Below are 57,671 nucleotides of genomic sequence, written 5' to 3' on the forward strand. Positions count from 1 at the left end.
CAATCTCGGAAGGTGTGACTTTCACAGGACTGATGGACATCACACCAAATACACGTTTGAGTACGGGAATAAGCTGTGTGTGGGATTCACCGCCAAGATCCACGTATACTCGGCCATATTCTTTACGCAGGCTTGCACCTGGATAAGGCTTAAGCAACGCCTTGACTTGCGTGATGATGGTTTTTTCAAATCGAGCACGATTTTTTCCTTTTAACATAAATTCTCCAAAACGGAGAAGTAACATATCATAATTCAACATTAAATTTACATCCGCCTTTCGAGTGGCCGTAACTGCGCCACCATCTGATGCAGTGCCTTTTCCAGCATAACCGCATCCTCTTCTGTATGTTCATCACCGAAACTAATCCGCAATCCCCCAGCGGCACAGGCAACATCTCTTCCCATCGCAAGCAACACCCGGCTTGGTTCAGCCGAACGCGATGAGCAGGCAGACTGGGTGGACACCGTGCATCCAAGTTGCTCTAGGGTATGCAGTGCTACTTCTGCTTTCATAGCAGGATAGGAAAAATGTACAATATGTGGCGCTCCGTCATGGGTACTGTTGAGCTCGAACTCCGGGATAGCAGCAATCGTCTTCATCACCCGGTCTCGGAGTATGCAAAGGCGTCTTGAAAAATCATTCTGCCTCTCTGCCGCGATCCGCATTGCCTTGGCCATGCCCACAATCAGAGCCGTATTCTCCGTGCCTGCCCTGAGCCCATGCTCCTGTGAGCCACCAGATAACAGTGGTACAAGCTCTACGCCACTTCTCACATAGAGCAGCCCGGCACCTTTCGGCCCACGGATTTTATGAGCGGACAAACTATACAGATCAGCCTTCCATTTGGTTGGTGCAACTTGCATTTTTCCAAAACCCTGAACACCATCTACATGAAAAAGGACTCGCGGCGCTTTTTTTTTGAGCAGATTACCAATCTCTTCTACTGGATGAATCGCACCCGTCTCATTGTTCACATGCATCAGACTAACAAGTACGGTATCCGGACGAACGGCTTTCATTACCTGCTCAGCAGTGACGACACCCGTTGAATCTACAGGTAGAAAAGTTATTCCCCATCCCCATTGCTGTAACTGCAGCATACTCTCATACACAGACGCGTGCTCCGTTGCTGTCGTTATCATATGTTTTCCACGTGAGCTGTAACGAAGCGCAGCACCCTTGATGGCTAAATTATTACTCTCTGTTGCTCCGGATGTAAATACGATTTCATCTGCTCTTACACCGATTGTAGCAGCACAGCCCGTCCGCGCCCGGCGTAGTAATTGATCTGCACGTTCTCCGTATCCATGAATCGAAGACGGATTTCCGAACTGTGTTCCCATAATTTCCGCCATTGTACGAACCACATCTGGATACGGAGGAGTGGTTGCTGCATAATCAAAATATTTCAAAACAAGCTGCACCTTCCTTATTTGTTGGTTCATTAACCTATAGTGAGCATTGTACCACGATCTCCGTACAACACAAAAAAAGACCAACTGAAAGCAAGCAATGAAGGCTTGCCTTTTAAGCTGGATCTCTTTGTTCGGCACATACTTCGAGGTTGTCCCTTTTAGATCATATATTTGGAACGAGCCCGCTCCACTTTAGTAATATAATTCTGTGTTTCCACAGGCAGCAGGTGAAGCATGCTCATCAGTTCATTATCGTTTGTAACGCCAAGTCTGGACAGCCGTCCAGGGCCAGCATTATAGGCGGCCAAAGCCATTTTCTCCTGCCCTCCAAAACGCTGGAGCTGAAGGGATAAATATTTGGTCCCCGCATCAATATTTTGACCCGGATCAAAGGAGTCACTCACACCAAGTCCTGCTGCCGTACCATCCATTAATTGCATCAGACCCTTCGCACCTGCCGAAGAAACAACATTCGGATTGAAACCAGATTCTGTATCGATGACCGCTTTGATTAAAGATTCAGGTACGCCGTACTTGGCACTGGCCTGTGAGATCAACGTTTCGAAATCCGTGGGCACCGATTTGCCGGAATCAGCTTGTCCCGTACTGCTCATAGCAAGCACTGAATTCAGATTAACTGCTTGGGATGAACCCGCTGTATTCATATCCGGACTATAGGTACTACCAAGTTGCAACCACAACAAACCGTCGTTGGATCGCTTTGAGGTGGTTGCATGATTCTCCGTATCGTTCGGACCACCCGTATTCGAACTTAACAATCCATCCATCATATTTGAAAAGTCTGTCGTCGAACCAGTTGGCACAGCTGATCCGTTCGTTTGATTATTGATATTGGACAATTGCAACTCCAATAATTGCCGCGAATTGCGTGGATCAATTTGCATGAGTTAACTCCACTCCCGTTTCATTCAAGCTAGATGACTTTATTCTACATGGTTTTACAGACAGGTTCCATCATTTTCATAAAAAATAGCTGATTAGACGTTGAAAATATGCACAAATATGAAAAAACCTTCTGATTCACCATAAGGAAGTGAATACAGAAGGCTTTATTATTGTCCTGAGATCTGAGGATAACTCTCTCATCCCATGAACAAATGTCCACTTTTTATCGAGCAAAAGGAATCATAAAAAAGTAACTCAACGTTGCAACGATACCCAATCCGATGGACCATGCTCCTGCTGTTTTCCGGCCATTCACGAAGGCAAAATAGCCAAGTACAGCCGCTGCTGGACCCAGTACAATAGACCACATAAACAATGATGCAATACCAAAAGCAAGACCCATATAACCTGCAACGCGGCCCGAAGACTCCATTACACGGTCAGCTTCATGTTTTTGCGGTACTGCATCGGAAGACACGCGGTCGCTCTCCCTGGTTCGCACGGCGGCTCTCGGTGTTATCTCTGCACCGTATTCCTCACGATATGCTTTTCTTGGATAATCCACACGCTGGCGCTGTTGTGTATCCTGCGCTTCTGTGTTGTAACGATCTGAATGTTTGTCTTTGAAATCATCATTCTTCACGTGAAAGCACCTCCGTTAATGGATTGGATGACTGCTTATTTGGGTCTGAATGTGTGGCAGCATGTAGCTGAAGAGGTACGGGCATGATCATGATGATCGGAGTCAAATGTCTCTCCGGCAAATTCCTCATGCAGACGACGGGTGGCGTGCTGGTCAATGTCAATCATGATGGCATCGGCCTGGCAAAAGTTGTTTTCTCCCCAGAAATGACAGTTGGAAACGCTACATTTGACAATTGGTTTGTCATGGCTCATTTTTTATCACCTCGACATCTAATGTTCCCACGCGCCAAATCCGATATTCTTCGCCAAAATGCCAGATGATAACATGTCTCAGGATATACATTTATCTAAAGCCATTGAGGTGGAAACGAACGTTCCATCTTTACGTCAAAACAAAAAAACCGCCACAAGGGCGGTCTATGTTTAACGAAATATTAAGCGTGGTTACGTTGGCTTTGCATACGACGCTGGGTCAGATAATCACTCTCGTAGTAGGCCAAGTCGTCACGCAGTTCTTCATAAGTCTTGGAAATTTCCAAAATGACGTCGCGTACGGCACGAATCGGCTTATCACGGAAACGGATAGCATCCTGACCTGTGTAAGCATATCTTCCGTCCTCAGAATAGCACTCATTTTTCGGATAGAAAAAGCTGTTCACACTTTGGTGATACGTATTATAAAGAGCCTTTTCGGCAAATTCGACATCAAAATTGGCACGACGCAGCACAACGCCAAGTTTTTCGTAAGAAACTTCAGAAAAAACGAGCAAATGACGGAGATCTGAAAGGAAACCTTTGTAGAAGGCGGTTGATTCCTCCGTCTGGTTCTGATCCAGTTCAGGCAAAGCATTTTCATTCAAAAACTTTTCGATCCGATCGATCGCCGGTTTTAACTTTTCTCTGGTTGACTCACATGTTTTTTGTACATTGGCTGCTGACATAAAGGTAGCTCCCCCTTAAATAAGTCCTTACATTTTTACATCCAGGTCGGCCAAACCGTGTTTGTTTCCTGACCTTTTGAATACTCAGATATAATCCTACCATAAAAAGTTGACGAGCGGTATCCCTTAATCGTGCTTTCCATTCCTGTCATGATACACGCTTCAAAACAAGCGATGACTCGAAACTCTTTTGTATAAAAATATGTGCTTCTCCTAACGATAACTACATCCGTGACAACGACGATGCCTTCCTGCACGCCGTATGGTCATTGCCAAAATGAACGAGGAGGTTCTGTCTTATGTCCAGACCAAGGTGGATTAACTGGGCTCTCGCAGCGGGTGCAGGCGCATTAGCGCTGACCTTACTGCTTCCAACATCCAATCGTACCATACCAAAACCCAGCGCTATGCAAGAAAATCCTCAAAAGGAACATGCAAGCAAACAGCGTTTGAAAGTCCAGGATATCAAAGCCACCGATCTGCTGACACGTGTGGACGCCAAACAGCACCTCGGAATCATACTGGATAAAACGAACAAGATGACAGCTACACAGGTAACCCGTTATATGAAAGAACTTCAAGATTCACACGGGCACATGCGATCTATTCAACTGATGAATATGCATGACTCGTCGAGTAAACGATTTGATCGTGCATTCAAAGAAGGAAGTAAGCTAGAGCAACAAAGATTATCTCATGCAATGAATTTGGCAAAAAAAGCAGTGCACAAGCATCAAAGCTTCGAGTCCTCATCGTTTCCCCTCGGGAAAGAGAAATATTTTGTAATGGCACAGCCCTCGAAGGATGGCAGACGAGCCATCATCGCTCTGTTTAGTCAAAGCGTACTGAATGCCGTGGAAGAGCATCAGCGCAAAAATTTGCGAATGATTCCTTACCCACGAGAAGGAAAATTCAAAATTGAATCCGTGCATCCCGACACGTTAAACGAAATTACGGTAAAAACCGGGCACGACAACGCCAATGCAAGCCATTTTTACGAAAATGAAATCGTCATTCGTTTCCGGCAAGATCCGGGTGAACGAGATATGCGCATGATTCGTTCTGACGTAAAAACGCAGTCTGCTCGCAAACTCGGATATACGTATGTTTTTCGGTCTGAAACGATGAATTATAAACAACTGCGGGATTATTTCGGAAGTAAATGGAATCCGCTGTATATGGAACCTCACTATATGTACTTAACCAATGAAACGGCTGCTGAACAACCGGATGTACCTATCCCAAATGATGTACTTTTCTCTGATTATCAGTGGAATTTGCCTGCCATCGAGACAAATCGCGGGTGGAATATTACGAAGGGCAACAAAGATGTTATCGTAGCCGTGGTAGATACAGGTGTTGATGTGAATCACCCAGATCTCAAAGGAAAACTGCTTGAAGGATACAATGTCGTGAGTCCAGGCAACAAACCGCTCGATGATGTCGGTCATGGCACCCATGTTGCCGGTATTATCGGAGCAATTGTGAACAATAACGAAGGTGTAGCCGGCATGAGCTGGTACAATAAGGTGCTTCCTGTAAAGGTACTGGACAACTCGGGATCAGGTACAACGTATGCGGTTGCCGAGGGCATCATTTGGGCAGCCGATCATGGCGCCAAAGTCATTAACATGAGCCTCGGTAACTACGCGGACGCTCAATTTCTCCATGATGCTATTAAATACGCTTTTGACCGGGATATCGTACTTATCGCCGCAACCGGTAATGATAACACGGAGCGTCCGGGATACCCTGCTGCTTATCCCGAAGTTTTTGCTGTCTCTGCTACAGACCCGGATATGAATAAAGCCTCCTACTCCAACTATGGCGACTATGTGGATGTCATGGCTCCAGGATCAAGTATCGCCAGTACGTACCCGGACAATCAGTACGCGGCTCTGTCAGGCACATCCATGGCCAGTCCGCATGTCGCAGCACTTGCAGGATTAATTCGCTCATTGAATCCGGATCTGACCAATACGGAGGTTATGGATCTGATGCGGCAAAGTGTAATTGATCTAGGTGAACCCGGGCATGATAAGTACTACGGTTATGGTCAGATTGATGTATACAAAGCGTTGCAAGCCGCATCGGGAAGCAGTGCTCCGTTACAGTTCTGGCCTCAGCATGTCAGACAGCAGATGGATAACACGCTGAAAAAATATATCCGAGAATAATTTAGGGAATAACCGTTACTCTTCAGATCATCTTTCACCCGGAGTAAACAGTGTACATGTTCCATGGAGAATTATACGAGAAAAACAAAAGCAGCTGCGCCCCGGGGCGTATGCTGCTCTTTGGTTTGACTCTTTTTTCCCGGGGCGTTAACTGCGATTAGCGCTTGCGAGAAGTCGAGCGGGCTTTGCTTGATTTTTTCACAGATTTTTTCTTATGGCTGGATACATACATTGGACCTTCTTCTCTTATAACAACAGGGTACATATGATGAGGTATTGGAACACAGTGATGTTGCTTCACAACTTCAATCGGATGAATGACAGGTACGATCTGTGGAATGTAATAATCCTGAACAACCTGAATCGGGTCACATACAATCGGAGAAACCTCTGGACAACAATGGTTCATCATTTCAAACCAACTCCCTTTCAAGTGATACTATAACCTATTGCAGTGAACCCGATGTGGTATGGATGGATGTCCATATAGTTGAAAATTAAATGAGCGGTAGCCTGTCCGCCGTTGCCCCGCCTTGCTGTGATGAGACCCTCTCAATGACAGTACACAGAATTCGAAGCCCTTGCTTCAGCGCTTCGCTACTCGTCACAGTGAAGCATATCCGTAAACTCGTTGTGTCACTTTCCGCAACATAACAGGCTGAACCAGGCAAAAAAGACACGCCAGCAGCGAGAGACTGCCGATGCAGTTCATGCATGTCCATATTCCCCTGCAATTCGAGCCATAAATTAAGCCCTCCCTCAGGAAGACGCCACTGCATCTCGTTCGTTGCATACTGCTCGAGCACCTCTGAGGCGACACATAAGCGCGAGTAGAGTTCTTCTCGAAGCTGATGAACGTAAGTGTCATACTGTTCCTGAATATAAGCCTGAAGTGCTTTCTGTGTTAATAATGGACTCCCCAGATCGGCCGTAGACTTCGCGGCCACAAGCCGGGTAAGCACACTTCCATCGGCTATAGCACAAGCTATACGGCAACCGGGGGAGAGAACTTTGCTGAAACTTTTAATGTAAACCACATGCCCCGCACTATCCATGGACTTAATCGAAGCCGGTGGCGGCTCACGAAAGTATAAATCTGCAAACGGATCATCTTCAAGAATGAGGCAGTGATAACTTTGTGCGATATTTAGCAATTGGGCCCGTCTTTGAGTACTCATCGTCACACCTGTCGGATTGTGATATGTAGGGATCGTATAGATTAACTTGGGCGGATATGTATCACACAAGCGGGTAAGCAGATCGATACGCATACCTTCATTGTCCATAGGAACGGTAATGATTTTGGCTCCTCGACTCGTGAACACATCTATAGCCCCTGTATACGTTGGTGCCTCCATATATACGACATCTCCAGGACCGATAAATGTACGAGCTACCAGATCAATCCCCTGCTGTGCTCCGCTTGTAATTAACATTCTTTCGGGCGTAACTTGCAGTCCGCGAGAAGCAAAATGTGTTGCAAAAGTCTGTCTTAGTTCCCAATCCCCCTGAAATGATCCATAGGCCGCCATGCGCTCTGCATGATCTGAGGACAAGTGATAGGCGCTATTGATAATATCACGCATGGGTAATAATTCGGGCTGAATGGCTGACATATGCAGTTCATAACGGACTTGAGGAGATGCGTCAAAATGCCTCCACAGTTGCGCTCTGGGCAAATAATCAACCAGCGTCATCTGCCAGTTCAGCGATGCGGCCGAGTCACTGTTGCTTATTCTGTGGGCAAGATCTTCATCCCCTGTGCGATTGATCTGTGTGGAAGGCTCGGTTCCAGCTACGTAGCACCCCTTCCCCTGAGAGCAACGAACGAGTTGTATAGCCTCCAGTTCCGCATATGCTTTAGTTACAGTTACCAAACTAACGCCTAAATCAGCGGTCATCTTACGAACAGATGGCAACCTCGTTCCCGGTTCAATCAACCCTGAGCGGATACGATCTGCAATGGTCAGAGCAATCTGCATATATAATTTGGTACTGCTTCCTCGTTTTAGCTCAATATGCATGTCTACTCATCCCCTTAACTGTTATGATCGTTGTTTTACTGTTATAGTGCGCTACGTCTAATATAGTTTATAATATCAGTATAACAGTGAATAACAGGAGATGAGAATAATATGAGTACACCTTGGTCTAAAATGGCACAAAACACCCCGTCCTCTGTCGTTCGCGACATGTTGCAGGCTGCTCAGGCACCTGGAATGATATCACTTGCTGGTGGATTGCCAGCACAGACTTCATTTCCACTGGAAGCTATACGCCTGGCGTATGAAAAAGTATTTATGAGCGGATCAGCCGCTCTTCAATATGCTGAAACGGAAGGTTACCGTCCTCTTCGTGTCAAAATCGCCGAGCGTCTGGAATCGAAAGGACTTCCGGCCTCACCTGATCATATGCTTTTGACTACTGGGTCACAGCAATCAATTGATCTCATCTGCCGAATCCTTTTAGATCCCGGTGATCGCGTGCTCGTGGAATCACCCACTTATCTAGCTGCCTTGCAAGTCATTCAATCCTATCAAGGAGTATCTCATGGAGTCGCTTGTGATGATCACGGCATGTTGCCTGAATCACTCGAGGAACAGCTTCAGTTGCATCGTCCTAAACTCGTCTACATTAACCCTACGTTCTCCAATCCGACAGGAAAAGTTTGGTCACGGGAAAGAAGACAACAAGCCGTAGATTTGTGCCGTAAATATGGTGTACTTATTCTGGAAGATGACCCTTACGGCGAAATCCGCTTTAACCCGGAACAGCTGGACGTACCCGCTCTAGCTGCACTCGATGCCGCTTCCTATGAAGGACCATCCAACGTGATTTACACCAGCACCTTTTCTAAAACAGTAGCCCCAGGTCTTCGTACAGGCTGGATTCTGGCTGCACCCGACATTGTCAAAATCGCTGCTCGGGCCAAGCAAGGCGCAGATTTGCATTCGAGTAGCATTGATCAGCGGGCACTCCATGCCTTGCTTGAGACCTTTGATTTGGATGGCCACATTCGCCACATCTCTCAGGACTATGAAGAGCGCATGAAAAAACTAACCACACTCATGGCTTCTAAATCCTGGAATGGCATTACATGGAACTCCCCACAAGGCGGAATGTTCCTATGGCTACAATTACCTGAAGGTATGCTCGCCAGCAATCTATTTACTTATGGCATTCAGGAAAAAGTGTGCATCGTGCCTGGAGATTCCTTCTATGCCGGCACGCCAGAGCTTAACCGGATGCGTATCAACTTTACTCATACTGACCCAGAACTTCTTCCTGAGGCCGTGGAGCGAATGGATCGCGCGATTCAGCGCTGGCATGCTTCCAATCAATCAGACCATGTCGTTACCATGTAACTGATCGATAAAGCATGAAAACTGTAATCATCTGTAATTGATCACCATAACCGTTAACCGCTTATTCCATGTATGGGATAGGCGGTTTTCTTAATAAACAAAACAAAAAAATAAGGCGGCAAACTCGTTAAACCGAATCTGCTGCCTTATTTTATATAACCTGTCCCGTCGTAAACAGGAGCATTTAATTTTGAAAGTTGTTGTTGCAGTTAGGAAAGCTTACCGTAAGCCGGGTTCTGTGCTCTTCGTGGTTCAAACGGGAACTACCCTCCCACCAGAAGCGACAATCATCTATCTAGGCCATGCATTGCTGCACAGCTCAAGCGACCAACCTAGACACACCTCGGGCTAAGGCTGTCTCCTCCAAAGAGGTGACCGTGTCCCATTAGGTCTTGCTCCAGATGGGGTTTACCAGGAACGAAGTCACCAGCGTTCCTCGGGGTCTCTTACACCTCGGTTCCATCCTTGCCTGTGCCGGGAAACCCGGCCATCGGCGGTCCATTTCTGTGGCACTATCCTTCAACTCGCGCTGACTGGACGTTATCCAGCATCCTGCCCTGTGGAGCCCGGACTTTCCTCTCGTGGCAACAAAGGCCACCAGCGATTGTCTGTCAAGCTTTCCGAACAACATTACATAGTATACAGGCATTTGCTGTCCCACACAAGCTAAATATTAATGGAAATCAGGCTACATGCTCTCTTTTACAAGAAACGAAATACTTCAGTATCCGCCTCGGATGCAGTGACCTGAGTCTCGTATCGTTGATCCGCCAGTCGGGCACGAAGCCAATCTGCCGTTTTAGGTTTCATGATTTTCTCCGTGTTATGACCCGGATCAATAATGCACATCCCCGCCATAATCGCGTCATGTGCCGTGTGGTAATCAATATCTCCGGTTACGATGACATCCGCGCCCTTGAAACGTGCAGTAAGCACATAACGGCTACCCGAGCCTCCGAGCACAGCCGCTTTCTTGATTCTTTTGTTCAAATCGCCGACAACGCGCACATGAGGCACATTTAATTGGGCTTTCACGACCTCTACCAGCTCGCCAAGTGTTTTAGATTCCCGAAGAGGACCAAGACGTCCTAGGCCAAGTGTACGCCCTTTTAAATCCATTGCATAAAGGTCATATGCCACTTCTTCATAGGGATGCGCTTTTAACATCGCCTGAATGACCTTGCCCCGCAAACTTTGAGGTACAACCGTTTCAATCCGCATTTCTTCCACACGTTCCATCTGTCCCTGTGATCCGATAAAAGGCTGAGTCCCTTCACCGGGTACAAATGTGCCTTTTCCTTCGGTGCTGAAACTGCATTTATTATATTGACCGATGCTGCCTGCTCCAGCTTCCAAAATCGCCTGCAGTACCTGCTCGTGATGCGTCCTAGGCACAAAAACCGCCAGCTTGTACAGCTGGTCTGTATGCACATCCTCCAGCGATTCCTTGCTCTCTATACCAAGTGCTTCAGCCATCCAATCATTGATGCCGCCCTCAGCTACGTCAAGGTTCGTGTGACTGATGTAAACCGCAATATCATGCTTGATCAGCTTTTCATACAATTTACCCATAGGCGTATCCGTGCTGAGTGATTTAACGGGACGGAAAATAATCGCATGATGGGCAATAATCAGATTGGCCCCGATCCGAATCGCTTCATCCACAACCTCGTTTGTAACGTCCAGCGCTACAAGTACATGGGTAATATCTTTTTGCAAACTTCCCAGCTGTAGACCGATACGGTCGTCCGGTACAGCCAGATGTTTAGGAGCAAGTTGCTCCATCCATTGAATTACGGTTTGACCTTTGGCAAACATGCCAATACCTCCTTCAAACTCGTGATAAGCTGTTCCACCTCTGCTGCTTTGTCCCTGGAAGAATCTTGATCGGACTTGGAGATGGACTTCAACACGCTCTGTAATTTGAGTATCTCACTTTCCCATTTGGCAAAAAAAACATCTGTTGCACGGTCCACCAAGTACGGCCCCATGCGTAACAGCAAATCTTCAGTCAACTCCACCTCACCCTGCAGGGGTCGAGCACGGTATACCTCATCATTCGTGATTGGGCTGCTTCCTTGCGGCATTGCGGTAATAATTTCATAAATCTTGCCATCCTCTTCAAGAAGTTGCTCAGCCACGACAACCCAATGATGCTGGAGTAGCCAGCGTCGCAAAATATCCTCGCCTACATTGGGTTGCAGAATCAGAAGCTGCACACCTTCTAGTTTGGAGATTCCCCGGTCTAGAATGGAAGCGATCAGTGCGCCGCCCATGCCAGCAATGGTAATTACATCAACTTCTCCAGCAGTAATGACATCGAGACCATCTCCACGACGTACCGTGATTTGCGATTGAAGTCCGGCATCACTGACCTGTTTAGAAGCCGCATCATAAGGACCCGGATTGACTTCCCCAGCTATTGCACTCACCGCTTGTCCACTACGGATTGCAGCGACGGGTAGTAAAGCATGGTCTGATCCAATATCCGCCAGCCGACTACCTTCAGGAATTTGGTCATGTATTTGTTGTAATCGATTCGAAAGTTTCATGGGGCACCTACACCATTCATTTAATTTATTGATTTGCATTGCGTAAAGAAAAGCGATAAAATAAAATCCAATCAAACATTTCAAGGATGAATTTCCAAAAGAAAGAAATCTAACCGTTCAAATTAAAACGAAAGGAGACCCCGCCGCCGCCAAAGCGTCTCGCAGAAAGTCTCCTACAGTTTAATTATTCGAGGAAATCCTTAAGTCGTTTGCTTCGACTCGGGTGACGCAATTTACGAAGAGCCTTGGCTTCAATCTGACGAATACGCTCACGAGTAACACCAAAAACTTTACCAACTTCTTCAAGTGTTCTCGTACGTCCATCATCCAGACCAAAACGCAGACGAAGAACATTTTCTTCACGCTCCGTCAACGTGTCCAGAACATCTTCAAGCTGCTCTTTCAAAAGCTCATAGGCAGCAGCATCTGCCGGAGCTAATGCTTCCTGATCCTCGATGAAATCACCGAGATGGGAATCATCTTCTTCACCAATTGGTGTTTCCAAGGAAACCGGTTCCTGAGCAATCTTTGTAATCTCACGCACTTTTTCTACGCTTAAATCCATCTCCGCAGCGATTTCTTCAGGAGTCGGTTCGCGTCCAAGTTCCTGCAACAGTTGACGGGATACCCGAATCAGCTTATTAATGGTTTCTACCATATGCACAGGGATACGTATCGTACGTGCTTGGTCAGCGATTGCACGTGTAATCGCCTGACGAATCCACCATGTCGCGTACGTACTGAACTTGTAACCCTTTTTATGGTCAAACTTCTCTACCGCTTTAATCAGACCCATGTTGCCTTCCTGAATCAGATCAAGGAACAGCATTCCGCGTCCTACATAACGTTTGGCAATACTTACAACGAGACGAAGGTTGGCTTCAGCCAGACGGCGCTTCGCTTCTTCATCCCCGTTTTCGATCCGTTTTGCGAGTTGCACCTCGTCATCAGCTGACAACAAAGGTACACGTCCGATCTCCTTCAGGTACATCCGTACAGGATCATTAATTTTAATGCCCGGTGGCAAGCTTAGATCATCATCAAAGTGGAACTCATCGTCTCCCTCTCTGCCGCCATTTTCGGAATCATCGTTGGGACGAAGAGTTACCTCTTCATCATTTTCGTTCACAACATCAATACCGAGGTCACTGAGTTGTTCGTAAAACTCATCCATTTGCTCTGCATCCTGCTCAAACGGAGAGAGTTTCTCAATAATTTCCTTATAGTTGAGTGAAGCTCTTTTCTTACCTGATTCAATCAATTGATCTTTAACCTGATCCAGTGTCAATTCTGTTTCTAGTTCAGTATGCTGATCATTCGCCATAACTCGACTCCCTCCTCCCTAGAAACATCCAAGTCATCCAGACGTTCACTGTCTCTCTAGGGCAATCATCTCAAGTGCAATTTGTGCCGCGCGTACAGAATCACCTGCCCGCTCTGCAGCAATCATTTCTTCCTTTTTTAAATCGTACTGTTTTTTGCGCGGATACTTCAACACTTCCCTGATGCAATCATCGAGCACTTGGACGCTCCATTCACCCGGGCCATCCATCATCGAGATTGAGCTGACCGTCTTTTCCAGACGATCATCATGCAACGAAGACATAAAACGACTTGTATCCGGCGGTTTGCCCTGTGCATAATAGGCATATAGATAAGCAGCAATTGCTGCATGATCATCCAAGTTAAAAGCTTCGCCAAGATGTTCATTTACATACTGAGCCGCTTCATCATCCTGTAACATCCAGGCAATCAGTTTGCGCTCAGCAGCATGGTATGCCGGCAACAGATTGGGTGTAGGCACCTGCCTATTTTGTTGCCTACCATTATTCCACCTTTTCGAGTTATTATCCCCATAATCCTCGTTATTTTTCATCGCTTCCCGTTCCTCGTTACATTCTTGCTTCAATGTTTCGAAAGAAACATCGACTTCAGCAGCAAGTTCACGAAGATACACTTCACGCTCTGTTGGTGAGGACAAGGGAGCAATCAATTTCACTGCTTCTTTGGAATAAGCGATTTGTCCGCCGCCTTCTAGCAGTATATGGTTTTTCTTGAGGTTTATAAGCTTAAATTTTGTAGTTGTTACGGCGCCATCAACAATCTGGTTACGGAATCGTTCACCGCCGTGCTTACGAATAAAATCATCTGGATCAAGTCCCTCAGGAATGAGTGCCACCTTAACCTGCAATCCAGCCTCCTCCAAAATGGGGAAGTTTTTCATTGCGGCAGCCTGTCCGGCTCGGTCGCCGTCATAACAGAGGATAACCTCATCACACATGCCCTTGATCATTAAAGCCTGATTCTCCGTAAGCGCCGTTCCCATGGCTGCGACACCATTCTGAACGTCCTGATCCCACGCGGAGATCACATCACCGTAGCCTTCAAACAAAATGACCTGTCTCTGTTTCCGTATTGCATTTTTAGCTTGGTGCAGATTGTAGAGAACACGGCCTTTGTTGAACAACCTGGTTTCTGGCGAGTTCAAATATTTCGGCTGTCCATCCCCCAAGATCCGCCCTGCAAATGCAATCGGCTTGCCACTTCTACCATGGATCGGAAACATGATTCGATCTCTGAACTTGTCCACATATCCGTGACCTTCACTTCGTTCTGACAGAAGTCCGCCTCGTTCCATCTCATCGAGTGGATAAGTGCGCTTCTCCAGAAATTGTACGAGCGTGTCCCAACGATTTGGCGCATAACCAATCTGGAACTGATCAATCAATTTGTCACCAATACCTCGCGAGCGTAAATATTCCATGGCCACTTTGCCATGCTCTGTATTTTTCAACAGAAAATGATACAGCTTCGAGGTAAGCTCATAAGCTTCCAGCAGACGTGCTGTCTCCGGATTTACATGAGCAGATTCACGACCCTGCCAGTCACCCATGGAGATATGACTTTCTTCTGCCATCGTTTTGACAGCCTCGGGAAAGGATAACCCTTCGATTTCCATCCTAAATTTGATGGCATTTCCGCCCGTGCCGCAACCGTAGCAATAGAAAATCTGTTTCTCAGGTGTAACGGTGAACGAAGGCGTCTTCTCGGAATGAAAAGGGCAGAGGCCTTTCATATATTTCCCCTGCTTGGTCAGATGCACAAATCGGCTTACCGTATCGACGATATCATGCTGTTGCAATACCGATTCAATAATACTTTCGGGTATTCCGCCTTGTCCGGTACTCATCTCGGCCACCTTCATCTCTTCTAACACGTAAATATAATTCGATAAACTTACACATTCTCCTGCAAATCTTTCAAAAGTTTTGTCAGTTTATGTTGAAAAATTTCTCGATCCTGCTCTGTAAAGGGTTTTGGGCCTTTTCCATAATGCCCTCTGCGCCTGGCTTTGGCCGCAGTGTGGCGTGAATCGAGCATAAAATCAATATCTCGATCGTTAAATTCTCGGCCTCTAAACGATAAAACATAACAACGTTTGCCAAGAGCCAACGCCGCGAGTCCATAATCCTGCGTAATAACCACATCATATGGCTTAATATGATTCGCAATGTACAGATCTGCGCTCTGATCACTGCGATCCACTTGCACGGTTCGTGCTCCTTCTCCCCCCTGCAACAAATGATCAAAGGAAGAAACAAGCAATACAGGAACCTGAAAGAGACGTGCGGTATTGGCGATCTCCGTCTTGACCGGGCAAGCATCTCCATCAACAACGATGTGACGTATATTCAATTCACTCAAACCTATACCACCCGGTTTCATAAAATATCTGCATATTGTAATATACGACCTCAGTCATTGAAAATCCTTCTGAGTCTAATGGAGAAAAAACAGAGGCTAAAAATACGGAGCGGTTGTCCAAATCATTGAGCAACCCGTTCCGTATATTTATACCCTCATATTTCGTTCTTTAATACTGTATTTATGTTTTGCTGAATTGCACAAAGATAATCATTGAACTGCAGTACTTATCCAACCAGTTTGGAGAAATCAGCAAAGCCTTTCAAATCTTGATCTATGGCAGCAAGAAGAGCCAGTCGATTCGCACGTACCGCTTCATCTTCAGCCATGACCATAACAGAGTCAAAGAACACCGTGATGGCTTCCTTCCATGCTGAAGCAATAGCCAAAGCTTCTGAAGCGTTATGTTTGGACAATGCATCGCGATAGGTTTCGTTCGTTTGATTCCAAGCATCAAATAGCTGACGCTCTCCATCTTCTACAAACAGTTCAGGATGTACCGAAGCGTTCGATGCTTTGCTAGCCAAGTTTCCTACACGGTTGAACGATTCCAGCGTTGTTTTGAATTCTTCCGCTGCCAGCACGGCTTTCATCAACGCTTCACCTTTAGGAACGATTGCACTAATATCATCGAATCCGGAAGCAATCACTGCATCAACAACGTCATAACGAACCGTTTCCGACAGCAATTTTTTCACACGCAATGCGAAGAAGTCCTGTAAATCTTTACGCACCTCTGCATCTGCACGTTTCAACAGATTCATCTGAGCGTGAACTTCAAGTGCTGCGCCGAAGACATCAGACAAGGTCAGTGGAAGTTGATGATCCAGCAAAATTTGTACAATACCTGCTGCCTGGCGGCGAAGTGCGTACGGATCCTGAGAACCTGTAGGAATAATGTTAATAGAGAAACATCCTACAATGGTATCTATCTTATCTGCCGCACTAACAATCGCACCCACAAGAGATGCAGGAGATTGATCACCAGCGAAACGAGGTTGGTAATGCTCGAATACAGCCTTAGCAACTTCTTCTTTTTCCCCAGCTTTCCGAGCATAATCCTCACCCATCACACCTTGCAATTCAGGGAATTCACCAACCATCAGCGTAACCAGATCGAATTTACAGATATCTGCGGATCGGCTAACCGATTCAGCCACATCACTGGATACTTGCAATTTCGTAGCCAGGCTATCAGCAATTTTACGAATACGGCGAACTTTATCCCCTACCGTGCCAAGTTCTTCTTGGAAAACGATACTTTCGAGCTTGGACAGCGCATCTTTGATTTCCAACTTTTGATCTTCCTCGTAGAAGAATTTTGCATCCGACAAACGGGCACGCAGCACCTTCTCGTTACCTTTAGCGATAACATCAAGGGAATCACTGCCACCATTACGAACCGTAACAAAGTAAGGCAACAACTGACCTTCCTGGTTCAATACAGGGAAGTAACGTTGATGCTCACGCATGGAGGTAATCAAAACTTCCTGCGGAATGTTCAAGAATGCGGAGTCAAATGTACCAAACAATACGGTTGGCGTTTCGACAAGAAACAGTACCTCTTCAAGCAAATCTTCTTTAATAGCAATATTCCAGTTTTTCTCGGCAGCCAGTGCTTCGATCTGGGAAACAATCATCTGCTCACGTTCGGAAATATCCGCAATGACATGCTGAGTGCGAAGCACATCCACATATGCCGAAGGCTCGGGTACCACAGCTTCATTGCCCAGGAAACGATGTCCACGGGTTACATTACCCGCTCTTACGCCCGTTACTTCAAGATCAACCACTTCGGTACCAAACAATGCAACAATCCAGCGAATCGGACGAACAAATTTGAAATCATAGGACGCCCAACGCATAAATTTCGGGAAAGTCATGGCGTGTAATACGGATAACAAACCTTCGCCAATAACGGATGATGTCTCTACACCTTTGCTGCTTTTCGTTGCATAAATGTATTCAACACCGTTCAGTTCTTTGAAGGTAAACTGATCAGGCTCAACACCTTGACTACGCGCAAATCCGAGTGCAGCTTTGCTCCAGTTTCCACTGTCATCCAGCGCTATTTTGCGAGAAGGCCCTTTTACCTCTTCCTCCACATCTTCCTGTTTGTCGGCTACATTCTGAATCAGAATGGCTAGTCGACGAGGTGTCGCGTAAGCGTGCACTTCACCATAGGCAATTCGCGATGAGTCAAGCCATTTCACAATACGTTCCTGAAGTTGTGCAATGGCTGCGCGCATAAAACGTGCAGGCACTTCTTCCAGACCAATTTCAAACAGCAGATCTTTAGACATTCTCGGCTCCCCCTTTCTTGATCAGCGGGAAGCCCAGCTTCTCACGCTCTTCCACATATGTTGCCGCCACTTGACGAGCAAGGTTGCGGACACGGGTAATGTACCCTGTCCGTTCTGTTACACTAATCGCGCCGCGCGCATCGAGCAAGTTGAACGTATGGGAACACTTCAATACATAGTCGTATGCCGGAAATACCAGATGCTGTGCCATCGCTTTATTTGCCTCTTCTTCGTACATATTAAAAAGGGTAAATAGCATTTTCACGTCAGAAATTTCAAATGTATACTTGGAATGCTCATATTCAGGTTGACGGAATACGTCGCCATAGGCAATACCTTCAACCCATTCAAGATCAAATACATTTTCTTTTTCCTGTATGTAGGAAGCAAGACGCTCCATACCATACGTAATTTCCACTGCTACTGGATTCGTTTCGATTCCACCGACTTGCTGAAAATACGTAAATTGCGTAATCTCCATTCCGTCTAGCCATACTTCCCAGCCAAGACCCGCGCAACCAAGCGAAGGGTTCTCCCAGTTGTCTTCGACAAAACGGATATCGTGCTTGAGCGGATCAATTCCCAGACGATTCAAACTTTCCAGATAGATTTCCTGGATATTATCCGGAGAAGGCTTGATAATGACTTGGAACTGGTGATGCTGATACAACCGGTTAGGGTTCTCACCATAACGTCCATCGGACGGACGGCGGGAAGGTTCCACATAAGCCACTTTCCAAGGCTCTGGTCCAAGTGAACGTAAAAAGGTCATCGGGTTCATCGTGCCTGCCCCTTTTTCCGTGTCATATGGCTGAACGATAATACAGTTATGCTCGGCCCAGAATTGTTGCAGCGTCAAGATCATCTGCTGAAAATTCATAATCATGCTCCTTTTCGGGTAGTTTGTTAACAAGCATAGGAGGTGTACGGGCAATAATAAATAGCCCTCGCCACACTACGCCTGATGTACAGACGTAGGGACGAGAGCTATTCCCGCGGTTCCACCCTACTTGGCCAGATCAAACAATTCCTCGTCTAATCTGGCCCACTTTTCCGTGTCTTTTCATGCTCCCGAGTGCCTTGTTCACAAACCGATTCAATCAGGCTCTCACCGTCCCTGACTCGCTTATCATTGATGCACGCGCTAATTCTCTCAGCTCATACGTATATCAATCATATTCTGAATCCAGTTTCCTACTTTCTCGTTCAATGCATGTCTCCAAAAAGAGAATTTATATTTCATAATATATAATCTGAAAGATGAAGTCAATAATTTTTTTAAAGTTTGAACACAGTTCAAATCCCGTACTTTTCCATTTGATCCAGGAAAGAACGGGATTTGAGATGCAGACCCAACTGGTGATCCATGAAAGCTCGCATGATCTTTTTAATTTCATCACGAGTAGAGTCACTTACAGAGATATTTCCTAAGCGTTGCAGGTCCAGTTGCACAAACAAGCGCAGCAACTTTAAAGTCTTTGGACTAACGGACATCGCTGGTGGGTCAAAATGTTTACATGCCCTACATAAGACACCGCCAAGTCTGGGACTAATAAATAATTGCTCATCCGGGCGCTCTTGGTTGCACGAGATGCATTCATCCAGCTGTGGTCCGTAACCAGCTGCCTGTAATATTTTCATCTCGTACAGACTTATGATGACCAACGGATCTTTATCTTCTTTCAAAGCCTGCAAACAAGCCTTTAATTGCTTGAACCAAAACGCTCCCGTCTCTTCATCCTGAAGCACTCGATCGAGCAGTTCACATCCATAAGAAGCATAGGCAGCCTTCACCAAATCTTCCCTGAGCTCATGATTGGATTCGATAATTTCTCCAGCATTCAGTGTACCGAGACCGGTGTTGCGAAAATAAACGTATTGACCATAAGTAAAGGGCTGCACTAGTGCAGCATGCCGACTTTTGGGCTTTTTGGCACCCCGAACGAGTACACCTGCTTTTCCGCCACTTTCAGTGCAAAGCGTTACAATCTTATTTCCCTCACCATAGTCCATGCTGCGGATGACAATGCCTTCCACTCTGTATAACATGCCTCGTCACCTAACCATTCCTGAATCAGCTTTTTATTCTTTAGCTTCTTCATCTTCACTCACTTCCCTTGCAGTATCTGACTCCTGTCCTGACGAGTTACACGTCTCGGTATATAACAAATAGGATTCTACATCCCCTGTCATTGAAAATACCTTCCATGAAAAATCCCGCATCGGAAATTCATCCTCTCTTCGGAAATGATGTCTGGTTATACCCGATAGGATGGAGTCCTGCAAGGAAAACTATGTGTTGCAATTAATGGATAAACATTTTGCCCCGAGATCACATTTCGTAAAACTACTCTCGGCCGAAACCAAGGTCACGCAGAACGCGATCCTGATTTCTCCAGTCTTTTTTCACTTTAACCCACAGATCCATGAAAATTCTGGAGCCCAGAAGATTTTGGATATCTTGACGAGCCCGCTTACCTACTTCTTTGAGCAACGCCCCTTGCTTGCCGATAATGATTCCCTTTTGTGAATCACGTTCTACAAAGATGACCGCTGATATATAAACGACACCGTTATCCTGAACTTTCATATCTTCAATCGTCACGGCGATGGAGTGAGGCACTTCTTCGCGTGTCATTTGCAAAATTTTCTCACGAATCAGCTCTGCACAGACAAATTGCTCAGGGTGATCCGTTACTTGATCGTCCGGGTAATACTGCGGCCCTTCTGGCAAATACTTACCGATCTGCTCAAGCAACGTGCTCACATTGCTGCCAAGCATAGCAGATACGGGCACGATTTCCGCGAAATCATGCAGTTTGCGATATTCCTCAATCAAGGGAAGCAAAGCCTCTGGTGCAATTTTGTCAATTTTATTCATGACCAAAATGACAGGTGTCCGCACACTTTTCAATTGTTCCGCAATGTACCGATCTCCGCCTCCCATACCTTCGGAGGCATCGATCAGGAACAAGGCAGCTTCAACCTCGCCAAGTGTATTCAAGGCTGTTTCATTCATGTAATCCCCGAGCTTGGATTGACGTTTGTGAATTCCCGGTGTGTCCAGGAAAACGATTTGTTGTTCCTCGGATGTATACACGCCGTGAATTTTGTTACGCGTGGTTTGCGGTTTGTCCGACATAATAGCAATTTTCTGACCTATCACCTGATTCATCAAAGTGGATTTACCTACGTTAGGACGTCCGATAATTGCAACGAATCCGGATTTGAATGCTTGTTTTTTCATATGTTCCTCCTCAGGCGCCTAGGCCTGGAATTTTATTTATTTGTTGGCAGAGTTTAAGTCTGAGGGCCCAAACGCCCATGGCAGCAATTCAGCAACTGTTGTTTCTAACAAGTCGCCTTTCAAATTACCCAGAATGACTTTCATATCTGGCTCACACAATTCAAACATTACTTGGCGACATACACCGCATGGAGCAATTGGTCCTTCGGTATCCCCAACGATGGCCATCGCTTTGAAACTGCGCGGCTTGTGCCCTCCGGCAATAGCACTGAACATCGCGGTACGCTCAGCACAGTTACCCGGTGTGTACGCCGCATTTTCAATATTGCACCCATGATGCACATGTCCTTCGCTATCCAGCAATGCTGCGCCTACCCCAAAATGGGAATATGGCGTGTACGCTTTTGTACGTGCCTTTATCGCTTCCTGCATTAACAAGCCATTATCCATTAATTTTTCTCTCCCTTAGGGTGTGTATAAAGGTGTGCTCTTTGAGTTAAGTTGATTCGAAGCTTTGGGGATTACACTGGGGCACTCCGATGACAGAATAACCTTCCGATCGCTGTTATCCCCGGATTTCTTCAATCACTTTTTCCAAAGTGAAAATCCGATGATAAAGGCGAACGCTTCGCTTCTTCAGGTTTTTTCTGTCCTCTCCGTTATCGTGTAATCTCTGGGAAACCAACTTAAAAACAGAGGCACACTTTATTGGTGGTATGCATTTAGAACATTGGAACCTTTGGATTACACTGGGCACTCCGATGACAGAATAACCTTCCGATCGCTGTTATCCCTGGATTTTTTCGATCACTTTTCCCAAAGTGAAAATCCGATGATAAAGGCGAGCGCTTCGCTTCTTCAGGTTTTTTCTGTCCTCTCCCTTATCGTGTAATCTCTAGGAAACCAACTTAAAAACAGAGGCACACTTTATTGGTGGTGTGCAATTAGAATTAGGATAATAAAACCTTAGAACCTTTGATTACACTAGGGCACTCCGATGACAGAATAACCTTCCGATCGCTGTTATCCCAATAACATTCTCAGACAGGCAAGGACTGGTTTTAGGAAAACAATACATCCTATGATGACAGCGAACACCGCAGCCAGTAAAACTGCTCCAGCCGCGGTGTCTTTTGCCGCTTTTGCGAGCGGATGAATATCAGGCTGGGCCAAATCAACAGCGGCTTCTACGGCTGTGTTCATCAATTCAGTGACCAGCACCATAAATACAGCTGTCAGCAATAACATCCAGTCCGTTCTGGAGATGTGGAAAAAGAATCCGGCTGCACACATCAAAATAGCTACTCCCGTGTGAACTCTAACATTCCGCTGCGTACGCAAGCCGTATGCAATGCCTTCCAGAGCGTTGAGAAATACAAGACCCCAGGAGCGCCTTCTCATTATCGTGTCAACCCGGCTTGAGCAAGAACAGCTTCCTGTTTGCCCATCATCTCCGCCTCACTTGCTTCATCCTGATGATCATAACCAAGCAGATGCAAGAAACCGTGAACAAATAGGAATCCAAGCTCACGCTCAAAAGAGTGTCCATACTCTTCACTCTGCAATATCGTCCGCGGAACAGAAATAATGATGTCTCCAAGGACATCTGGCATTTCTTCCATTTCCTCGTCCTCATCAAGCTCGTAGATAATGTCGAGCTCTTCATCCACCGATTCGTTCATCGCAAAAGACAATACGTCTGTAGGACGGTCGATCCCACGATAATCACGGTTCAGTTCGTGAATCTGCTCATCGTCAACAAACGTGAGCGCGACTTCTCCTTCCGTGATTCCCTCAGCTTCACCTGCGAGAGTCAACAATTTCTCCAGCATCGCGATCATCGGTTCTGTAATTTCTTTATCCTGTTGCTCATTATTCCATGCGAGGTTAAGACTCATTCTTTTATAACTCCTGTCTGCTCGTAATATTGATTAACCGGCTTCAGGTGCCGTCGGTTTAGGTTTCTTGATCTCTTCCGGATACTCGATTCTGGAGTGGAAAATGCCCATGACCGTTTCCTTTAATGTTTTGGCCACGATATCCAGCTCACGCATCGTAAGGTCACAATCGTTAAACTGATGATCATCCAGGCGACCTTTGATAATTTTTTCAATCATAGACTCTACCTGTTCCACCGTTGGCTTGCGTAACGAGCGAACGGCAGCTTCGACACTGTCGGCAATCCCTACAATAGCAGACTCCTTCGATTGTGCTTTCGGTCCCGGATAACGAAAATCTTCTTCCGTGAAATCCGGTTCAATCCCCGCTTCTTCCGCCTGACGCAGCGCCTTGTGGTAGAAGTAATGGAGGAATGTAGTACCATGATGTTGTTCGGCAATATCCCGTATCGGCTTCGGTAGCTTATAGTCCTTCTGCATCTCAACGCCATCCCGCGCATGCGCAACGATAATGGACTTACTTAGTTTGGGATCAATCGAATCATGCGGATTCTCCATATTGTTTTGGTTCTCGATAAAATAGATAGGCCGCTTGGTCTTCCCGATATCATGATAATACGACCCTACGCGACAGAGCAATCCATTGGCACCTATAGCCTCGGCAGCCGCTTCGGACAGATTGCCAACCATAACGCTATGATGATACGTACCCGGTGTCTCTGTAAGCAGCTTACGAAGCAATGGATGATTTGGATTCGAGAGCTCGACCAGTTTAAGTGCCGATAAAATGCCAAACGACGTTTCAAAAAAAGGCATCAGCCCGATAACCAGAATAGCTGTCAATATCCCGCCTGCAAAGGCATATCCAATGCCATAAAGGGTTGTTGTTCTGTTCCAATCCCCTGTATCGATTAAAGCCAGTGTAAAAACAGCTAAAGATCCGAACAGACAGACCATGATAGCCCCTTTTAAGATGGTTGACCGCTGACTTGCTCGGTGCGTTGCAAAAATGGCCACAAACGAAACGACAACTGCAAAGAAGCCAAGTTCAAAGTCAAAAAGCTGACCCTGGTGTGTATTCAGAATAATACTGGACAGTATGCCGATAAGAATCGAACACACAAATGCAAGCGATGTATCCAGGAGCAGCGCAATCAGCATCGCTCCGACAGCCACCGGTGCCAGAAAACCAATAAATGGACGTTCATTGGTCTGAATTAAAGCTGTCACATGCATGACAACAATCGAAATAATAAAGATGAGAACAAGCATAAGCAGTTGGGCGTTATTATATTTGAAATGCGTTCCGCTGCCTTGCTGAATAAACATTAAAATCGCTGCCGACAGCATACAGGAGAACAAAAGCAATCCCAGCTGCGGCCAGTAGTTGACTTCATTTTTCAGCAAATCGTTCTCATTAAGCAGTGCATACATTTCCGGGGTAATGATCTCCCCTTTAGATACAAGCGTGTCACCTTGCTTGATAAACACCGTCGGTGTATTCTCACGAGCTCGGACCTTTGCTTCCTTGGTACCCTCTTCATCATAGAAACGGTTAGCCGTTACCACCAATCGTGTAAGCTCCTGTACCACTTCACGTTGCGTACGTTTGCTAAGCGAACTTGCACTGACCATCTCTGCCACTTTCGCCCGTGCAGTTGTAGCTTCACTAACCTGATCTGTCATCAATCTCGCTACAATGTCTCGCGCAACAGGTTTCATTTCCTGAATATCATCCGAAGTCAGACGTGAGATTTTGATATACGTTTCTTCAGGAATACGGTAACTCTGTTCCTGCACGACGTTTCGAATCTCTTCCAGCAACGTGTCGGAGTATGTACCTGTTTTCCGATTGTTATTGATATAGTTAGACACAAAGTCTTTTTGACGCTGCGGAATCTCATCCCGATAAATATCAATCTTATCCTGGCTTGAGATCTGGTCGTCCTGATTCAAGCGGTCAATGCGATCCAGTAGCGTTGTCATCAGGTTTTCATTACGCATCTGCACGATCTGATATATCGGCTGCACACGTTCAGCCGCTTCTTCCTGTGCTTTCAGTGTAGCCTTGTTATTCGGAATCTGCATTGGCGCAGCAATGTCTACTTCACTGCGAGTGCCTTCCTGAATGTCGTAGCGCTCAGGTAACAATTTGGAAGAAAGACTCACGTAAAAGAGGATCACTAAAAACAAAAAGAGAAGATAGCGCGCCCACACGCTATACTTCCATCCTGTCGCTCTATTTTGAAAAGATTTGCCTTTTGACATTTCTTTCGAGGTCACTTTAGACAATCCCTTTCTATGCTTGATTTTCTGCGGCGTGGTTGTAAGCCACAATGATTTTCTGGACGAGGGAGTGACGCACGACATCCTGTTCGGCGAAATGCACGAATCCAATTTCCTGAACTTCACTCAGGATCGTACTCGCTTCCACAAGTCCTGATTTTTTGCCACGCGGTAAATCAATCTGTGTCACATCTCCGGTGATGACCATCTTGGAACCAAACCCAAGACGGGTTAAAAACATTTTCATCTGTTCAGGCGTTGTGTTCTGTGCCTCATCCAGAATGATAAAGGAATCATCGAGCGTACGCCCACGCATATAGGCCAAGGGAGCGATTTCAATTAATCCGCGTTCTAGAGCCTTAGCCGTCTGTTCTTGTCCCATAACGTCGTATAGAGCGTCATACAGAGGTCTTAGGTACGGATCTACTTTCTCCTGCAGATCCCCTGGCAGGAAACCCAGACTTTCGCCCGCTTCAACCGCAGGCCGTGTAAGCACAATGCGTTTGGCACTACCCTCTTTGAGAGCGGCTACAGCCAGCACAACAGCCAGATACGTTTTACCGGTTCCGGCAGGACCAATCCCGAATACAATATCCCGTTTTTTAATCGTGGTTACGTAGTGTTTCTGTCCAATCGTTTTTACACGAATTGGTTTACCACGGTATGTCGTCGTAATTTCACCTTTAAACAGATCCAGCAGCTGATCCGCACGCAAATCTTTAGCAAGCTCTATCGCATATTGGACATCTCTTTCAGTCAACACATACCCATTGCGAATCAATTGCAGTAATACATCAAATAGTTGTTCAAGTGATTCCACCTGTTGCACAGTACCAAAGATATTAATCTCTGCTTCGCGTGAAGCGATCTGGGCTGGAATCTCGGATTCAATCAGTTTCAGAAAAATATCTTGGGGTCCAAACAGAGATTGCCCCTCTCCCGCACTTTGGAGCGAGATTTGTATACTGCGTGTTTGCTCTGACAAATATCCTCATTCTCCTTGACTATGGACTAACGGAAGTTCTTCCGCGATGCTTTCTTCCACTTCAAATAATACTTTCATATAAACTTTACCATTCTCTTTCTTCTCATGCAAAATTTTTTCACTTAAAATTTTTGTGCCTTTACCGTTTTTGGCTAAAATATCATTTCTTGCCCCTTCCAATCCCTTCGTTTTAGCCCAATCCACACCTTGCTCTTCCTGATGGAAATTCGTTTCCATATCCTTCTCTGTCATCCATCCCATCGGCAAAGTGAATGAACGCCAGGTCAGCGGTTTGTGATACGTATCCGTGTCATATGAACTGAAGGGCGTTTTTCCGTAGCCCCATAGTTGAATCGCCCAATCTCCAAGCACCACGTAAAATCGTTCTTTACTTTCCCCAGTCATCGTCTGATATTTCTGAATCAGGGGAACCTGGATATCATATTCCCGCCAGACCATGCCTCGGACTTCGCCTTTGGCAACAATCGTTTTTGTATTTTCCTCATCACCCAGGATGCCCGAGATCAGCACTTGTCCTTTCTTTACACGCGTGTTTTTCTGTACTACGGGGCGTCCCTGTTCAGCATAGATTTGAGTAACCACCGCATCGGATTTACTGATGAGATGCCTTGGATTCAGTAGAGGCTCGCGCTTAGGTTGTGCTGACTCAACAACCTGAATCGTAACCCTTGTTCCCTCTTTCGTTACGCCAATCCAGGTCACATCAGGCAGTGCCAGCGCCAGCTGTCTGGAGAGCTTGTCCTGGCTTTTCATTCGGAACCCCCATTGAAAGGGGTAGATGCCTTCTTTTTTAGCGGCTGCCAGCACTTCATCTGTCGGAATGGTTACATTTCCTTTCACTTCTACATTCCAGATCATGGAAGATAGCGCGAATAGCGCCGCTACAAAGAACAGCATGCCCCCTACAAAGAACTTTCTGCGAAACAGTCGAGCCAGAAAAAAAGGAAAACCGCTACGGTGCGTAATTTTCACTCTGCAGCCTGTCCCTTTTACAATAGGACGCAGTCTGAAAAAATGCGGAAGCAAAATGCTCATCTCCGCCTGGCGTCCGTCCTGTGCACGTAGATCCCATACACTCAGTCTCTGCTCCGTTATCGTATTAATTAATGTCTCGATATCTCCGCCTGTCACTTTGATCCGCACGGCTCCCCGCAATTTATACAGACTAGGCTGCTTCATCCGTTCCCCTCCACTCCATTCATATGAATATCCAGAATTGTGCCTTCGATAGCTACTTCATCCGGCAAAATGTTACGTATGACCAAAGCGCTACCTTTGATCTCCAATTGACCTTGTGACAGAGCCAGTACGATGCGATCCGGCGTGAAATGCACGACACCGCGATGGTTCTCTATATACAGTTGCTTACTGCCGATCAGGGTTAACCGTGGCATATCATAAAGCACATCCTGCGGCAGATCCAGCACCTCACTGGTCCATCTGCGCAGCTTGCGGCTGATCCGGGTCATTCGAAGGTCTTCCCCCTTCCTCTACAGTTCAACTTATGCGCAAATTCAGGAAATTATGAAGAATTGGTGAGCGGTTCCGTACATATTTTGCTGAAAATACAGGCATACGAAAAAAGCCTTTTCTGGAGGCTTTATACTCCCCAGAAAAGGCTTCGTTTCTTCTTCCATATTTGCATGAGTTAGCCCGTCTACAGCTTACCTCTTGTACCGAAAGGTTGCTTCGAACGGGGAGGACCGAGTACCTCTGCCCATAACACCCCTGTTCGGATATCTTCCGGTCGGATACGGGATGTACCTGTATTTATATTATCTGTATCTTCCAGACTTGAACTTGATACAACTGGAGCACTTGCTGACGAAATTCGATTCAATCTTTTCTGTACCGCACGTTGCTGCTCTTCCATCAATCTCATCTGCTCATCTACCGAGCTCCGCATATTTTCCAAAGCGTGCTCACCCATGTCACCAGACGCTTGACGAGATGACGTAGCAGGCTCTGTTCGCGACGGATCATACCTTTCGTCATACCTTTGGTCGTCATAACGTTCCTCGTCATAGCGCTGATCATACTGCTCTTCATAACGACGGTCATCCGATGCAGACGACTGCTGTGGAGCAGCATTTCCTGAACGCCGATTCGCGTCTTCTCCCCCGCCAAATGTCGGCATTCCGTTACCGGGACGCTTCTGATTGGGGTTTGCAGACTTCCCAAGCTTTCCAAGGACTGAAAAAAGGGCAAAGGCAATAACTGCTACAACATATAGATTGTTAAATACCCATTCGAATAGGCTCATATGCACTCACCGCCTATCTTCCGTTTTTGGAATCACCTTGATCGCTGGAATTCGAACCTTCAGCTGGTTTTCCCAATGTGCTGCGCATTTGAGTATCGGCTTCAATGTTTTTCAGATTCATGTAATCCATGACACCAATTTTACCGTTGCGGAGCGCTTCAGCCATTGCAAGAGGTACTTGGGATTCAGATTCAACAACACGTGCTCTCATCTCAACAACCCGTGCTTTCATCTCTTGCTCTTGCGCTACAGCCATCGCACGACGTTCTTCCGCTTTTGCCTGTGCAATCCGTTTATCTGCTTCAGCTTGCTCTGTTTGCAAGAAGGCACCAATGTTTTTACCTACGTCTACGTCCGCGATATCAATAGACAAGATTTCAAACGCTGTTCCAGAATCTAGTCCTTTAGATAAAACGGTCCGTGAAATAAGATCCGGATTTTCGAGAACCTCTTTATGAGAGTTTGATGAACCGTTTGTACTTACGATACCTTCACCTACACGCGCAATAATGGTTTCTTCTCCAGCACCACCAACGAGGCGATCAATGTTCGCTCGTACTGTAATTCTCGCTCTTACGTTAACTTCAATACCATCTTTTGCGACAGCAGATACTACCGGAGTTTCAATAACACGAGGGTTAACACTCATTTGAACAGCTTGTAATACGTCGCGGCCTGCCAGATCAATCGCTGCAGCACGTTCGAATTCGAGTGGAATATTGGCACGTTGCGCAGCAATAAGCGCATTAACAACACGGTCAACATTACCCCCAGCGAGGAAGTGGCTTTCCAACTGATTCATGGTTAATTGAAGACCCGCTTTTGTTGCTTTGATCAACGGGTTAACGATCCGGCTTGGTGTTACACGTCTCAATCTCATCGCTACCAGTGTAATGATGCCAACACGTACGCCGGATGCAATAGCCGAGATCCAGAGCATAACCGGGAAAAAGCTGAAAAATACGCTCAGTACGATAATAGCCAGCACCGCGATGAGCAAAATCGTGATCATTGGATCCATAGATTAAATTCCTCCGTTTGCAATATGTTTTTTGTAAAAGAGAGCATCAGAACTGACGCTGATTAATCCGCTGCTGAAACATCACTTCACCACGTTGCTCGCAGCTTGGCAACATGGTTATGTAGGCCGCCGAAGAGATGTCATCACTCCGGCAACCACAGAATTACACCGGTAGAGCCTGTTGAACAACGATCCGGGTTCCTTCTGCTTTGATCACGATAATTGGCGTATCTACAGGAATAAATCCACCATCTGTGACCACATCAATTCGCTCACCATCAATCATCGCTGTTCCTGATGGACGAAGTGGTGTAAGGCTGATTCCCTGCATTCCGATCAATTCCTTACGCTCCGTAGCAGAGGAATATCCTTGATCGGCAGATAAACGGTCACTTAGTATAAACCGGTTCCATATGCCTCTGTCTTTGAACACAACAGCGATAATCGCTACAACGACAAGTGCGGCTCCAAAAGCAATCCCAAGAGAGATAAACGCATCACTTGTGTCGTACGCTGCACGAACAACACCCGCCACCAGTGCGATTGAACCGAGAATACCGAGAATCCCCATGCTGGGAATAAACATCTCCAGAATCATCATAATCAGCCCGACCGTAAATAATACCCATGTTTCTGCTCCGGCAAACCCCGCAATATAATTGCCAGAGAAATAAAGAACAAAACATACAATCCCTACAATTCCTGGAACTCCAAATCCAGGCACAATCAGTTCAATGATGACCCCGGCAATACCAAGGAACAGCAGTATGGTCATCACAATTGGATTGGTCAAAAAGGTAGATATATTCTCTGCGGCAGTGCGTTCCAATTTGAACACATCTCCTTGACTATATCCAAGCCATGCTGCTGCTTCCTCAGGTGTGTTGCTGATATGGTCTGCATAACCCACTTTCAGCGCTTCCTCAGCGGAGAGAGCAATAATTTCACCTTTTTGTTTGGTTTTATTGATCTCAGGCATCTCTACCACCATATTGACGTCAGTCATGCCAGCTGCGATCTCGCCATCACGGCCACTCTTCTCTGCAGCTCCTTGCATTTTGCTCTTCCAGAATGCAACCAGCTTGGGATCGTCAACATGTTTGCCTGTACTGTCTACCATGGCCGCAGCGCCAATCATGCTGCCTGGTGACATTACGATCTTATCCGCATTCAGCGCAAGAAAACTTCCTGCGGATGCAGCATCACCCCGGACAAACGCCAACGTTTCAATAGGAGCATCTTTAATCATTGTACCCAGCGCTTCTGCTGTATCCACACGGCCTCCCGGCGTGTTGATATCAAGAACGATCAAGCCTGCATTCATTTTTTCTGCTTCTTTGAACCCGCGCTCCATGAATTTGCCTAATCCCTGCTCGATTGGTTTATCCACCGGAATTACGTATACGGCGCCGCTTTTCTCAGCTGCATGTGCTGACGGTATCCCAATCCAGACAGGAAGTAAAAGCGTCAGCAGCATCAAGAGCATCATTGACCCCGTAAGCTTCTTCCGGCGCTTTCCCCTCACATTAGTCCCCCCTTTTCCAATAATGTTATACTGTCCAGCTTATGGTATTTATTACGTACAATGCAACATTACGTTTCAAAAACTTAAAATTATATTTGAATACTCCGGAAAATGCAAGATATATATCCAAAATCATGTTTTATAACCAATATTTTTTAATTTTCCACAGGCATTCAAATGACAATTTAGCAAGATAATCCAGATAAGTAATCTCTGTTAAATCTTAGACGACTACCATGTGCCCGACTTATTCGCGGACATCGCTCTCAAAAGAGCTATTCCGCGGTTTCAGATATAGATAAATAGGTAATGGAATAGCATAAATATGAAAAAACACCCCCTGACACGTCAGGAGGTGTTTATTGAATTTGCTTTATTGCAGAAATTGTTGAACTGCTTGATTAACCAGTTTGCCGTCCGCTTTGCCTTTGACTTTCGGCATAAGGGCCGCCATCACTTTCCCCATCTCGGCTTTCGAAGAAGCACCGGTTTCCTGGATGGTCTGCTGTACAATAACTTTAATTTCTTCTTCGGTAAGCTGTGCAGGAAGATACTGGATAAGTATTTCAATTTCCGCTTCGGCATTTGCCGCGAGTTCTTCGCGACCTGCTTTGCCAAATTCTTGGAGGGCATCTTTGCGCTGTTTGATTTCACGACTCAGGATATCAAGCACTTCGTTGTCATCCAAATCTCTTTTCAAATCTATTTCAAGATTCTTGATCGTCGAACGAATCAACCGAATGGTGGAGAGTCTGAACTTGTCCTTACTCTTCATCGCTTGCTTCATATCTTCGTTCAATCGTTCGCTAAGATTCATGTAGTTAAAATCCTCCTAAAACTTTCTCTTACGAGCAGCCTCGGACTTTTTCTTGCGCTTTACGCTTGGCTTCTCATAATGCTTACGTTTCTTCACCTCAGCCAAGACGCCATCTTTAGCGATGGAACGTTTAAAACGGCGAAGTGCAGCATCAATAGTCTCGTTTTTGCGAACTTTAGTTTCAGACACCAGTTTTCCCTCCCTCCGACCAGACCGTCCAAGAGCAATAACACGGTTCATCATCTTTCATTATAGGCGAAAGGCAATAAAAGTGTCAACCTTAACGTGATCCCTTAATATTAGCTGAGCTACAGCAATTTATCAAGTGCAAAAACAATATTGCAACCTGAGTGCATCATATCGTGATCTTATTGGTGTGAATCAGACAAACTTGTGAGCGCCCCAAGTCTGGTTCCGCCCAGCAAATGGTAGTGCAAATGGTGCACTGTCTGCTCGCCATCTTGGCCACAATTGTTAATCAGGCGGTATCCCGATTGTTGCACGCCGAGCCGATTGGCAGCCTCCTGTGCAGCCATATGGATTTCTCCGATCAAGGGCAGATCCTCTGCGGTTACATCATTCATGGAAGCGATATGTTTCTTCGGAACAATCAACACATGGGTCGGTGCCGCAGGATGAATATCGTGAAATACGACTACATGATCGTTTTCCAGTACTTTGTTGGAGGGAATGGTGCCCTCTACAATTTTGCAAAATAAGCAATCCATCGTACAATCCCTCCTTCCTATGAGTTCGAATTATGTATACTCCTATATCATACTAAAAGTAAAATCGTACGTCCAATGCCTGGCAGATAACTTCTTTCCTCTCTGTAATCATCTGTAAAAGAAAAAGCCACACCTGAAGGCAGGGGTATCCCATTGCCGAGGTATGACCGTGATTGTATTATGATTTCTTTGATACGGATTAAAAAGGAATTTAAACCATTTTAATAGTACGGCAGTAAGGTTAACGCCGTCAGGGCAAATAAAGGCAGAACCAGCCTGTTGAAGCGTCTGCGGCCATATCCATAATAAGGGTAAGGAGCAGGGTACCCGTATCCAGGATAAAATCCACGAGCAGGTGTCGCCGGATACTGAACCATCGGCATCATATTTGGAGCTCCGTTTGCATGGCCTGCCATGACTTCATTGCCAACCGGAACAGCCAAATAAATCATCTCATCATCCACGTTCTCTACAATACCATCATAATGTGAACCATCATTCATCTGAATACATACATAACGATGGATATGATCCTTACACAGTTTCTTTGCCGTACTTTTATCCATGCCTAATCGCCTCCCAGTTCAGCTCTTCTTCACCCTTCATCCTATTCAACTCTGGGCGGATTGACACTGTGTTAAAGACGATTTGAAAAAGAATGAAAAAGAAGCCCCTCGTGAGCGGCCTTCCGAAGAAGTCCGGCTACGCGGACATCTATACAGGAAGCTTCCTGAACAGATGTCCGTCGGGGGGCTTAAAACAAGTTTGTCGGCTTAGCTGTAGTATAACAGCAGGTTGAACCTGTATCTGTGATGAAACTCACTTGTTATCGTGAGATATCAAAAAAAGAATTATTTTTACAAATGAATTATTTATTAACTTCCTGGACTCATAAGTTTTCCATTACAACCCTGGAGCCTGTCCCCGCATCACCAGCCGGAATCACGACCAGTTTGCGTTGCAAACGCGCACGCAGTTCAGGAACGTGACTGATGATGCCCACAGCCAATCGATCGTCATGCAATTTTTCCAGTGAAGTAATGACCGTATCCAGCAGTTCCGGGTCCAATGTGCCGAACCCTTCATCCAGGAAGAAAAATTGTAGCGGATACTGCCCACGCAACTGAATCTGGGCGGATAGTGCCAGCGCCAGCGACAACGAGGTCAGGAACGTTTCTCCACCAGACAAGGTTGATACCGGACGTTTCACACCACCGTTGGCATCGTCACAGATCACAAAGCCGCCGCCCGAATCCACTTCAAGGGAATACCTCTGCTTGGTAAGGAAGCGCAGACGCTGGGAAGCCGCATGACTTACCTGCATCAACTGCTCTTCGGCAATGTACTCCACAAATGTATTCCCCCGGAACGCGGTCTGCAACTTGCTAAGCAACTCGCCCTGGTGACTGATCTCCAGCCGTTTCGTCTCCAGCTCCGTCCAGCGAACATGACGTTGCTGTACATCCTCCAGATCCCTTTCGGCACGTGCTTTCACTTGCAAGGCCGTTTCATCCTCATATCTGGCCTGTTTCAAACGTTCTGTGCAAGCGATCCACTGTTCCTCGGTCACAACCGCACCATCCAGTTTCCGCTCCAGTTCACGTAACTGAGAAGCAAGTTCACGTTCTCGTTCACGATGATGCTGAATTTCTTTCTGTAGCCGTTCTGCTTCCTCGGCAGCCAGCGCCGCCTGAGTGACAGCGATATCTGTCTCGAACGCGGATTGCTCCAAGAGCAGCCGCCAGCGCTCCTGTGCCAGTTCCAGATGTTCTGCAGCTGATGCGGCGGCCTGCCCAGCCATTACGTCACGTTTCACCGATTCCTGCTTTTGTGCATCCGCTTGTTTGAATCGCTGTGCAGCTAGCTCAGCAGTCTTGCGCAGTCCATCCAGGCGAGCCTGTGTCTCGCGGATCAGATCTTCTACCCGTTGCTCTCCTACCCACTGGCGCAAACGCTCTTCTTTCTCGGCCAGTTGTTTGCTGCCGCCTTGCCATTCGGTCTGCCACTGGATCAGCTGCTTGTCGAGTTCCACCAGCTTCTGCTGCAATGACTGGACAAGCTGCTCTTTCTCCTCAAGGAACGTCACGCTTTTGGCTAGACGTTCCTTGATGTCTTCGGCGCGTGCATCGCGCTCCTGCATCGCTTGATAGAGGCCTGCGGCCTCCTCCTGTGCGATGTCAGGCAGTTCCGCGGCCCAGCGGCCCTGCAATGCAGCCGCCGCGGCTTCGCTCTCGGCCAGCTTGCGCTCTGCCTGGGCGAGCCCGGCACGGCCGGCCTCTTGCGCAGCTGCCGCTTCCATGCGGCGCTGCTGCGCGCCTGAAGCCGCCTGCTGCAACGCGGCGGCTTCGCTCTGCAGCGGCGCTGCTGCGGCAGCCAGCGCCTGCGCGGCCTCGCGCAGCCCAGCGGCACGCGCTGCCCAGCCCGCCGGAGATCGCCCATCCTCGGGCGATCCGGCAGGCTCGGGCTCCGCTGCCGCAGGCGCGGCCTCGGCTGCGGCCGTGGCATCGCCGGCCGCGGCGCCAAGCTGCGTCAGCAGGCTGCGACGTTCGTGCAGCTGCTGGCGCAGCCCAAAGCGCAGCTCCTGCAGCTCCGCATGCAGGCTGCGTAGCAGTTCCAGGTCCGCATCGTCTGCGTGCGGACCTTCTCCCGGCGGCGCAGCCGGGAGAGGGTGGTGTGCGGATCCGCACACCGGGCATGGCTCGCCGTCCCGCAATTCGGCGCGCAAGGCAGCGGACAGCCGGTGCATCTCCTGCTCACGCATCGAACGGCGTAGTTGCTCCTCCGCACGGCCCAGCAAGCGCTGTTCACTGTTAATATCCTGCTCACAGGCAAGCAAGGCCTCAAGACCTGCTGACGCCTGTTCCACCAATTGCTGGCGCTGTTCGGTCAGGCGTCCCTCTTCCGCAGCCGCCGCCTCCAGTTTGGCAGCCCCTTGTTCTGCAGACTTTTGATAGGTCTGCATGTCCGCGTTATGCTGTTTCACCTGCTCGAATGCTGTATCGATCCGATGTTTCAGCTCAAGTGCTGTTTGTAGCCGTCTGCGCTCATCAGACTTCACTTCATTCGGTTTGAGACTCTCCTGCAATTCCTCACGCCGTTTGCGTCCACGCATTTGCAGTTCCTGCTCTTTATCCAGCTGTTGTCTCAGCGTTGCCTGTTCGGCCTGCCCTTTCTCCATTAACTGTGCAAGCCGTGAACAATCCGCCTGCAAAACATCACGTTCCCGTTGCAGCTCTTTGGCCTGTTCCAATTGATCCAGACGCAGGAGCAGTTTGGGTTCTTCTGCTCCAAGCTGTTGCCTTGCCTCTTCTGCCTTTTCAGCTTCCTGCACAGCCAAACGTTCATGCTCCGCTGCCTGTTTTCCAGCAGTTTCTGCCTCCAACTGTCGCTGCTTGTGGGCTTCTGACGCGTCCCGAGCTGACTGAAGCGCAGGTAGCATCTTCTCCGCTGCTCCCGACCGTTTCAAACGCTCCTCATCGGCTTCAATCTGTTCCGCCTTGGCATGGAGTTGTTGCTGTTCTTGCAATCGCACTTGTTGTTCCTTACTCAGCTCACGAATCCAGCCGAATTGTTCTGCTTCCTTCACGGCTGAATCCAGCTCTTTCCGTGAGGATTCGGCGTGCTGAACCGCTGCCTTAAGCAAATGTTTTGTTTCTTCAAGCATTTCTTTACTGGCATTGCCAAGTCCCTGCTGCTCCGCAGCAAGGGATTGATGAGCCATATCATTATCCTTGACCCGCCGACTTAATTTAATCGCGAGTTGATCTCCATACTTCTCTAGATGAAAGAGCCGCTGAAGCATCTGCCTCCGCTCACTGCCTTTCAGGGAAAGGAACTCGGCAAATTTGCCTTGCGGTAATACTACGGCTCTCGTAAAATCATCCATTTTCAGACCAATGACGTCTTCAACGCACCGATTGACTTCTGCCAGCTTATCAGCAAGCACTTGATCTTCCCCATCAATCGTTTCAATAAACTTGCTGACCGTATTACTAACGGACACTTCATTGTTACGCTTAAAACGCCGCTCGACCCGAAATCTACGAGTTCCCGCTGCCGAAGCAAGCTCAAATGTAAAAGCAACCGATAGAGAATCTTCAGCATGGTTCATAATGCCCTGTGTACCATTGACTGCCCGTTCCACTTTGCCATACATGGCAAGGGTGATCGCATCAAGCAACGAAGATTTTCCGCTGCCCGTAGGCCCGAAAATACCAAACAAACCTGTTTCGGTCAGTACCGTAAAATCAATCTCCTGCATCTCACGATAACTTTGCAGCCCGGCGACTTTCAATAAAATCGGTCTCATCGGCCTTCGACCTCCTCACGCACGCCCGGCTCATCTTCATCCACTAGCTCCAGGAACAACTGTACTAGGCTATCTTCCGGTAGAGCTCCACCCGTTTGACGCTGATAAAACTTGCGAAAAAGCTCATGCACGGGCAGTTCTGAACGCTGTTCCATGAATCCCGCGGCCTCCATCTCCGGATATACCGGACGAATATGGATAATGCCTTCATGCGCTTTACGCAACTGCTGGATTTCTTTTAGCGACATCGCATCCTCCAACCAGACCTCCATATCAATGTATGCCTGTGAGTCACGTCCCTCGTCCAGCCAACGGTACACTTCGGCCAAACCACCTCTCGCCTTCCAACGAACGAGTGGATTGCCTGAGGTCAGCAACACTTCTTCCACTTGTGCAGCTCCACCTGGCGTAAGGTCCACCATCGTAACGGATTTGCTCTGCCCTGCTTCCGAGAAGCTATATGCCAGGGGAGAACCACTATATCGGATCAAGCCGTCTCCTTTGACGGCTTGCGCACGATGGAGATGTCCCAGTGCCGTGTATTGAGCCCCCGTAGACAGGGAAGAAGGATCTACAGTGTACGCTCCCCCCACCTGAATAGGCCGTTCAGAATCGCTCTCTACTCCGCCTAATACATAAATATGACTCATAGCGAGATTCACTGTATCGGGACGAAAGGAAGAAGCCAAACGTTGCATTAACATCCCTACTCTGCGGCTGTATGCTTGACGTAGTACGTTTTCGTCACCATCTGTGGTTAACAGCTCATTTAATCTCGCTTCCGAAGGATAGGGCAAAGCCGCAATATGTGCTGTCTCCCCGGTTCGACGGGTATGAATAGTCACAACCTCTGACACCGGTGTACCTACTAACGTAATTCCCTGTCTGTTCACAAGCGGAGTTACCGAGGCTACACGTTCGGGTTGATCGTGGTTGCCTGCAATGACAACAAGTGGCCTGCCATTTTCAGTCAAACGTGCTGCCGCCTCATAAAACAGCTGTTCCGCCGACGCAGGCGGATTTACCGAATCGTACACATCTCCAGCCATCAAAATGGCATCAGCCTGCTGATCGTCGGCTAGTTTGACGAGTTCATCGACGAAATCCTCCTGTTCACGAAGCCGGCTTCGTCCCTCCAGTGTTTTCCCCAGATGCCAGTCTCCCGTATGCAAGATACGCATCGTCCGTTCCACCTCTTTCCACTACATCTTCTATCATTCCATCTCTCGCCCGTCGCTCATTGAACAAGAGGCATTCAAAACGCAAAAACTCTCTAAACCTTTTATAATTTAACCGCATGACCGCCATCGAAAAAATAAAGCCACATGTGGTCGACTTGGCGACCCAATATATCTTCAATTGCCCGTTTATACAGCCGTAGCTGGAAACGATAGTTTTCAACCAGAGGTTCCACTCCTCCGCGATGTTCAAGCACTCGATCCGTCTTGTAATCTAGCAGAACAAGTTCACCATCAACCTCATAGAGACAGTCAATAATCCCCCTGACGAGCACCGTTTCATCCTGCAGCACAGCCTGTACTCTATCGTTTTCACTGTGTATCTCCTGCTCCTCGTTTGGCCGTAACCCACGAATCCATTCCTCAGGAGATTGATCTGCCGGGAGACCATACGTGAACGGGATTTCCCTTCGAATCCACGCCGCACGCAACATCTCCATTCCTGGTTGTGTATCAAAAAAAGCAATCAGTTCACTTCGTTCAATCGCCTCTGCTTGATAAGGAAGCAATATTTGAATCGCCAGCAGGCGCGAAATCGTCTCATCCACAATCGCTTCATCCACAACAGATCCATCTACAGGGAGATGCTGCATGAGCGTGTGGTACACCGTTCCCCGTTCTGTTCCTGTCAGTTGCCGCTCTCCCATGAATTTGGGACGACGCAAGTGTAATTTGAACGAAGCTTGTGTCGCTGGACTCGTCTTACTATCATTGCTTCCATTCCACTTACTATCACTGCCTCCAGTCCAAGCTTGCTCCTGCAACTCTTCCATAACGGGGTATGAAGTATCCTCCTGCGTCGATAACAGACTCTTGATTTCGGTTACCGAAGTGCTCGCCGCCACTTGTGAAGCTGATTCATATGGATAGGTCCAGGAAAGCCGCTTATCTATCTCACGCACAAGTGCATTTTGAACATTAACTTCCAGAACCTCTTCACTGTTCGCTTTTAATTCTGTCCGTTCATCCGTCTTCTGATCTGCCGTTACCGATTCAATCTCTGAAACCGGATTGGCTTGTATGCTCCCGGTGTTATCGATCACTTCTGTCGATGGGTTTAATCTGACGGGTTTCGCCGCATGCAGAGCAGCCAATCGTTCTCTCCGCAATCCAGTTAATTCATCTTCTTCACGCTCCACAAGGTCGGCGTGTTGCTGGAGAGATACCCGATCCGCAGCAACCACGGATATGCTCCAGCGTGATTCATCACTCGCAAGGCAAGCCGCATAAGAATCACGATCACCTGCAAGCTCACGCAACACCGCGGCGTCCCGGTGTCTGATCAGCGCTGGCCCGATCCAATCCAGATAATTCCGTCCCGCAGCAAGCAGATAATCGGGTAGCGCAAGCTCTGGACTGTCTTTAACCTGTGACCAGGTTTGGGCCTTTTTGGCAGCGTCCTTCACGGTGCCTACCAGTACCATCTTTTCTTTTGGACGGGTTAAAGCCACATACAGCACTCGCATTTCTTCCGCCAGCAGTTCAAACTGAGCACGGCGACGAATAGCCAGATTGGCTAATGTAGGATAAGCCACCCTGTTGTCACGATCCACAAACCTCGGCCCAAAGCCAAGTTCCTTGTGCATCAGAAACGGTGCATGCAGATCTTGTTGATTAAACATTTTGGAGATACCGCCAACAAACACAATCGGAAACTCCAACCCTTTGCTTCGATGGATCGTCATAATTCGGACCGCATTATCCTGTTCCCCTGAACCGCTGGCTACGGTGCCCAGGTCTCCGCCATTTTCCCGCAGTCTTGAGACATATGTCAGGAACCGGAACAGCCCGCGGTTTGCAGTTGCTTCCTCATACTGACGCGCCCGATCATACAGAGCCTTCAGATTACTTTGGCGCTGCTGACCACCAGGAAGTCCGCCAACCCAATCCAAATATCCGGTTTCCCGATAAATACGCCAGATTAGCTCACTTAAACTGCCTTGTCTTGCCTCGAGTCTCCACTGTTCCAACTGACGCATGAAATGAATGAGTTTCTGTTGCAACTGCGAGTGCGCGAGTTCTTTTCCTTCTTTTCCATCCGTAAAGCCTGCCTCTTGTTCACTCGCTTCCGTGTGCAGATCAACTCCCGAATCAACATTCATCTCCGCAGTAACGGCTGATTGGCGCTGAGCCTGTTCGATTTCTGACCAGCCTTCTGGCCACTGCATCTGAACCAAATCGTCCACATTCGAACCCTGTCCAGGCTGAGAACGTTGACCAGTCATATCGGAGGCACTTCTCCACTCTCCTGTAGCAGAGACAACGGCATCATAGAAGGACTGTCTTTTATCCCCCAGACGAATCTGAGCAAGCTCTTCTTCATCTAACCCAACCATGGGAGAACGAAGTACGGAGGCCAGAGGAATATCCTGTCTTGGATTGTCCACAAGCTGCAACAGAGATAACATCACTTCCACTTCCGTAGCTTGAAAATATCCCTTGCTCTGCTCTCCACCTGCAGGGATACCCTGCTGTCTGAATTCCTCAATCATCAGCGGTGCCCACATCAGCGTGGAACGCAACAAAATAACAATGTCTCCATAACGTGCCGGACGCATCGTTTGCAAAGCCTTGTCATACACACTCAGCGCAGGCTTGTCTGTCTCTCCGACCATCTCTCGAATACGCCCTGCGATGGCGCGCGCTTCCAATTGAGCCGTTTCGAGTTCGGCACTCTCCAGTTCTGCAACTGCGGTTGCATCCACACCGTCTTCCGTACCTTCCGATACATCGATTCCGCTGCCTTGGCGATCAATTAACACAAGCTCAGGTGTGTAGGCCTCACTTCCAAGTGTATCTGTTGGAAAGGAAGCCCCGTAAGCCAGCTGAGCCCGTTCATCATAAGCGATCTCAGCGACCCCTTCATTCATCAACTGTCTGAATATGACGTTGACGGAATGCACCACCTCAGCACGACTACGGAAATTGCGGGCAAGGTCGATTCGTTTCCCCGTTCCCGTTGCTATCCCTGTTCTTGTACCATTCTCTCCGTTGTTCTCCGTATCCACATGAATACTTGGAGTATAGTTACGATACTTGTTCATGAACAGGCCGGGTTCAGCCAAGCGAAAACGGTAAATGCTCTGCTTAACATCACCGACCATAAATCGGTTACCTGGATTCTCTCTGGAGATCAGCCTAACGATATCCTCTTGAACCGTGTTGGTATCCTGGTATTCATCCAGCAGTACTTCATCAAAACGTGCACGATATTCCATCGCCGCATCTGACGGCATTGAATGTTCAGGGGTCGAATCCTCATGGCGCAAAATGTGCAGACAATAGTGCTCCAGATCGTTAAAATCAACTTGTCCGCGTTCCTGCTTCGCCTGAAGATACCGTTCGCCAAAAGTGCTAACTAGACGAGAAAGCTCCTGCATCAGCGGCGCAGCCTGTTCCAGCTCCTGCCAGAAGGAGAATGCACTCCTTCCAAAAAGTGAACCTTTCAGATCAGCGACTGCCTTTTTGGCCGTTTCCCGCAATTCCTTCACCTGTTCCTGTAGCTCAGGATCGGTCTGATCTTTTTTACAAGGCTTCAATTTGCCGAATGCAGCTGGCTGGAACACCTCAGGCAACCTATCCCAAGGCATGATCTCAACAGCGGATAAAAGCTCTTCAACCATCGCCAAATCCTCTTTGAGTGTCTCCGCATAAGGTGCAGGACCCTCCGGTTGCAACGAAATCTGAACCCCTTGCCGCAACAAACCCGCCGCCCCGCTCAAAGCGAGAGCCGCATCCCGTAAAATGCTCTGCACCCATGCAGATTGCCCCAGTGCCTCTACACTTTCCACCTGAAAAGCTTCAGCCATCTCCATCAGCCAGTGATCTGGCCAGGAATGGCTTCGCGAGAAATCGTATAAACGCTGTACTAGCCGGTGCATTGCATCATCATTTCGCTCTCCACTGAACCAGTCCACCAGTTCGCGAAACGTACTGCCCTCGTCTTCTTCGCCATACTTCTCTTCAAACAACTCCTCCAGCAATTCCTGACGAAGCATCTCAGCCTCATTTTCATTCAGAATTCGAAAAGCCGGATTTAGCGGAATCTGCTGATAATACCTTCGAATGACTTCCATACAGAAGGAGTGTAGCGTTGTAATGGATGCTCGTCCAAGCAACGACAACTGCCTGCGCAAATGCTCCTCCTCCGGTTGCTCCTCAAGCGCACGCTCCAGCGCTTCCCGAATACGCTGTTTCATCTCGGCCGCCGCCGCCTTCGTGAACGTGGCTACCAGCAAGCGGTCCACGCTGAATCCTTGGGAAGGGTCTGCGATTTTGCGAATAATCCGCTCCACCAGAACAGCCGTTTTTCCCGATCCTGCAGCCGCGGCGACCAGAATATCTTCTCCATGTTCAGCAATGGCGCTCCACTGATCATCACTCCAGAAGCTGCCTTCCGGTTTAGGCATATGCATCATAACGTTTCCCCTTCCTTGCTGTGAGACAACATATCCCAAACTTGCTGTTTGCCCGGTTTGGACAGCAGTTTATAGTCGTTCCCCTCAATATTTTCATCAAACTGACAAAGTGATTTATAAGAACAGAACGTACAGGCGATCTCCTGCTGTATCCGATACGGTTCAATGGCTGTATCTCCATCTGTAATGCGAGTGCCAATCTCGCGAATATTACCGCGAACAGCAGCAAGCAGCGTATCCCATTGTTCTGGCGTCGCAACAGCAGCACTGCTGTAAAAGCTACCATCTGCTTTTAATGCCACTGGGATAATCGCGGAATGTCCTTTATCAAGAGTATTATCCATTTGAGCAACGGCATCACGGTCAGCGAGTAGCAGACCTTTCATTTTAAAACGTTTCAGAAGTTCCTGTCCTGCCTGTTCCGATGTCATACCGTTTGCAGATTGCAGTAGCGGATTATGCACGTGGAAATAGAGGGTGCCTCCTGGCATCGCCGTTTCCCCTAACCATTCCTCAGCAGCGCTGAGCAGCACCTCCAGATAGGTGAGCATTTGCAGCGATAGCCCGTAGTAGACTTCATGAAGCTTTAGATCTGTCTGACTGGATTTATAGTCAATTACTCTTAACAACAGACCGTTCTCTCCTTCAGCGACATCCACGCGGTCGATCCGGCCGACAATCTCCAGTACACACCCATTCTCCAGTTCAAAACGCAACGGCGGCAAAGGTTTCCCTGGACCAAAATCCAGCTCCAATCCAATCGGTTCAAAACTACCGCGTCTGGACTGTTCACCCAAAATAACGGATGCCCGGCTGACGATATCTTTTAATTTACGGAAGATATACCCATAACGCTTTGTGCTAAGCAAAATTTCCCCTTGGAGTTGCGGAGCGATCTGCTCCACCGTCTGCTCGGCTTCCTGGCGACATTGTTCGGGTGTCAGACTGCCCCAGCTACGATTTTCCTCACGCAGCCGCATCGCCAGTTGACTCAGTGCAGCATGGAATAGTTGCCCGATATCCGGAGCTTGAAGGCGATATAACTGCCGTTCCTTCAGCTTCAGCCCATGTGATGCAAAGTGAGAGAATGGACAGGCTACAAACCGTTCCATCCGTGAAACACTCGTTCTTACCTCCGTACCGTACAGCCTGCGGCTGGTCGAAGTATCCAGTCGCCGCGCACGGTTACGATAAAAGACAGAACCCAGCAACCGCTCCAGCTGAAGACGACTCGCTTCCCGGTTCACATGCCAATTGTAGACGGCCCACCATATTTCAGGAATGTCCTCTCCTCTACGCCATCTGCGCAATTGTCCAATCAGCATGGAGAGGCTTTGTTCTGGATGAATCGCGTAAGAGAGGTGCACGGATTCCAGATCCGAGACGGGCGGCTGAGCAAGCAAAGGCTGCTCTTGCAATCCAAACATTTTGCGAACATGGCGCACAATCTCGGAAGGGAGTAGTGACTTCCCCTCATCATCTGCGACCGGATAACTCAGCCATAACTGCTCGCTAGCTGCTGTCAGAGCGGTATAGATCAGAAAACGTTCATCCAGCATAAGTCTGGTTGCACTAGGGCCAAGGCTCATTCCTCGCTCGGTCAGCATCAATCTTTCCTGCTCAGTCAATACACCGTTGTCCTGAGGGATCGCTGGCAGTTCTCCATCAACCGCTCCAAGAATAAATACATATTTCATATCACGTAAACGTGTGCGATCCATGGAACCAAACAGCACCTGGTCTAGGGCGGGGGGAACAAGCCCCAGCTTGAGTTCAGTCAGTCCCGTCTCCATCATGCCCGCAAACAAAGTAATGTCCAGGCGTTCATTACCCATCATATCGACCATCTGATCCAGTAGATCCAGTACAGCCCCCCACATTTGTCGATGCTCTCTGGAACGCTCCGGGTCACCGTGTGTCTTGGCCTCTGCAGACATCTGATCCAGCTTATGTGCAATGTCTGCATCCTCTAACAGTCCGAATAACGCCTCGCACTGAGCGGCAACCGTTTTGGCTTTTTTCATTCGTTTCTCAAAGGTACCGAGTGCCGATGTAATCAAGGTTCTGCAGTTTTCCATCAACGATAACACTGCATCGCGTCCTCGGTTGCTTCCTTCCTGACCTTGATCCTCCAAAGACAGACTCGGCACATACTTCCACGCCTTACCATCCGTCCAACGATATCCATGAATACCGCAAGCAAGCACATAGTTCTCCAGCTGATCCATATCCTCACGCGTAATTGAACCATCCAGCGGAAGCAGCAGATCCGTTTTGACACAGCGAAAAACATCTTCGTACCTCCAGTTGCGCCGAACGATATCCAGTGCGGAACGAATGAATTCAGCCAACGGATGATGCAACTCACTTCGTCTTCGGTCCAGAAAGACCGGAACATCATAATCCCTGAATAACGGCTCCGCAATATCAGCATAGCTCTCCAATCCACGAACAAGTACCGCCATGTCTCGATATCTCGCTCCATCCTCCTGAGCCAGACGACGCATTTCACGCAGTGCACCTTCCAGCTCTGCCCGGCGATTCTCCGCAGCCATCAGGCGTATACCTGAATCCTCACCCTGACTTCTCCAGCGAATACGCCGATCAAAACCGGCCTCCAGATGGGCAAGTCCTGGCCGCTCCTTGAATCTCGGCAAGATTTCATCATGGAGAACAGTTGTATCGGCAGACACACCCAAATGTTCAGCCATTCCTTTAAGACGCACATATGCACTTGCCGTTGGATAAAATAATTCAAGTTCCCCAGGGAGCACACCTTGTTCGTACGTGCGATCAAGCGTCAGGGAAATCGTTACAGACGATGCTTGTAACATGAGTTGTCCAATGACACTCATCTCCTGCGGGGTGAATCCATGGAATCCGTCAATCCAGACCTCGGCTCCCTGCAACCATGTACTTTCTGGCAAACGACTTGTCAGTTCATTCAGTGTATCTTCATCATCTATATATAAATCCGCCAATTCCTTCTCATAATCATGGTAGATCAGATTCAAATCATGGAGCTTATCCTCCAAAATAGGTGAAGCCGATGCGATGCTCCACGTTGCAAGCCCTTCTTCGAGTGCCGAAGCATGAACTTCATAACGTTTAAACTCACTATATAAATTAGTCAATTCCCCGATAAAGCCAAGCTGGCTTCCCGAAGCAGCAAACAGTCTCAGTTCTTCTTTCCTACGCTGAATGACTTTATATAAAAGCATCTTTTTGCCCTCGGCTCCGATCGGAACACGAGCAGAACCGCCAGCCTCCTGCATGACGCGATAAGCCAGACGACGAAATCCAAGAACTTCGGCACGCATCGTACCTTTGATATCTCCCGAAGATACCAACGCCTGCTCTGTCCGGAACGAGCTTTGTTCGGGAACGAGTAAAATCAACGGTTTTCCTTGGGGCTCCTGTCTAAGCAGAGATGTAATTTCTCGGGTAATCAGTGTGCTCTTACCACTGCCTGCCCGGCCAATAACAAAGCGTACGGACATGTGTCATCCTCCAAACTGCACGTACAAGATTTTAATTTCCAGTATACCATACCTTCTCCGATTCGGAACATACGTTTGCCATGATCCACCAAATAAGAACACAATATAGCTAATGAAAAAAAGCCGCCGCCTGTTCAATACAGCCAGCAGCTCCCTATGGATTGACGTTTATTACCAAACTCGGTGACAGATACGTCTAGTAATTGTTTTCAAGTTTACAATTTCGTTAAATGAATTCATGCTCTACAGCCTTCTGCAAGGCCTCGAAAAAATCACGGTTTCTCTGGCTATATCCCGGCTTGTTCAAAATCTCAAATGTACGTTCGATCCCCTTTTGCACTAATGCCCGATCATTGGTAAGCAATCCGTAGCTTAAAATCGTTACACAGCAGTTAAAAAGATCACCCGTAGGCCAGTGATGCGGTCGTTTGGTCAAATATTCATCAACAGCAACAGCTTGATCTATGCGCGGCAGCAAATACTTGCTTTCAGCTTCCTTGAACCTGTCTGCTGTTTGCTGAGCAGCTTCTTGTATATTTTCAGAGGAAACAAGAACAGAATGTTTTTGCTGTGTATACCTTTCAACACTATTGCCGAAGCCGACTGGAGCATTTGAGATCAACGTGATTTGATGCTTTTCAAGAAAAGTACGTAAACGTTCAGTGGCAGCTTCATAACGGCAGGCCATGACTGTAAACACAGCATACGGAGGTTTTGAATGAGTCAGATGACTATGTAAGCTCCAAACAATGCCCGGCTTGACATTTTTCTTGAACGCATAGTCCGTCGGGCTAGAATCAGGCTCTCTATATTCCACATACTCCTCTGGTGCAATGAATTTCCCTAATTCAGTATAAAACTGTTTTCGAATTCCCTCTTTTAGATTACGCATGTCAATGTACGCCTGCCACGTCTATCATTACGCGTTTCAAATAACATCCCCGTAACCATAGCGAGCAGACCTCCTCCTTTTTTCAAGTTAAATCCTGCGGTTGCTAACCTAGATATAAATGAGTCGGAATGAAGACTGAACACTGTATCCTTTTCAATCAATAATATAAGCTGTTCGCCAAGAGCAAGCTTTTCTTCATAAATAAAATACCCTATAAGATGGACTTTTTAAAGTGTCTATCTCACAGGGTACATAAGTCATTCTATAAATAGAGTATTCTTAATTTTTTTTGCTTCTCACTTCAAAAATAGCGAATTTCAGGTAATGCCCTTCATCTACGCCCAAAATTTGCGGGTGATCCTTACCGGCTGCTTTCCAGTCGATTAAACGTAATACCTTACCTGCATCTTCAGCTGCATCCGCAATCGTTTCCAGGAAGAGGTCAGGACGCATGTGGTAGGAACAGCTTGCGGTTACCAAATATCCACCCTCGTTGACCAGTTTCATGCCCTGCAAGTTGATATCCTTGTAGCCGCGGCAGGCCCCTTTGACAGCTGATTTTGTTTTGGCAAAGGCAGGTGGATCAAGGATAACGACATCAAACGTTTTTCCAGCACTGGACAACGCTTTGGAAGTATCTACCTTTTGCTCAGATGCTCGTGCTCGCGCATTGCGCTCATCAAGTCCTTTGACTTGCTCACGCAGATATTGAAAGGCGTCGGCTACCACGAATTCGACCCGATCTGTGAATCCATTTAGCTCCACATTCGTTCGCGCACTCTCGATGGCGTGCTCAGAGATATCGAGACAGGTTACTTTTTTCGCTCCATATTTGCACGCATTCAGCGTAAAGCTGCCGGTATGAGAGAAACATTCAAGCACGGTGGCACCGTCCCAATACGGAAAAGTAACCACTTTGCCACCCTTGTTCACAGGCAACAGCTGTTCTGTTCCTTCATGCTCGACCTGTTGCACGGTGATGCCGCTTTTGTACCCCCAGCCTTTCATCAATGGTTCAATGGCAGCCCGGTTTTCACGCTGGTCGAAGAAGTAACCTGTTTTCTGTCCTTCCACGATATCCACCTTGATAAGTAGCCCATTTTCGGTCACAGTCACATGACGCGGGCATTCTCCATAGAGTGGTCCTTTGATCTGCTCCAGGCCTTCGAGTTCACGGATCGATACATCACTGCGCTCATAGATACCTTCCGGCTGCATCACTTCAATGAGAGCCTGCACTATGGCTTCACGACAACGATCCATACCCAGTGTAAGAATCTGCACAACTAAAATACTACCAAAACGATCAACGATCAATCCAGGTAGGAAATCAGCTTCACCATAAACAAGACGGTAGGCTTCGCCATCCTGAATGAAGCGTTCCCGGTGACGCAGACAGTCATGGAAACGAGCCGCAAAAAAGGCGGTATCCATCTGTTCAAACTCCAAAGGCTGGTACGAGACTACACGAACGGTAATCTGGGAAGCCGGATTATAATAACCTGTCGCCAAATAGCGACCTTGATGATTCAGTACATTGACGATATCACCCGGTTCCGGGTTGCCGTCTACGGATGCAATTTCATTTTTAAAAATCCAGGGATGTGCATGTTCCAACCGCTTTTTGCGGCTTCGTTCCAGTGTAACGGATGACAAGATTGATCCACTTCTTTCGTAAGTTAGTTGAAAAGATAGGTTTGGACGGCAGAGGCCGCTCCGGGAACGAATTGATCCTATGATCGCTGTTGTCCTCGGATTTTTTGGATTCCCTTCTCAAAAGGGAAAATCCGATGTCAAAGGCGAGCGCTTCGCTTCTTCGAATTCAATTTCGTCCCCTCCGCTACGTTTGCCGAATCACCGTATCTTTTGAATTGGGAGCTGACAGTTTTATGACGCTCCGGGGACGAATTGATTCTACGATCGCTGTTGTTCTCGGATTTTTTGGATTCCCTTTCTTCAAAGGGAAAATCCGATGTCAAGCCTATGCTTCCGATGTAGCTTTCTTTCAGAAAGCTTTCAGGCGAACGCTTCGCTTCTTCGGATTCAATTTCGTTCCCTCCGCTACGTTTGCCGAATCACCGTATCTTTTGAATTGGGGGCTGGCAGTTTTAATTCCTCTTGTGCTTGTCATGCTTGTCTCCACTTCCTCATAGGATAAGTGATAAGGAATGGGAGGGGAGGAATGATTCGGAATGTTCAGAGAAGTAATTCTGCCTCTGTTATATGGGCTTATAATCTTTTTTGGCGGTATGAAGCTGATGGAGACAGCGCTACAGCGCATGGCGGGGCCGATGCTGGCAGGCTGGTTAAACCGAGCCACTTCTGCCCCATGGAAGGGCATGGCATTCAGTGCAGGAGCGACCGCTCTACTACAGAGCAGCACTGCCGTAACGGTACTCACCATAGGACTAGCTAATGCGCGCTTAATTACCTACGGACGCACACTCGGCATTATCTTGGGAACCAATATTGGAACTTGCTTAACGACAGAGCTTGTCGGTCTGCAGATCGGACGTGCTGCTCTGCCGTTGTTGCTTATATCTCTAACAGGCTGGGCTGTTTTTGTTGTCCTAGGTGAACGCAACCAGATTGCTCCTGAACGCACTCGCCGTACTTTAGCGACGATCCAATTCAGCTTTCTTGCAGCAGCAGGTTTCGCTCTCGTCATGACGGGCATTCAAGTCATGCAGTCCATCGCCGTTCCACTTCGGAGCATGGGTGTATTTCAATGGTTTCTGGAGCGTTCGACCGATAGCCTATGGTGGGGTTTTCTTGCCGGTGCGTGCCTGACTGCGCTGATTCACAGCAGTGCCGCAGTTATCAGCATGGCGATTACACTTGCAGCGACAGGCGTACTGCCTGTAGAGATCGGCATCGCCATTGTGATCGGGTCTAACGTCGGGACCTGTATCACTGCTGTTATTGCAGCCGCGGGCGGAGCTTCCGCAGGCAAATTTGTAGCAGCCTCCCATGTTGTGCTCAACATTGCGGGAGCACTGCTGTTTATGCCGCTGATTGGCCAGCTGCATGCAGCGTCAGCCTGGCTGTCAGCGGACCACGGGGCACAGATTGCGCATGCCCAGACCCTTTTTAACATCATCAGTTCATTGCTGGCTTTACCGTTCTGTTACTTGCCCATCTGGCACAAAAAAACACCTGTGTTTGCCCCGGCGGCAAAGAAACCTGTCGCTTAATAAGTCCTCATGATATCCGCATTATTGGCGACAGAATGTGTAGGTCAGTAGACCATCATTCAAACGTAATGTCGTGCTGTTTTATACGTTAATGCCCAGTTTGTTCAGGCCAATGCGCAAAATGTCATCGTTATTATCGTATCCATTCTGCCGCTGTTTGGACCATGCTTCATCTGGAGCATACCAATCCACACCTTTAATCTCTTCAATCTGAGGCTGGAGGTCACCGCTCTGTGCTTCAACGAGATAATAGTGCACTTCTTTGTCCACTGGACCAAACTCGGCATGTTGGTACGTGTAAGCAATGATATTAATAGGCTCCACAATGCGGCCCACCATACCCGTTTCTTCCAAAATCTCACGGAGCGCCGTCTGTTCGATCGTTTCTCCATCTTCCATTTTGCCCTTGGCAAGTGTCGTTTTACCATAACGGTCTACGATGAGCTGGATTTGAATCTGGCCATCCTCACCTGTTCTGTAGACAACGCCGCCTGCTGAAATTTCTTTTTTGTTCATGATGTTTTCCCCCATCTGACTTCAATTTCTTTTCTTGGCAAAGAAGGACCTCATCTCCTCGGGTATTTTCCCCAAGGAAATGAAATCCTTGTACATAGCGCCTGAATTACATCGCGGCGGGTTTCACATTCTCTTCCAGTACACGAACCAGCGTACCTTGGCTTTCATTGGCACCGGCTTCAGTCAACTTCACGCGGCAAACCTTGCCTACCATATCCGGCGTTCCATCGAACACCAGTTGAATGTAGTTGTCACTGTATCCGTGCAACTTGCCACTGCCTTCGCGGCCTTTTGCTTCACCTTCAGGAATAACCTCGAGCACTTGCCCAACGAACTTCTCAGCATACTCCAGTTGCATCTGCTCAGACAGTTCAATCAGCTCATGCACACGTGCATTTTTGATTTCGTCATCCACTTGGTCCTCCATGCGCGCTGCCGGAGTACCTGTACGTTTGGAGTATGGGAATACGTGCATTTCCGAGAAACCGATTTTACGCATCAACTCGTAACCGTTACGATACATCTCATCTGTTTCGCCTGGGAAACCAACAATAACATCGGTCGTGATCGCAACATCCGGCATCGCCTCACGTATACGCACCATTTTGTTATAGAATTCTTCGGTTGTATATTTGCGGCGCATGCGTTTCAGAACAGTGTCATCTCCTGCTTGCAACGGAATATGGAAATGACGAACCAGTTTATCCGAACGTTTGATTACATCCAGCATCCGGTCATCAATCTGACTAGCTTCAATCGAGCTGATCCGGATACGCTCCAGACCTTCCACTTTGTCCAAATCCCACAGCAGGTCGGTCAGATCATAGTTATCCATGTCATCTCCGTACCCGCCTGTATGAATACCTGTCAGGACAATCTCTTTATAACCCGCTTGTACGAGCTGATGTGCCTGCTGAACAATGCTGTTTGCCTCACGGCTACGCGAAAGACCACGGGACCACGGAATGATGCAGAAGGTACAGAAGTTGTTGCAACCATCCTGAATTTTGAGGAACGCACGCGTACGGTCCGCGAAATCCGGTACATCCATTTCTTCAAATACACGTGTTTTCATAATGTTACGGACCGCATTGACGGGCTGACGGGATTCCTGAATTTCATTTACATATGGCAAAATTTTATCCCGATCCTGGGTTCCGATGACCAGGTCCACGCCAGGGATATCCAGAATCTCGGCAGGAGATGTCTGTGCATAACATCCGGTTACCGCTACAATCGCATCCGGATTGCGACGGATGGCACGGCGGATAATTTGACGACTCTTTTTATCACCTGTATTCGTTACGGTACACGTATTAATCAAATAGACATCGGCTGTCTGTTCGTCGAAGTCTACCTGTTCGTAGCCCTCGTTTTTGAACAATTGCCAAATCGCCTCTGTATCATAAAAGTTAACTTTGCAGCCCAAGGTGTAAAACGCCACGGATGGCATAATTACATTCCCCCCATTTCTCCAGATTCATATAAAACACAAGTTAGTGCAGCCATACCAGCCGTCTCGGCTCGCAAAATGCGCTTGCCCAGTCCAACAGATATCGCACCTGCCTCATCGGCCTGAGCCGTTTCCTTCTCGGAAAATCCACCCTCAGGACCAACAACAACCAGCACGTTTGCTCCTGTGTCAGAAGCAAGCTGCTCCACGAACGGCTTCAGAACATCTCTAAGCTGTTTACCGTCCTCTTTTTCATAACAATAACATACCAAATCGTAGTCCCCAAAAGAAGATAACAGCCCTTTCCAGGAAAGCGGCTGCTCAACGGTCGGAATACGGTTGCGATGGCTCTGTTCAGCAGCTTCCTTGGCAATTTTCCGCCAACGCTCCAGACGTTTGCCTTCCTTCTTGGCGTCATATTGCACAATCGTACGCTCTGATAGGAAAGGCACAAAGGATACGGCTCCGATCTCCGTACATCTTTGGATGACTGTCTCCATCTTGTCCCCTTTAGGCAAGCTTTGTGCTACCGTTACATTCAACCTTGCTTCGCGATCCATTACCAGCGGTTCCAGGATCGTTGCTTTTACTTCCCCTGCTTCAATACTATCGATGGCGACCAATGCTTCTTTGGAGCTTCCGTCGCTGACAATCAGCTTGTCTCCGGGTTTGCCACGCATGACTTTGCCGATATGACGGGCATCATCGCCTGTTATCACCACTGCATGTTCACTGAACTGCTCTGCAGATACAAAATATCGCTGCATATGTTGTCCACCCATTCTTTCCTGTTATGACTGGAATTCTTCCTGCTGGAAGCAGGCAAGAATCCAATCGCCACAGATGATCATACAACTTTTATGTGCTTATGACCAGCACTACGGTTCGATTACTGACCATTTATGAGCTTATATTAAAGATATAATTCAATAACGAGACCAACTAAATCCCGGTACATGTCATTAGCAAACAAATATAGGGGTTGAATTGTGACTGCCTGTAATGGCGGAATAATTAAGATCAACAGGAAGACAATGATGGACCATTGTTCCACACCCTGAAGCTTGCGGCTAATCGAAGGTGGCAACACATCTTCTAGAATGCGGTAACCGTCAAGCGGCGGCAGAGGAATGAGATTAAACATAAACAGGAAAAAGTTCGTGACACTAAACATCGGCAAAAATGTCATTATAGCCGTGACGACCCGCTCATTCTCAATGTTCCCCAGCACGCCTGATCCAAACAATATTCCATAGATAACTGCACCGATAATAGCCAGTAGCAGATTGCTTAGTGGACCTACTACAGATACGATCGTTCCCATGAGTCTCGGTTTGTCAAAGTTGGCACGGTTTACAGGGACAGGACGCGCCCATCCAAAACCCGCGATTACAAGCAACAGCACGCCCAGCAGGTCAAAGTGCGCCACCGGATTTAATGTGACTCTTCCAAGCAACTTCGCTGTAGGATCACCGAATTTATTCGCAAAGTATGCGTGCGAAAATTCATGTATCGTAAATGCAATCAGAATGGTCACTAGGAAGAAAGGCAGTTGATCCAGCGGAAGACGGAAAATCCGATCTAAGAAATCCATAGACTACCTCTTTCTGGCTTCAAAGGCTAGCCAGTCCTCTTCACGCTCGATTGCGTGAACTTCAAATCCTGATGCCACCAGTGCATCATGTACAACCTGCTCCTTGTTCTTCCAAATGCCCGAAACGATATAGATCCCACCAGACTCCAGTGCATTATACACATCATCAACGAATAGCAAAATAACTTCAGCCAAGATGTTGGCCACAATAATTTTGACTGGCAGCTTGACACCTAGAGCGGGGTCTTGACTTCCAAGCACAGACAATAGATCACTTTCTTTGACCGTGATCTGCTGCTGCATCTTGTTCAGTTCCACGTTTTCCAACGCACTTGTTACCGCAACCGGATCAAGATCAAGTGCCAGCACATGCTTAGCACCTAGATGTACCGCGCCGATAGCCAAGATGCCGGAACCTGTACCCACATCAATCATTTCCTCGCCACCCTGAATGACCTTTTCCAGTGTACGTAAACAGAGCGTTGTCGTTGGATGCGTCCCCGTACCAAAAGCCATTCCTGGATCCAGTTCGATAATTTTCTCATCTGGACTCTCCGGCGTATATTCCTCCCACGTTGGCTTGATCGTCAGACGATCGGATATGCGCACCGGTTTAAAGTATTGTTTCCAGGCCGTTGCCCAGTCGTTTTCATCAACGGTACGTGTTTCGTAACGAATCTCTCCGACATTAATTCCGAAATCGGGTAATTCTTCAATTCTTGGATTTACTTCTGCCTGCAAGACAGTCATGTCTGTACCTTCGGAGAAATATCCTTTGATGACCGCGAAACCTTCGGGAATATCATTCAAAGGAACGTCATATAACTCGCCATACGTCGTATCCCGTTTTTTATTTAAAGTACCGGACTCTTCGATCGACACCCCTCCAGCACCCGCTTCATGCAAAAAATTCGAAATCATCTCCACAGCTTCTTCTGTGGTATGTATTGTTAGTTCATGCCATAACATACGTGGTTTTGCCTCCTCATTATTCAAACATCCCAACTATTGTACTACATATGCAAGCCGGAGCACAAAGCATACTCGTAAAAGAAAACAAAACAGGATATCCGCAGTGAAACCACTCGAATATCCTGTCCCATTTTTCGGTACCAGTCGATCTTTCTCATGAACACCACTAATAAAAACGTCCGCCGTTCTGTGTGATCATCTCCGCAGCTTGCGGTAAAGAATCGTGAGAAACGGATACCGTCAGCAGAATGCCCTGCTTCACACTTCGCACTGCTTCTTCTGGTGCAGGGTCATAAACCTGTCCTCCCGATAACATCTCGGACTCATCACTGATTAGAGCGAGTACGTTCAGCTCGCCGCTGAAGCCGCCAACCACTGCTGTTGGTGAATGCTCTTCTCCCTCGATATCATTTGACCCAGCCGTCCTTTCATTCTCTCGCATACTCTCGATGCGTAGCTGGTTCGGATGTAGCAACTCCAGTGCTCTGCGTGCAGATTCAGCTTCAGACCAACTCGTAAATACAGCCTCTAGTGTGACCGCCGAGCGATCTTCAGTCATGAATTTCTCGTCCCTGACGGCGATCCGCTGCCTCGCTACGGCGCAAAGCTTCGATATCCTCGTGATCGGCCAATTCTGCGCTGAACTCCACATCCTCATTTTTCGCAGATTGCAGACGTTTCATCTTTTCCGTTTTCGTTAAAATTTCACCTGGTCGTTGTCGATTAGCCATGTTGTTCTTCCTCCTTTTCAAAATCAGATCATTCCACCGGCTTGTTCAATAATTGACATCGCCCGGTGGTGCACCTCTTCATCCACAACGACAGTTAATAAGATATCCCTGCCTGTAGGGCCCCCTTGTCCTCCATCACTCATTCCGCTTGCGGCTGGGTCTGCCGCAGCCATAATGCCTGAGCTGGCACTCATTTGCATCGCATCAGGTATCCAGGATGAGTAGCTGCCGGAGATACCCGGTTTGTAAGATGCCCCGCTCGGCCCTACACCCGCATAACGGCTAAAACGATTAATGGATAGGTCTTCCACTCGCAGCGCCTCCAATTTTTTGACCGCTCCCTGTGCCTGCTCAGGGCTATGAAAATAGGCCAAAATATTTTTCTCCGTCATTTGCTTCACCTGCTTCCTATAGTTCTCCAACTTGTATCTGTTTAACAGATCGTTCCCGCCATGCTATCTTTCCGCAACCCAGCCCAGAATATTCCGAATTGCCGACAGTTGGACACATAGAATTACATCGGATTAAACTAATTTACATAAAAAAGACACCTTCGATCATCAAAGATCATCGAAAGTGTCTTCATGCTACTTCATATATAATCAGTCGCCGCGAAAGGCTCGTTTAACTCGATCAAAGAACGATTGCTCATGCTCATGGGTTTGTTCGCCATCAAGTGCAGCAATTTGACGAAGCAAATCTTTCTGTTCGTCACTCAGCTTACTTGGAGTAACCACAACAACCTTCACATGCTGATCTCCTTGTCCCATACCGCGCAGGCGTGGCACGCCTTTGCCTTTGAGGCGGAAATACGTTCCGGTTTGTGTACCCGCCGGAATTTTCAGCTTCACTTTTTCGGTCAGTGTTGGGATTTCGATCTCGTCTCCCAGCGCCGCTTGAGCAAATGTCAACGGAATTTCACAGTAGATGTCATCGCCTTCGCGCTCAAAGAAGTCATGAGACTTCACACGAATCACAATGTACAGGTCGCCTGCTGGACCACCGCGCAGACCGCCTTCACCCTCGCCTGTCATACGCAACTGTGCGCCGTCATCCACACCAGCTGGAATGCGAACATGGATTTTGCGCTGTTTGCGAACTTTACCGCTACCGCTGCACGTTGTACATTTTTCTTTGATGATCTGTCCAGTACCGCTGCAATTCGAACAAGCACGGCGATTCACCATACGACCAAATGGTGTATTTTGAACCACTTCCTGTTGCCCGCTGCCGTGACAGACCGAACAGGTTTCCGGCTTCGTTCCAGGCTTGGCCCCTGATCCGTGACAAGTATCGCAGCCCTCGGTACGTGGAATCGTGATATCTGTTTCCTTGCCGAATACGGCTTCCTTGAACTCAATGGTCATGGTGTACTGCAGGTCGTTCCCCCGTTGCGGAGCATTCGGGTCACGACGCCCTCCACCACCGCCAAAGAACATATCAAAGATGTCGCCGAATCCGCCGCCACCAAAGTCTCCACCGCCAAAACCACCTTGGTTCGGATCGATATGACCATACTGGTCGTACTGAGCACGCTTCTGGCTGTCACTTACAACATCATAAGCTTCTTTTACTTCTTTAAATTTGGCCTCCGCATCTGCTGCCTTGTTCACGTCAGGGTGATACTGACGGGCGAGCTTACGGTAAGCCTTTTTGATTTCCTCGTCGCTTGCATTTTTGCTTAGTCCGAGTACCTCATAATAATCACGTTTTTCAGCCACTCTTCCACCCCCATAACATTCACCTTATCGCACATCGTGACAAAAGGAAAGTCAAAGCACGGGAGCCCCGGCTATGACTTTCCCTTTAATCCGAACGTCACCGATGTTTTAACTCGCAGCAATAGCGAATTAATTATTTTTTATCTTCATCCACAACTTCGTAATCCGCGTCTACAACGTTGTCACGTTTCGCAGAACCTTGTTGCTCTTCGGCACCTTGAGCCGCTTGCTCCTGAGCTTGAGCTTGCTCATACAGTTTAACAGACAACTGTTGAACGATCTCGGTTAACTCTTCTGTAGCTGCTTTGATGTCTTCCAGATTGTCGGAAGCC

Annotated in this window: 51 protein-coding genes and 1 other RNA gene (2 of these 52 only partly in view); 3 read left to right on the plus strand and 49 right to left on the minus strand. The window is 47.6% G+C overall.

Annotation, left to right across the window (positions count from 1 at the left end; all coding sequences use genetic code 11):
- From thiI to M3629_RS13735, 6 genes are all read right to left on the minus strand, one after another.
- Positions 1 to 256, minus strand: partial view of a tRNA uracil 4-sulfurtransferase ThiI gene (gene thiI, locus M3629_RS13710; RefSeq protein ID WP_251507450.1) — the beginning only. 986 nt of this gene lie to the left of the window's left edge; the window shows 256 of its 1,242 coding nt (coding positions 1–256); the start codon lies at positions 254 to 256; the stop codon falls past the left edge of the window.
- Positions 257 to 264: 8 nt separating this feature from the next.
- The gene (locus tag M3629_RS13715; RefSeq protein ID WP_251507177.1) at positions 265 to 1,413 is read right to left on the minus strand and encodes a cysteine desulfurase family protein; all 1,149 of its coding nucleotides are present in this window, start codon (positions 1,411 to 1,413) and stop codon (positions 265 to 267) included.
- 161 nt (positions 1,414 to 1,574) lie between these two features.
- Complete coding sequence (locus M3629_RS13720) at positions 1,575 to 2,321, minus strand: lytic transglycosylase domain-containing protein (RefSeq protein WP_251507179.1); 747 nt, start codon at positions 2,319 to 2,321, stop codon at positions 1,575 to 1,577.
- Positions 2,322 to 2,545: 224 nt separating this feature from the next.
- The gene (locus tag M3629_RS13725) at positions 2,546 to 2,965 is read right to left on the minus strand and encodes a hypothetical protein (RefSeq protein ID WP_435368223.1); all 420 of its coding nucleotides are present in this window, start codon (positions 2,963 to 2,965) and stop codon (positions 2,546 to 2,548) included.
- 35 nt (positions 2,966 to 3,000) lie between these two features.
- A complete protein-coding gene (locus M3629_RS13730; protein WP_090914705.1) occupies positions 3,001 to 3,219 on the minus strand; it encodes a DUF1540 domain-containing protein in 219 nt (72 codons plus the stop codon).
- A 182-nt stretch (positions 3,220 to 3,401) separates the two neighbouring features.
- Positions 3,402 to 3,908, minus strand: coding sequence for a YpuI family protein (locus tag M3629_RS13735; protein WP_090914707.1), 507 nt, complete (start codon positions 3,906 to 3,908; stop codon positions 3,402 to 3,404).
- A 299-nt stretch (positions 3,909 to 4,207) separates the two neighbouring features.
- Here M3629_RS13735 and M3629_RS13740 point away from each other — a divergent pair, with 299 nt between their 5' ends.
- Positions 4,208 to 6,085 (plus strand): S8 family peptidase, encoded by a 1,878-nt coding sequence (locus tag M3629_RS13740; protein ID WP_251507181.1) that lies wholly within the window; start codon positions 4,208 to 4,210, stop codon positions 6,083 to 6,085.
- A gap of 157 nt (positions 6,086 to 6,242) precedes the next feature.
- Here the strand turns inward: M3629_RS13740 and M3629_RS13745 are convergent, their stop codons facing one another.
- The gene (locus M3629_RS13745; protein WP_244159157.1) at positions 6,243 to 6,497 is read right to left on the minus strand and encodes a hypothetical protein; all 255 of its coding nucleotides are present in this window, start codon (positions 6,495 to 6,497) and stop codon (positions 6,243 to 6,245) included.
- A gap of 85 nt (positions 6,498 to 6,582) precedes the next feature.
- A complete protein-coding gene (locus M3629_RS13750) occupies positions 6,583 to 8,109 on the minus strand; it encodes a PLP-dependent aminotransferase family protein (protein ID WP_251507183.1) in 1,527 nt (508 codons plus the stop codon).
- A gap of 111 nt (positions 8,110 to 8,220) precedes the next feature.
- Here M3629_RS13750 and M3629_RS13755 point away from each other — a divergent pair, with 111 nt between their 5' ends.
- Positions 8,221 to 9,450, plus strand: coding sequence for a PLP-dependent aminotransferase family protein (locus M3629_RS13755; protein WP_154983201.1), 1,230 nt, complete (start codon positions 8,221 to 8,223; stop codon positions 9,448 to 9,450).
- Positions 9,451 to 9,660: 210 nt separating this feature from the next.
- On the opposite strand, the gene rnpB is transcribed toward M3629_RS13755, so the two are convergent.
- From rnpB to M3629_RS13910, 31 genes are all read right to left on the minus strand, one after another.
- An RNA gene (rnpB, locus tag M3629_RS13760) (RNase P RNA component class A) lies at positions 9,661 to 10,070 on the minus strand.
- An 82-nt stretch (positions 10,071 to 10,152) separates the two neighbouring features.
- Positions 10,153 to 11,268: a Nif3-like dinuclear metal center hexameric protein gene (locus tag M3629_RS13765; protein ID WP_251507185.1), complete on the minus strand. Its 1,116-nt coding sequence runs from the start codon at positions 11,266 to 11,268 to the stop codon at positions 10,153 to 10,155.
- Positions 11,244 to 12,002 carry a tRNA (adenine(22)-N(1))-methyltransferase gene (locus M3629_RS13770; protein WP_251507187.1) on the minus strand — a complete coding sequence of 253 codons (759 nt, stop codon included), beginning with the start codon at positions 12,000 to 12,002 and terminating at the stop codon, positions 11,244 to 11,246. The genes M3629_RS13765 and M3629_RS13770 overlap by 25 nt, the downstream gene beginning before the upstream one ends.
- Positions 12,003 to 12,186: 184 nt before the next feature.
- The gene (gene rpoD / locus M3629_RS13775; protein WP_251507188.1) at positions 12,187 to 13,326 is read right to left on the minus strand and encodes an RNA polymerase sigma factor RpoD; all 1,140 of its coding nucleotides are present in this window, start codon (positions 13,324 to 13,326) and stop codon (positions 12,187 to 12,189) included.
- 45 nt (positions 13,327 to 13,371) lie between these two features.
- Positions 13,372 to 15,192 carry a DNA primase gene (gene dnaG, locus M3629_RS13780; RefSeq protein ID WP_251507191.1) on the minus strand — a complete coding sequence of 607 codons (1,821 nt, stop codon included), beginning with the start codon at positions 15,190 to 15,192 and terminating at the stop codon, positions 13,372 to 13,374.
- Between the two features lie 47 nt (positions 15,193 to 15,239).
- Positions 15,240 to 15,707, minus strand: a complete 468-nt coding sequence (locus M3629_RS13785) for a YaiI/YqxD family protein (RefSeq protein WP_435368224.1) — start codon at positions 15,705 to 15,707, stop codon at positions 15,240 to 15,242.
- Between the two features lie 227 nt (positions 15,708 to 15,934).
- Positions 15,935 to 18,010 carry a glycine--tRNA ligase subunit beta gene (gene glyS / locus M3629_RS13790; RefSeq protein ID WP_251507197.1) on the minus strand — a complete coding sequence of 692 codons (2,076 nt, stop codon included), beginning with the start codon at positions 18,008 to 18,010 and terminating at the stop codon, positions 15,935 to 15,937.
- A complete protein-coding gene (glyQ, locus tag M3629_RS13795) occupies positions 18,003 to 18,890 on the minus strand; it encodes a glycine--tRNA ligase subunit alpha (RefSeq protein WP_090914724.1) in 888 nt (295 codons plus the stop codon). Before glyQ ends, glyS begins: the two co-directional genes overlap by 8 nt.
- Before the next feature lie 416 nt (positions 18,891 to 19,306).
- Positions 19,307 to 20,059, minus strand: coding sequence for a DNA repair protein RecO (gene recO / locus M3629_RS13800; protein ID WP_251507200.1), 753 nt, complete (start codon positions 20,057 to 20,059; stop codon positions 19,307 to 19,309).
- A gap of 33 nt (positions 20,060 to 20,092) precedes the next feature.
- A complete protein-coding gene (locus M3629_RS13805) occupies positions 20,093 to 20,233 on the minus strand; it encodes a YqzL family protein (protein ID WP_090914728.1) in 141 nt (46 codons plus the stop codon).
- A 124-nt stretch (positions 20,234 to 20,357) separates the two neighbouring features.
- Positions 20,358 to 21,257 (minus strand): GTPase Era, encoded by a 900-nt coding sequence (gene era, locus M3629_RS13810; RefSeq protein ID WP_111271879.1) that lies wholly within the window; start codon positions 21,255 to 21,257, stop codon positions 20,358 to 20,360.
- A gap of 36 nt (positions 21,258 to 21,293) precedes the next feature.
- Positions 21,294 to 21,707, minus strand: coding sequence for a cytidine deaminase (locus M3629_RS13815; protein ID WP_251507203.1), 414 nt, complete (start codon positions 21,705 to 21,707; stop codon positions 21,294 to 21,296).
- Between the two features lie 573 nt (positions 21,708 to 22,280).
- The gene (locus tag M3629_RS13820) at positions 22,281 to 22,658 is read right to left on the minus strand and encodes a diacylglycerol kinase family protein (protein WP_251507206.1); all 378 of its coding nucleotides are present in this window, start codon (positions 22,656 to 22,658) and stop codon (positions 22,281 to 22,283) included.
- The gene (gene ybeY, locus M3629_RS13825) at positions 22,658 to 23,155 is read right to left on the minus strand and encodes an rRNA maturation RNase YbeY (RefSeq protein ID WP_251507209.1); all 498 of its coding nucleotides are present in this window, start codon (positions 23,153 to 23,155) and stop codon (positions 22,658 to 22,660) included. Before ybeY ends, M3629_RS13820 begins: the two co-directional genes overlap by 1 nt.
- A gap of 33 nt (positions 23,156 to 23,188) precedes the next feature.
- Positions 23,189 to 25,438 carry an HD family phosphohydrolase gene (locus M3629_RS13830; RefSeq protein WP_251507212.1) on the minus strand — a complete coding sequence of 750 codons (2,250 nt, stop codon included), beginning with the start codon at positions 25,436 to 25,438 and terminating at the stop codon, positions 23,189 to 23,191.
- A gap of 16 nt (positions 25,439 to 25,454) precedes the next feature.
- Entirely contained in the window at positions 25,455 to 26,426 is a 972-nt protein-coding gene (locus M3629_RS13835; protein WP_251507215.1) for a PhoH family protein, read from the minus strand.
- 6 nt (positions 26,427 to 26,432) lie between these two features.
- Positions 26,433 to 27,626 (minus strand): sporulation protein YqfD, encoded by a 1,194-nt coding sequence (gene yqfD / locus M3629_RS13840; protein ID WP_251507218.1) that lies wholly within the window; start codon positions 27,624 to 27,626, stop codon positions 26,433 to 26,435.
- Positions 27,623 to 27,916 (minus strand): sporulation protein YqfC, encoded by a 294-nt coding sequence (gene yqfC, locus M3629_RS13845; protein WP_251507221.1) that lies wholly within the window; start codon positions 27,914 to 27,916, stop codon positions 27,623 to 27,625. The genes yqfD and yqfC overlap by 4 nt, the downstream gene beginning before the upstream one ends.
- A 188-nt stretch (positions 27,917 to 28,104) precedes the next feature.
- Positions 28,105 to 28,710 carry a hypothetical protein gene (locus tag M3629_RS13850; protein WP_251507224.1) on the minus strand — a complete coding sequence of 202 codons (606 nt, stop codon included), beginning with the start codon at positions 28,708 to 28,710 and terminating at the stop codon, positions 28,105 to 28,107.
- A gap of 13 nt (positions 28,711 to 28,723) precedes the next feature.
- Positions 28,724 to 29,731, minus strand: a complete 1,008-nt coding sequence (gene floA / locus M3629_RS13855) for a flotillin-like protein FloA (RefSeq protein ID WP_251507227.1) — start codon at positions 29,729 to 29,731, stop codon at positions 28,724 to 28,726.
- A 163-nt stretch (positions 29,732 to 29,894) separates the two neighbouring features.
- Entirely contained in the window at positions 29,895 to 31,220 is a 1,326-nt protein-coding gene (locus M3629_RS13860; RefSeq protein WP_251507454.1) for an NfeD family protein, read from the minus strand.
- Positions 31,221 to 31,629: 409 nt separating this feature from the next.
- Positions 31,630 to 32,073 (minus strand): GatB/YqeY domain-containing protein, encoded by a 444-nt coding sequence (locus M3629_RS13865; RefSeq protein ID WP_090914751.1) that lies wholly within the window; start codon positions 32,071 to 32,073, stop codon positions 31,630 to 31,632.
- A 15-nt stretch (positions 32,074 to 32,088) separates the two neighbouring features.
- Positions 32,089 to 32,262, minus strand: a complete 174-nt coding sequence (gene rpsU / locus M3629_RS13870; RefSeq protein ID WP_005547957.1) for a 30S ribosomal protein S21 — start codon at positions 32,260 to 32,262, stop codon at positions 32,089 to 32,091.
- A gap of 179 nt (positions 32,263 to 32,441) precedes the next feature.
- Positions 32,442 to 32,801, minus strand: a complete 360-nt coding sequence (locus tag M3629_RS13875; protein ID WP_145332134.1) for a histidine triad nucleotide-binding protein — start codon at positions 32,799 to 32,801, stop codon at positions 32,442 to 32,444.
- A gap of 221 nt (positions 32,802 to 33,022) precedes the next feature.
- A complete protein-coding gene (locus tag M3629_RS13880) occupies positions 33,023 to 33,367 on the minus strand; it encodes a hypothetical protein (RefSeq protein WP_154888029.1) in 345 nt (114 codons plus the stop codon).
- A 323-nt stretch (positions 33,368 to 33,690) separates the two neighbouring features.
- The gene (locus M3629_RS13885) at positions 33,691 to 37,110 is read right to left on the minus strand and encodes an SbcC/MukB-like Walker B domain-containing protein (protein WP_251507230.1); all 3,420 of its coding nucleotides are present in this window, start codon (positions 37,108 to 37,110) and stop codon (positions 33,691 to 33,693) included.
- On the minus strand, positions 37,107 to 38,291 hold the full coding sequence (locus M3629_RS13890; protein WP_251507232.1) for an exonuclease SbcCD subunit D: 1,185 nt from the start codon (positions 38,289 to 38,291) through the stop codon (positions 37,107 to 37,109). Before M3629_RS13890 ends, M3629_RS13885 begins: the two co-directional genes overlap by 4 nt.
- A 101-nt stretch (positions 38,292 to 38,392) precedes the next feature.
- Entirely contained in the window at positions 38,393 to 42,766 is a 4,374-nt protein-coding gene (addA, locus tag M3629_RS13895; protein WP_251507235.1) for a helicase-exonuclease AddAB subunit AddA, read from the minus strand.
- Positions 42,763 to 46,266 (minus strand): helicase-exonuclease AddAB subunit AddB, encoded by a 3,504-nt coding sequence (gene addB / locus M3629_RS13900; protein WP_251507238.1) that lies wholly within the window; start codon positions 46,264 to 46,266, stop codon positions 42,763 to 42,765. Before addB ends, addA begins: the two co-directional genes overlap by 4 nt.
- Positions 46,267 to 46,492: 226 nt before the next feature.
- Positions 46,493 to 47,158, minus strand: a complete 666-nt coding sequence (locus M3629_RS13905) for a hypothetical protein (protein WP_251507241.1) — start codon at positions 47,156 to 47,158, stop codon at positions 46,493 to 46,495.
- A 279-nt stretch (positions 47,159 to 47,437) separates the two neighbouring features.
- The gene (locus M3629_RS13910; protein WP_251507243.1) at positions 47,438 to 48,814 is read right to left on the minus strand and encodes a class I SAM-dependent rRNA methyltransferase; all 1,377 of its coding nucleotides are present in this window, start codon (positions 48,812 to 48,814) and stop codon (positions 47,438 to 47,440) included.
- 536 nt (positions 48,815 to 49,350) lie between these two features.
- Between M3629_RS13910 and M3629_RS13915 the strand changes: the two genes are divergently transcribed.
- Positions 49,351 to 50,352, plus strand: a complete 1,002-nt coding sequence (locus M3629_RS13915; protein ID WP_251507246.1) for a Na/Pi cotransporter family protein — start codon at positions 49,351 to 49,353, stop codon at positions 50,350 to 50,352.
- A gap of 81 nt (positions 50,353 to 50,433) precedes the next feature.
- On the opposite strand, the gene M3629_RS13920 is transcribed toward M3629_RS13915, so the two are convergent.
- From M3629_RS13920 to dnaK, 10 genes are all read right to left on the minus strand, one after another.
- Positions 50,434 to 50,871: an NUDIX hydrolase gene (locus M3629_RS13920; protein WP_251507457.1), complete on the minus strand. Its 438-nt coding sequence runs from the start codon at positions 50,869 to 50,871 to the stop codon at positions 50,434 to 50,436.
- A gap of 103 nt (positions 50,872 to 50,974) precedes the next feature.
- The gene (gene mtaB / locus M3629_RS13925) at positions 50,975 to 52,321 is read right to left on the minus strand and encodes a tRNA (N(6)-L-threonylcarbamoyladenosine(37)-C(2))-methylthiotransferase MtaB (RefSeq protein WP_251507249.1); all 1,347 of its coding nucleotides are present in this window, start codon (positions 52,319 to 52,321) and stop codon (positions 50,975 to 50,977) included.
- A gap of 2 nt (positions 52,322 to 52,323) precedes the next feature.
- Positions 52,324 to 53,088 (minus strand): RsmE family RNA methyltransferase, encoded by a 765-nt coding sequence (locus M3629_RS13930; protein WP_251507253.1) that lies wholly within the window; start codon positions 53,086 to 53,088, stop codon positions 52,324 to 52,326.
- Positions 53,089 to 53,234: 146 nt separating this feature from the next.
- Positions 53,235 to 53,915: a site-2 protease family protein gene (locus M3629_RS13935; RefSeq protein WP_251507255.1), complete on the minus strand. Its 681-nt coding sequence runs from the start codon at positions 53,913 to 53,915 to the stop codon at positions 53,235 to 53,237.
- A gap of 3 nt (positions 53,916 to 53,918) precedes the next feature.
- On the minus strand, positions 53,919 to 54,884 hold the full coding sequence (gene prmA, locus M3629_RS13940) for a 50S ribosomal protein L11 methyltransferase (protein WP_251507257.1): 966 nt from the start codon (positions 54,882 to 54,884) through the stop codon (positions 53,919 to 53,921).
- Positions 54,885 to 55,053: 169 nt separating this feature from the next.
- Positions 55,054 to 55,446 (minus strand): hypothetical protein, encoded by a 393-nt coding sequence (locus M3629_RS13945; protein WP_251507260.1) that lies wholly within the window; start codon positions 55,444 to 55,446, stop codon positions 55,054 to 55,056.
- The gene (locus M3629_RS13950) at positions 55,439 to 55,618 is read right to left on the minus strand and encodes a YfhD family protein (protein ID WP_251507263.1); all 180 of its coding nucleotides are present in this window, start codon (positions 55,616 to 55,618) and stop codon (positions 55,439 to 55,441) included. Before M3629_RS13950 ends, M3629_RS13945 begins: the two co-directional genes overlap by 8 nt.
- 23 nt (positions 55,619 to 55,641) lie before the next feature.
- Positions 55,642 to 56,010: a hypothetical protein gene (locus M3629_RS13955; RefSeq protein WP_251507266.1), complete on the minus strand. Its 369-nt coding sequence runs from the start codon at positions 56,008 to 56,010 to the stop codon at positions 55,642 to 55,644.
- Between the two features lie 210 nt (positions 56,011 to 56,220).
- Complete coding sequence (gene dnaJ, locus M3629_RS13960; RefSeq protein ID WP_251507269.1) at positions 56,221 to 57,339, minus strand: molecular chaperone DnaJ; 1,119 nt, start codon at positions 57,337 to 57,339, stop codon at positions 56,221 to 56,223.
- A 133-nt stretch (positions 57,340 to 57,472) separates the two neighbouring features.
- Positions 57,473 to 57,671, minus strand: partial view of a molecular chaperone DnaK gene (dnaK, locus tag M3629_RS13965; RefSeq protein ID WP_251507272.1) — the 3' portion only. The gene runs 1,640 nt beyond the window's last position; 199 of the gene's 1,839 nt are visible here — the last part of the coding sequence; its start codon lies off the right edge, out of view; its stop codon occupies positions 57,473 to 57,475.

The sequence above is a fragment of the Paenibacillus polysaccharolyticus genome (assembly GCF_023714295.1).
In the GTDB taxonomy this organism is placed as follows: Bacteria; Bacillota; Bacilli; order Paenibacillales; family Paenibacillaceae; genus Paenibacillus; species Paenibacillus polysaccharolyticus_A.

What these genes read in the sequence shown, in the direction of transcription:
- mtaB (WP_251507249.1), bottom strand. Translation starts at nt 52,321, where the DNA reads ATGCCATCCGTGGCGTTTTACACCTTGGGCTGCAAAGTTAACTTTTAT.
- prmA (WP_251507257.1), bottom strand. Translation starts at nt 54,884, where the DNA reads ATGTTATGGCATGAACTAACAATACATACCACAGAAGAAGCTGTGGAG.
- glyQ (WP_090914724.1), bottom strand. Translation starts at nt 18,890, where the DNA reads ATGAATTTTCAGCAGATGATCTTGACGCTGCAACAATTCTGGGCCGAG.
- M3629_RS13865 (WP_090914751.1), bottom strand. Translation starts at nt 32,073, where the DNA reads ATGAATCTTAGCGAACGATTGAACGAAGATATGAAGCAAGCGATGAAG.
- M3629_RS13955 (WP_251507266.1), bottom strand. Translation starts at nt 56,010, where the DNA reads ATGACGGAGAAAAATATTTTGGCCTATTTTCATAGCCCTGAGCAGGCA.
- floA (WP_251507227.1), bottom strand. Translation starts at nt 29,731, where the DNA reads ATGGATCCAATGATCACGATTTTGCTCATCGCGGTGCTGGCTATTATC.
- yqfD (WP_251507218.1), bottom strand. Translation starts at nt 27,626, where the DNA reads ATGAAGCAGCCTAGTCTGTATAAATTGCGGGGAGCCGTGCGGATCAAA.
- M3629_RS13860 (WP_251507454.1), bottom strand. Translation starts at nt 31,220, where the DNA reads ATGATGCTCTTGATGCTGCTGACGCTTTTACTTCCTGTCTGGATTGGG.
- M3629_RS13875 (WP_145332134.1), bottom strand. Translation starts at nt 32,801, where the DNA reads ATGGATTGCTTATTTTGCAAAATTGTAGAGGGCACCATTCCCTCCAAC.
- dnaG (WP_251507191.1), bottom strand. Translation starts at nt 15,192, where the DNA reads ATGAGTACCGGACAAGGCGGAATACCCGAAAGTATTATTGAATCGGTA.
- addB (WP_251507238.1), bottom strand. Translation starts at nt 46,266, where the DNA reads ATGTCCGTACGCTTTGTTATTGGCCGGGCAGGCAGTGGTAAGAGCACA.
- M3629_RS13750 (WP_251507183.1), bottom strand. Translation starts at nt 8,109, where the DNA reads ATGCATATTGAGCTAAAACGAGGAAGCAGTACCAAATTATATATGCAG.
- M3629_RS13755 (WP_154983201.1), top strand. Translation starts at nt 8,221, where the DNA reads ATGAGTACACCTTGGTCTAAAATGGCACAAAACACCCCGTCCTCTGTC.
- M3629_RS13720 (WP_251507179.1), bottom strand. Translation starts at nt 2,321, where the DNA reads ATGCAAATTGATCCACGCAATTCGCGGCAATTATTGGAGTTGCAATTG.
- glyS (WP_251507197.1), bottom strand. Translation starts at nt 18,010, where the DNA reads ATGTCTAAAGATCTGCTGTTTGAAATTGGTCTGGAAGAAGTGCCTGCA.
- rpoD (WP_251507188.1), bottom strand. Translation starts at nt 13,326, where the DNA reads ATGGCGAATGATCAGCATACTGAACTAGAAACAGAATTGACACTGGAT.
- M3629_RS13805 (WP_090914728.1), bottom strand. Translation starts at nt 20,233, where the DNA reads ATGCGGGATTTTTCATGGAAGGTATTTTCAATGACAGGGGATGTAGAA.
- M3629_RS13770 (WP_251507187.1), bottom strand. Translation starts at nt 12,002, where the DNA reads ATGAAACTTTCGAATCGATTACAACAAATACATGACCAAATTCCTGAA.
- M3629_RS13915 (WP_251507246.1), top strand. Translation starts at nt 49,351, where the DNA reads ATGTTCAGAGAAGTAATTCTGCCTCTGTTATATGGGCTTATAATCTTT.
- M3629_RS13885 (WP_251507230.1), bottom strand. Translation starts at nt 37,110, where the DNA reads ATGAGACCGATTTTATTGAAAGTCGCCGGGCTGCAAAGTTATCGTGAG.
- M3629_RS13745 (WP_244159157.1), bottom strand. Translation starts at nt 6,497, where the DNA reads ATGATGAACCATTGTTGTCCAGAGGTTTCTCCGATTGTATGTGACCCG.
- M3629_RS13850 (WP_251507224.1), bottom strand. Translation starts at nt 28,710, where the DNA reads ATGAGCCTATTCGAATGGGTATTTAACAATCTATATGTTGTAGCAGTT.
- M3629_RS13765 (WP_251507185.1), bottom strand. Translation starts at nt 11,268, where the DNA reads ATGTTTGCCAAAGGTCAAACCGTAATTCAATGGATGGAGCAACTTGCT.
- M3629_RS13935 (WP_251507255.1), bottom strand. Translation starts at nt 53,915, where the DNA reads ATGGATTTCTTAGATCGGATTTTCCGTCTTCCGCTGGATCAACTGCCT.
- M3629_RS13730 (WP_090914705.1), bottom strand. Translation starts at nt 3,219, where the DNA reads ATGAGCCATGACAAACCAATTGTCAAATGTAGCGTTTCCAACTGTCAT.
- M3629_RS13740 (WP_251507181.1), top strand. Translation starts at nt 4,208, where the DNA reads ATGTCCAGACCAAGGTGGATTAACTGGGCTCTCGCAGCGGGTGCAGGC.
- M3629_RS13950 (WP_251507263.1), bottom strand. Translation starts at nt 55,618, where the DNA reads ATGGCTAATCGACAACGACCAGGTGAAATTTTAACGAAAACGGAAAAG.
- M3629_RS13815 (WP_251507203.1), bottom strand. Translation starts at nt 21,707, where the DNA reads ATGGATAATGGCTTGTTAATGCAGGAAGCGATAAAGGCACGTACAAAA.
- addA (WP_251507235.1), bottom strand. Translation starts at nt 42,766, where the DNA reads ATGATGCATATGCCTAAACCGGAAGGCAGCTTCTGGAGTGATGATCAG.
- M3629_RS13905 (WP_251507241.1), bottom strand. Translation starts at nt 47,158, where the DNA reads ATGCGTAATCTAAAAGAGGGAATTCGAAAACAGTTTTATACTGAATTA.
- M3629_RS13890 (WP_251507232.1), bottom strand. Translation starts at nt 38,291, where the DNA reads ATGCGTATCTTGCATACGGGAGACTGGCATCTGGGGAAAACACTGGAG.
- ybeY (WP_251507209.1), bottom strand. Translation starts at nt 23,155, where the DNA reads ATGAGTCTTAACCTCGCATGGAATAATGAGCAACAGGATAAAGAAATT.
- yqfC (WP_251507221.1), bottom strand. Translation starts at nt 27,916, where the DNA reads ATGACCCGGATCAGCCGCAAGCTGCGCAGATGGACCAGTGAGGTGCTG.
- M3629_RS13945 (WP_251507260.1), bottom strand. Translation starts at nt 55,446, where the DNA reads ATGACTGAAGATCGCTCGGCGGTCACACTAGAGGCTGTATTTACGAGT.
- M3629_RS13930 (WP_251507253.1), bottom strand. Translation starts at nt 53,088, where the DNA reads ATGCAGCGATATTTTGTATCTGCAGAGCAGTTCAGTGAACATGCAGTG.
- era (WP_111271879.1), bottom strand. Translation starts at nt 21,257, where the DNA reads ATGAAAAAACAAGCATTCAAATCCGGATTCGTTGCAATTATCGGACGT.
- M3629_RS13880 (WP_154888029.1), bottom strand. Translation starts at nt 33,367, where the DNA reads ATGGATAAAAGTACGGCAAAGAAACTGTGTAAGGATCATATCCATCGT.
- M3629_RS13820 (WP_251507206.1), bottom strand. Translation starts at nt 22,658, where the DNA reads ATGAGAAGGCGCTCCTGGGGTCTTGTATTTCTCAACGCTCTGGAAGGC.
- recO (WP_251507200.1), bottom strand. Translation starts at nt 20,059, where the DNA reads ATGTTATACAGAGTGGAAGGCATTGTCATCCGCAGCATGGACTATGGT.
- M3629_RS13735 (WP_090914707.1), bottom strand. Translation starts at nt 3,908, where the DNA reads ATGTCAGCAGCCAATGTACAAAAAACATGTGAGTCAACCAGAGAAAAG.